General features: G+C 66.6%; 63 protein-coding genes and 1 pseudogene (2 of these 64 only partly in view). 33 read left to right on the top strand and 31 right to left on the bottom strand.

What is annotated here, in order from left to right:
- Positions 1-338, bottom strand: partial view of a hypothetical protein gene (locus ACOI2T_RS27225; RefSeq protein WP_409504528.1) — the 5' end (the start) only. The gene continues 742 nt to the left of window position 1, outside the view; only the first 338 of its 1080 coding nucleotides appear in the window; the start codon lies at positions 336-338; its stop codon lies off the left edge, out of view.
- Between the two features lie 119 nt (positions 339-457).
- On the opposite strand from ACOI2T_RS27225, the gene ACOI2T_RS27220 reads away from it, so the two are divergent.
- The gene (locus ACOI2T_RS27220; protein WP_409504527.1) at positions 458-604 is read left to right on the top strand and encodes a hypothetical protein; all 147 of its coding nucleotides are present in this window, start codon (positions 458-460) and stop codon (positions 602-604) included.
- Here the strand turns inward: ACOI2T_RS27220 and ACOI2T_RS27215 are convergent.
- Complete coding sequence (locus ACOI2T_RS27215; RefSeq protein WP_409504526.1) at positions 601-852, bottom strand: hypothetical protein; 252 nt, start codon at positions 850-852, stop codon at positions 601-603. The two genes, ACOI2T_RS27220 and ACOI2T_RS27215, sit on opposite strands and share 4 nt — an antisense overlap.
- Positions 853-1018: 166 nt before the next feature.
- Here ACOI2T_RS27215 and usfY (ACOI2T_RS27210) point away from each other — a divergent pair, with 166 nt between their 5' ends.
- Positions 1019-1324 carry a protein UsfY gene (gene usfY / locus ACOI2T_RS27210; protein WP_409504525.1) on the top strand — a complete coding sequence of 102 codons (306 nt, stop codon included), beginning with the start codon at positions 1019-1021 and terminating at the stop codon, positions 1322-1324.
- 25 nt (positions 1325-1349) lie between these two features.
- Here the strand turns inward: usfY (ACOI2T_RS27210) and ACOI2T_RS27205 are convergent, their stop codons facing one another.
- From ACOI2T_RS27205 to ACOI2T_RS27180, 6 genes are read right to left on the bottom strand one after another with little or no spacing between them, the layout of a single operon-like run.
- A complete protein-coding gene (locus ACOI2T_RS27205) occupies positions 1350-1694 on the bottom strand; it encodes a hypothetical protein (RefSeq protein WP_409504524.1) in 345 nt (114 codons plus the stop codon).
- The gene (locus ACOI2T_RS27200) at positions 1681-2046 is read right to left on the bottom strand and encodes a hypothetical protein (RefSeq protein WP_067843315.1); all 366 of its coding nucleotides are present in this window, start codon (positions 2044-2046) and stop codon (positions 1681-1683) included. Before ACOI2T_RS27200 ends, ACOI2T_RS27205 begins: the two co-directional genes overlap by 14 nt.
- Positions 2043-3272, bottom strand: a complete 1230-nt coding sequence (locus ACOI2T_RS27195; RefSeq protein WP_409504523.1) for an NRAMP family divalent metal transporter — start codon at positions 3270-3272, stop codon at positions 2043-2045. The genes ACOI2T_RS27200 and ACOI2T_RS27195 overlap by 4 nt, the downstream gene beginning before the upstream one ends.
- Positions 3272-3736 (bottom strand): hypothetical protein, encoded by a 465-nt coding sequence (locus ACOI2T_RS27190; RefSeq protein WP_409504522.1) that lies wholly within the window; start codon positions 3734-3736, stop codon positions 3272-3274. The genes ACOI2T_RS27195 and ACOI2T_RS27190 overlap by 1 nt, the downstream gene beginning before the upstream one ends.
- 10 nt (positions 3737-3746) lie before the next feature.
- Positions 3747-4628, bottom strand: coding sequence for an SDR family oxidoreductase (locus ACOI2T_RS27185; RefSeq protein WP_409504521.1), 882 nt, complete (start codon positions 4626-4628; stop codon positions 3747-3749).
- Positions 4629-4641: 13 nt separating this feature from the next.
- Positions 4642-4875: a hypothetical protein gene (locus ACOI2T_RS27180; protein ID WP_234790695.1), complete on the bottom strand. Its 234-nt coding sequence runs from the start codon at positions 4873-4875 to the stop codon at positions 4642-4644.
- A gap of 51 nt (positions 4876-4926) precedes the next feature.
- Between ACOI2T_RS27180 and ACOI2T_RS27175 the strand changes: the two genes are divergently transcribed.
- Positions 4927-5898 carry a glycosyltransferase gene (locus tag ACOI2T_RS27175; protein ID WP_067843331.1) on the top strand — a complete coding sequence of 324 codons (972 nt, stop codon included), beginning with the start codon at positions 4927-4929 and terminating at the stop codon, positions 5896-5898.
- Between the two features lie 19 nt (positions 5899-5917).
- Positions 5918-7142: pseudogene (locus ACOI2T_RS27170) on the top strand (glycosyltransferase).
- Positions 7143-7147: 5 nt separating this feature from the next.
- Here ACOI2T_RS27170 and ACOI2T_RS27165 read toward each other — a convergent pair.
- A complete protein-coding gene (locus ACOI2T_RS27165; protein ID WP_409504519.1) occupies positions 7148-8083 on the bottom strand; it encodes a glycosyltransferase family 2 protein in 936 nt (311 codons plus the stop codon).
- Between the two features lie 49 nt (positions 8084-8132).
- Here ACOI2T_RS27165 and ACOI2T_RS27160 point away from each other — a divergent pair, with 49 nt between their 5' ends.
- The 9 genes from ACOI2T_RS27160 to ACOI2T_RS27120 are packed head-to-tail and all read left to right on the top strand — an operon-like array spanning position 8133 to position 18104.
- Entirely contained in the window at positions 8133-9077 is a 945-nt protein-coding gene (locus ACOI2T_RS27160; RefSeq protein WP_409504518.1) for an NAD-dependent epimerase/dehydratase family protein, read from the top strand.
- A gap of 9 nt (positions 9078-9086) precedes the next feature.
- Positions 9087-10700, top strand: coding sequence for a carbamoyltransferase family protein (locus tag ACOI2T_RS27155; protein WP_409504517.1), 1614 nt, complete (start codon positions 9087-9089; stop codon positions 10698-10700).
- A complete protein-coding gene (locus ACOI2T_RS27150; protein ID WP_409504516.1) occupies positions 10697-12187 on the top strand; it encodes an HAD-IIIA family hydrolase in 1491 nt (496 codons plus the stop codon). Before ACOI2T_RS27155 ends, ACOI2T_RS27150 begins: the two co-directional genes overlap by 4 nt.
- Entirely contained in the window at positions 12184-13200 is a 1017-nt protein-coding gene (locus ACOI2T_RS27145; protein ID WP_409504515.1) for a glycosyltransferase family 9 protein, read from the top strand. The genes ACOI2T_RS27150 and ACOI2T_RS27145 overlap by 4 nt, the downstream gene beginning before the upstream one ends.
- A complete protein-coding gene (locus ACOI2T_RS27140; RefSeq protein ID WP_409504672.1) occupies positions 13200-13787 on the top strand; it encodes a D-sedoheptulose-7-phosphate isomerase in 588 nt (195 codons plus the stop codon). Before ACOI2T_RS27145 ends, ACOI2T_RS27140 begins: the two co-directional genes overlap by 1 nt.
- Positions 13780-15144 (top strand): PfkB family carbohydrate kinase, encoded by a 1365-nt coding sequence (locus tag ACOI2T_RS27135; RefSeq protein WP_409504514.1) that lies wholly within the window; start codon positions 13780-13782, stop codon positions 15142-15144. The genes ACOI2T_RS27140 and ACOI2T_RS27135 overlap by 8 nt, the downstream gene beginning before the upstream one ends.
- Positions 15145-15160: 16 nt before the next feature.
- Positions 15161-15847, top strand: coding sequence for an SDR family oxidoreductase (locus ACOI2T_RS27130; RefSeq protein ID WP_409504513.1), 687 nt, complete (start codon positions 15161-15163; stop codon positions 15845-15847).
- Positions 15844-16815, top strand: coding sequence for a glycosyltransferase family 9 protein (locus ACOI2T_RS27125; protein WP_409504671.1), 972 nt, complete (start codon positions 15844-15846; stop codon positions 16813-16815). Before ACOI2T_RS27130 ends, ACOI2T_RS27125 begins: the two co-directional genes overlap by 4 nt.
- Positions 16812-18104: a UDP-glucose dehydrogenase family protein gene (locus ACOI2T_RS27120; protein ID WP_067843358.1), complete on the top strand. Its 1293-nt coding sequence runs from the start codon at positions 16812-16814 to the stop codon at positions 18102-18104. Before ACOI2T_RS27125 ends, ACOI2T_RS27120 begins: the two co-directional genes overlap by 4 nt.
- Here ACOI2T_RS27120 and ACOI2T_RS27115 read toward each other — a convergent pair.
- Entirely contained in the window at positions 18093-18500 is a 408-nt protein-coding gene (locus ACOI2T_RS27115; protein ID WP_409504512.1) for a low affinity iron permease family protein, read from the bottom strand. The two genes, ACOI2T_RS27120 and ACOI2T_RS27115, sit on opposite strands and share 12 nt — an antisense overlap.
- Before the next feature lie 251 nt (positions 18501-18751).
- Between ACOI2T_RS27115 and ACOI2T_RS27110 the strand changes: the two genes are divergently transcribed.
- Positions 18752-19780, top strand: a complete 1029-nt coding sequence (locus tag ACOI2T_RS27110; RefSeq protein WP_409504511.1) for a Ppx/GppA family phosphatase — start codon at positions 18752-18754, stop codon at positions 19778-19780.
- On the opposite strand, the gene ACOI2T_RS27105 is transcribed toward ACOI2T_RS27110, so the two are convergent.
- Positions 19777-20793: a DNA topoisomerase IB gene (locus ACOI2T_RS27105; RefSeq protein WP_085147024.1), complete on the bottom strand. Its 1017-nt coding sequence runs from the start codon at positions 20791-20793 to the stop codon at positions 19777-19779. The two genes, ACOI2T_RS27110 and ACOI2T_RS27105, sit on opposite strands and share 4 nt — an antisense overlap.
- A gap of 169 nt (positions 20794-20962) precedes the next feature.
- Between ACOI2T_RS27105 and ACOI2T_RS27100 the strand changes: the two genes are divergently transcribed.
- On the top strand, positions 20963-21391 hold the full coding sequence (locus tag ACOI2T_RS27100) for an anti-sigma factor (protein ID WP_409504670.1): 429 nt from the start codon (positions 20963-20965) through the stop codon (positions 21389-21391).
- On the opposite strand, the gene ACOI2T_RS27095 is transcribed toward ACOI2T_RS27100, so the two are convergent.
- Positions 21392-21823: an STAS domain-containing protein gene (locus tag ACOI2T_RS27095; protein ID WP_409504510.1), complete on the bottom strand. Its 432-nt coding sequence runs from the start codon at positions 21821-21823 to the stop codon at positions 21392-21394.
- A gap of 769 nt (positions 21824-22592) precedes the next feature.
- On the opposite strand from ACOI2T_RS27095, the gene ACOI2T_RS27090 reads away from it, so the two are divergent.
- From ACOI2T_RS27090 to usfY (ACOI2T_RS27075), 4 genes are all read left to right on the top strand, one after another.
- Complete coding sequence (locus ACOI2T_RS27090; protein WP_067843367.1) at positions 22593-22826, top strand: hypothetical protein; 234 nt, start codon at positions 22593-22595, stop codon at positions 22824-22826.
- 7 nt (positions 22827-22833) lie between these two features.
- Complete coding sequence (locus tag ACOI2T_RS27085; RefSeq protein WP_110775264.1) at positions 22834-22989, top strand: DUF6131 family protein; 156 nt, start codon at positions 22834-22836, stop codon at positions 22987-22989.
- Positions 22990-23021: 32 nt separating this feature from the next.
- Entirely contained in the window at positions 23022-23279 is a 258-nt protein-coding gene (locus tag ACOI2T_RS27080; protein WP_067843369.1) for a DUF7218 family protein, read from the top strand.
- Positions 23280-23444: 165 nt separating this feature from the next.
- Positions 23445-23753, top strand: a complete 309-nt coding sequence (usfY, locus tag ACOI2T_RS27075) for a protein UsfY (protein WP_085147350.1) — start codon at positions 23445-23447, stop codon at positions 23751-23753.
- 66 nt (positions 23754-23819) lie between these two features.
- On the opposite strand, the gene ACOI2T_RS27070 is transcribed toward usfY (ACOI2T_RS27075), so the two are convergent.
- Entirely contained in the window at positions 23820-24164 is a 345-nt protein-coding gene (locus ACOI2T_RS27070; protein ID WP_409504509.1) for a hypothetical protein, read from the bottom strand.
- 50 nt (positions 24165-24214) lie between these two features.
- Between ACOI2T_RS27070 and ACOI2T_RS27065 the strand changes: the two genes are divergently transcribed.
- Positions 24215-25201, top strand: coding sequence for an LLM class F420-dependent oxidoreductase (locus ACOI2T_RS27065; RefSeq protein WP_409504508.1), 987 nt, complete (start codon positions 24215-24217; stop codon positions 25199-25201).
- On the opposite strand, the gene ACOI2T_RS27060 is transcribed toward ACOI2T_RS27065, so the two are convergent.
- A complete protein-coding gene (locus ACOI2T_RS27060; RefSeq protein ID WP_067843384.1) occupies positions 25169-25714 on the bottom strand; it encodes a DUF6328 family protein in 546 nt (181 codons plus the stop codon). The two genes, ACOI2T_RS27065 and ACOI2T_RS27060, sit on opposite strands and share 33 nt — an antisense overlap.
- Before the next feature lie 7 nt (positions 25715-25721).
- Between ACOI2T_RS27060 and ACOI2T_RS27055 the strand changes: the two genes are divergently transcribed.
- From ACOI2T_RS27055 to ACOI2T_RS27040, 4 genes are all read left to right on the top strand, one after another.
- On the top strand, positions 25722-25970 hold the full coding sequence (locus ACOI2T_RS27055; RefSeq protein WP_131807503.1) for a hypothetical protein: 249 nt from the start codon (positions 25722-25724) through the stop codon (positions 25968-25970).
- Between the two features lie 78 nt (positions 25971-26048).
- Positions 26049-26468 (top strand): ChaB family protein, encoded by a 420-nt coding sequence (locus tag ACOI2T_RS27050; RefSeq protein ID WP_409504507.1) that lies wholly within the window; start codon positions 26049-26051, stop codon positions 26466-26468.
- A 103-nt stretch (positions 26469-26571) separates the two neighbouring features.
- A complete protein-coding gene (locus ACOI2T_RS27045; protein ID WP_067843389.1) occupies positions 26572-27006 on the top strand; it encodes an ATP-binding protein in 435 nt (144 codons plus the stop codon).
- Between the two features lie 26 nt (positions 27007-27032).
- Positions 27033-27755 carry an RNA polymerase sigma factor SigF gene (locus ACOI2T_RS27040; RefSeq protein WP_234790711.1) on the top strand — a complete coding sequence of 241 codons (723 nt, stop codon included), beginning with the start codon at positions 27033-27035 and terminating at the stop codon, positions 27753-27755.
- Here ACOI2T_RS27040 and ACOI2T_RS27035 read toward each other — a convergent pair.
- A complete protein-coding gene (locus ACOI2T_RS27035) occupies positions 27726-28148 on the bottom strand; it encodes an STAS domain-containing protein (protein ID WP_409504506.1) in 423 nt (140 codons plus the stop codon). The two genes, ACOI2T_RS27040 and ACOI2T_RS27035, sit on opposite strands and share 30 nt — an antisense overlap.
- Positions 28149-28413: 265 nt before the next feature.
- Here ACOI2T_RS27035 and ACOI2T_RS27030 point away from each other — a divergent pair, with 265 nt between their 5' ends.
- Positions 28414-28956 (top strand): nucleotidyltransferase family protein, encoded by a 543-nt coding sequence (locus tag ACOI2T_RS27030; RefSeq protein WP_409504505.1) that lies wholly within the window; start codon positions 28414-28416, stop codon positions 28954-28956.
- On the opposite strand, the gene ACOI2T_RS27025 is transcribed toward ACOI2T_RS27030, so the two are convergent.
- The 6 genes from ACOI2T_RS27025 to ACOI2T_RS27000 all read right to left on the bottom strand — a co-directional run bounded on the left by ACOI2T_RS27025 (position 28946) and on the right by ACOI2T_RS27000 (position 35783).
- Positions 28946-29302 (bottom strand): hypothetical protein, encoded by a 357-nt coding sequence (locus ACOI2T_RS27025; RefSeq protein WP_067843402.1) that lies wholly within the window; start codon positions 29300-29302, stop codon positions 28946-28948. The two genes, ACOI2T_RS27030 and ACOI2T_RS27025, sit on opposite strands and share 11 nt — an antisense overlap.
- A gap of 2 nt (positions 29303-29304) precedes the next feature.
- Positions 29305-30291: a malate dehydrogenase gene (locus tag ACOI2T_RS27020; protein ID WP_409504504.1), complete on the bottom strand. Its 987-nt coding sequence runs from the start codon at positions 30289-30291 to the stop codon at positions 29305-29307.
- Positions 30292-30393: 102 nt separating this feature from the next.
- Positions 30394-31920 (bottom strand): PE-PPE domain-containing protein, encoded by a 1527-nt coding sequence (locus ACOI2T_RS27015; RefSeq protein WP_409504503.1) that lies wholly within the window; start codon positions 31918-31920, stop codon positions 30394-30396.
- A 499-nt stretch (positions 31921-32419) separates the two neighbouring features.
- Positions 32420-34219 (bottom strand): acetyl-CoA carboxylase biotin carboxylase subunit, encoded by a 1800-nt coding sequence (locus ACOI2T_RS27010; protein ID WP_085147049.1) that lies wholly within the window; start codon positions 34217-34219, stop codon positions 32420-32422.
- Positions 34220-34482: 263 nt separating this feature from the next.
- Positions 34483-34893 carry a SufE family protein gene (locus tag ACOI2T_RS27005; protein WP_067843412.1) on the bottom strand — a complete coding sequence of 137 codons (411 nt, stop codon included), beginning with the start codon at positions 34891-34893 and terminating at the stop codon, positions 34483-34485.
- Positions 34894-34895: 2 nt separating this feature from the next.
- Positions 34896-35783, bottom strand: a complete 888-nt coding sequence (locus ACOI2T_RS27000; protein WP_067843769.1) for a sulfurtransferase — start codon at positions 35781-35783, stop codon at positions 34896-34898.
- A gap of 70 nt (positions 35784-35853) precedes the next feature.
- Between ACOI2T_RS27000 and ACOI2T_RS26995 the strand changes: the two genes are divergently transcribed.
- Positions 35854-36594, top strand: coding sequence for a DUF6199 family natural product biosynthesis protein (locus tag ACOI2T_RS26995; protein ID WP_409504502.1), 741 nt, complete (start codon positions 35854-35856; stop codon positions 36592-36594).
- Between the two features lies 1 nt (position 36595).
- Here the strand turns inward: ACOI2T_RS26995 and ACOI2T_RS26990 are convergent, their stop codons facing one another.
- The 5 genes from ACOI2T_RS26990 to ACOI2T_RS26970 form a co-directional block, all read right to left on the bottom strand.
- Positions 36596-36805 (bottom strand): hypothetical protein, encoded by a 210-nt coding sequence (locus tag ACOI2T_RS26990; RefSeq protein ID WP_067843771.1) that lies wholly within the window; start codon positions 36803-36805, stop codon positions 36596-36598.
- 124 nt (positions 36806-36929) lie between these two features.
- Positions 36930-37403 carry a hypothetical protein gene (locus tag ACOI2T_RS26985; protein WP_409504501.1) on the bottom strand — a complete coding sequence of 158 codons (474 nt, stop codon included), beginning with the start codon at positions 37401-37403 and terminating at the stop codon, positions 36930-36932.
- Between the two features lie 169 nt (positions 37404-37572).
- A complete protein-coding gene (locus ACOI2T_RS26980) occupies positions 37573-38208 on the bottom strand; it encodes a Maf family protein (RefSeq protein ID WP_409504500.1) in 636 nt (211 codons plus the stop codon).
- Positions 38209-38212: 4 nt separating this feature from the next.
- Positions 38213-38500, bottom strand: coding sequence for an acyl-CoA carboxylase subunit epsilon (locus ACOI2T_RS26975; protein ID WP_409504499.1), 288 nt, complete (start codon positions 38498-38500; stop codon positions 38213-38215).
- A 23-nt stretch (positions 38501-38523) separates the two neighbouring features.
- Positions 38524-40152 carry an acyl-CoA carboxylase subunit beta gene (locus ACOI2T_RS26970; protein WP_067843428.1) on the bottom strand — a complete coding sequence of 543 codons (1629 nt, stop codon included), beginning with the start codon at positions 40150-40152 and terminating at the stop codon, positions 38524-38526.
- 116 nt (positions 40153-40268) lie between these two features.
- Between ACOI2T_RS26970 and ACOI2T_RS26965 the strand changes: the two genes are divergently transcribed.
- The 4 genes from ACOI2T_RS26965 to ACOI2T_RS26950 all read left to right on the top strand — a co-directional run bounded on the left by ACOI2T_RS26965 (position 40269) and on the right by ACOI2T_RS26950 (position 45267).
- Positions 40269-41396, top strand: a complete 1128-nt coding sequence (locus ACOI2T_RS26965) for a PucR family transcriptional regulator (RefSeq protein WP_409504498.1) — start codon at positions 40269-40271, stop codon at positions 41394-41396.
- 117 nt (positions 41397-41513) lie between these two features.
- A complete protein-coding gene (locus ACOI2T_RS26960) occupies positions 41514-42071 on the top strand; it encodes a nuclear transport factor 2 family protein (protein ID WP_409504497.1) in 558 nt (185 codons plus the stop codon).
- A complete protein-coding gene (gene casI, locus ACOI2T_RS26955; protein ID WP_409504496.1) occupies positions 42068-43732 on the top strand; it encodes a steroid-22-oyl-CoA synthetase in 1665 nt (554 codons plus the stop codon). The genes ACOI2T_RS26960 and casI overlap by 4 nt, the downstream gene beginning before the upstream one ends.
- On the top strand, positions 43729-45267 hold the full coding sequence (locus ACOI2T_RS26950; RefSeq protein WP_409504495.1) for an FAD-binding protein: 1539 nt from the start codon (positions 43729-43731) through the stop codon (positions 45265-45267). Before casI ends, ACOI2T_RS26950 begins: the two co-directional genes overlap by 4 nt.
- Here ACOI2T_RS26950 and ACOI2T_RS26945 read toward each other — a convergent pair.
- Positions 45230-45841 (bottom strand): TetR/AcrR family transcriptional regulator, encoded by a 612-nt coding sequence (locus ACOI2T_RS26945; RefSeq protein ID WP_409504494.1) that lies wholly within the window; start codon positions 45839-45841, stop codon positions 45230-45232. The two genes, ACOI2T_RS26950 and ACOI2T_RS26945, sit on opposite strands and share 38 nt — an antisense overlap.
- 95 nt (positions 45842-45936) lie before the next feature.
- On the opposite strand from ACOI2T_RS26945, the gene ACOI2T_RS26940 reads away from it, so the two are divergent.
- Positions 45937-47064, top strand: coding sequence for a 3-ketosteroid-9-alpha-monooxygenase, oxygenase component (locus tag ACOI2T_RS26940; RefSeq protein ID WP_409504493.1), 1128 nt, complete (start codon positions 45937-45939; stop codon positions 47062-47064).
- Here ACOI2T_RS26940 and ACOI2T_RS26935 read toward each other — a convergent pair.
- The 3 genes from ACOI2T_RS26935 to ACOI2T_RS26925 form a co-directional block, all read right to left on the bottom strand.
- On the bottom strand, positions 47057-48394 hold the full coding sequence (locus ACOI2T_RS26935; RefSeq protein WP_409504492.1) for an MATE family efflux transporter: 1338 nt from the start codon (positions 48392-48394) through the stop codon (positions 47057-47059). The two genes, ACOI2T_RS26940 and ACOI2T_RS26935, sit on opposite strands and share 8 nt — an antisense overlap.
- Positions 48394-49467 carry a glycosyltransferase gene (locus tag ACOI2T_RS26930; RefSeq protein ID WP_421874800.1) on the bottom strand — a complete coding sequence of 358 codons (1074 nt, stop codon included), beginning with the start codon at positions 49465-49467 and terminating at the stop codon, positions 48394-48396. The genes ACOI2T_RS26935 and ACOI2T_RS26930 overlap by 1 nt, the downstream gene beginning before the upstream one ends.
- Positions 49468-49532: 65 nt before the next feature.
- A complete protein-coding gene (locus ACOI2T_RS26925; RefSeq protein WP_409504490.1) occupies positions 49533-49853 on the bottom strand; it encodes a hypothetical protein in 321 nt (106 codons plus the stop codon).
- A 343-nt stretch (positions 49854-50196) separates the two neighbouring features.
- Here ACOI2T_RS26925 and ACOI2T_RS26920 point away from each other — a divergent pair, with 343 nt between their 5' ends.
- A complete protein-coding gene (locus ACOI2T_RS26920; RefSeq protein WP_409504489.1) occupies positions 50197-51438 on the top strand; it encodes a hypothetical protein in 1242 nt (413 codons plus the stop codon).
- A gap of 12 nt (positions 51439-51450) precedes the next feature.
- Here the strand turns inward: ACOI2T_RS26920 and ACOI2T_RS26915 are convergent, their stop codons facing one another.
- Positions 51451-53037, bottom strand: a complete 1587-nt coding sequence (locus ACOI2T_RS26915) for a right-handed parallel beta-helix repeat-containing protein (RefSeq protein ID WP_409504488.1) — start codon at positions 53035-53037, stop codon at positions 51451-51453.
- Between the two features lie 266 nt (positions 53038-53303).
- On the opposite strand from ACOI2T_RS26915, the gene ACOI2T_RS26910 reads away from it, so the two are divergent.
- Positions 53304-53310, top strand: the 5' end (the start) of a protein-coding gene (locus tag ACOI2T_RS26910) for a glycosyltransferase (protein ID WP_067843460.1). 1079 nt of this gene lie beyond the right edge of the window; the window shows 7 of its 1086 coding nt (coding positions 1-7); its start codon is at positions 53304-53306; its stop codon lies beyond the right edge, outside the window.

The following is a 53310-nucleotide window of genomic DNA, read 5'->3' as shown; positions in this document are numbered from 1 at the left end:
AGCGCGGGCAGCGATATCAACGCCGTGCCCTCGGCGATGTTCGCTTCGCAGACAATCAACGTCTCACCGAGGCGTCTCGTCAACTCCGTCACGCACACCACGAAATCCCATCCGTACCGGGACTTCAGCTCGTCGCTGTGCTTGCGTATCTCGATGTTGCCGTCGTCTTCGAGCGGCAACGCGTAACTGTGGACGGTTACTTTCCAGCTCACGTCGTCGCGCACGCTGCCCGCCAGCATGGTCGGAAGGGCCGCGGTCAGAGATTCGACCACTTTTGTGGACAAACCCGGATCGGTCACCAGGCCGACGTGTCGCTGCGGCCTCGTTGAACCAGGCATGGATTGCCACTACCCGCGGCTCATCGGGCCGAAACTGCCGCCGCGGGCTGATTGGGGGAGCGCTGAACGGGTAGCCGGGTCGGACGATGCAAGGGCGAGCATCAACAGCTGGAGGACAGATGAACTCGACACCCCCGGGCGACCGCGACGATGCCGGTCATGATCCCGACGCCGACCCCGAAATGCTCCAATCGAAGCGGACTCAACCCGATCAGGCCGAGGGCGCCGACGATCCGGAGGAGACCGGCTCGGGCGATGACCGCTAGCCGCCGAGATTGGCGATCGCGGACTCCAATTTGGCGGCTTCCTCGGCCATCTCGTGTTCGGAGAGCTGGGCGCCGTCGACCCGGCTGAGCAAGTCGGCGCGCGACACCACCTGCAACGCGCCGCGGTATCGGTCCGACTCCAACTGGTCGCCGGGCACCACTTCGGTGTGCCCCTGCACGAGCACCAGTACTGCATCGGATGCGTCTGACGCCAGTAGGCGGCGGACATCATCTGCCGAGATCGTCATATCGGCTCCCGTCATCGGTATCGGCGTTGTAGCTATGCCCGTTCTGCGGGCCGGCTATGCGGGTCGCCCGCCGAGCGGGCGAGTTTCGCCGGTGCGCCCCAGGGGTACCTCTCAGGCACACCTGCCCCGCAGTGGCGGCAGTAGCGCGCCGAGAGGAGTAGCGACGATGGGCGACGACGCTAAGGACCCCGTGGACCATGCCAGGACGACGCGTCCGCATGCCGGTGAGACGATGAAGGACACCGCGAACTTTCCGGCGCTGATCATGCTGTATTTGGGCGGTGCGTCCTTCGTCGCGTGCCTGGCCGCGTTCGCCACCAGCCACCATGGCGTCGGCATAGTGCTGGCGTGCATTGCCGCGGTGCTGTTCGTGGGATCGGGTCTGTGGTTCGGGGTCGAGCATTGGCGCGTGCGCCGCAAGGAACGTGCATGGAATGCCGCTCACCCGGAAGTGCACGAACAGCGGCCGTGACCGACCGCCGTAGTCCGGTTGTCGATCATCCGTCGCCGTCGTGCAGCAGCGGGGAGTGGCGGCGGTAGCCCGGCCGTAGGGTGACGTGGTCGGTGCATACGCGCCCGACATCCTCCCAGGCCGCCAAGAATGTCCCGCGGTGGCGCCAGCGCGCGATCGCCGCGATGAGTGCGGGCGAATCAAGGCTCGTGCGTTCGTATCCGAGGTAGGACGAGCGGGTGCGCGGGCTGATGACGAGACCGGTGACGCGCGGTGTGGGTGGATGGTCGGCACGGTCACCGGCAATGCCGAGCCGCACGTCGACCACGATGCCCACCGGGTGGTGGCCGGCGTCGATGACCTGTAGCCCGAGCAGACTACTCAGCTGCATGAGTGCCTCCGGGAATCCGGGCCACGATGTGATCTCGCAACCATCTCTCCATCCATTGCACATCGAATTTCATGTCGGTAGGCGCCAGTTGTACTGTCACGCCGATGGAAGCCACGAGTTTCCAAGGGATTTCCTGCAGCCGTGACCGGGGTGGGGTGCCGCCGAAGATGCGGGTCGCCACGACCTGGCCGGACAGCAGCCCGGTGACGCGCGGCGCCGGGCTGCCTGGCTCGATCTCTCGATCGACCTCGACTCCCTCGAGCTCGAGGTCGTCGACGATGCCGACCGGATCGCCGTTGTCGTCGACCAACTGACGGTCCAGCAGGTGCAGGCGTGCGTCCAGTGTCGTCATTGTCCGGCTCCGGTCACGATCATCAATGGGATGGCAGCCAACGATGCGGCCAGGATGATCACGAGATAGATCGAACCCAACACATTCGTCACCCTTCCGTTCGTCTTGTCGCCCATGTATTCCGGGTCGTTGGACACGATGAGAATCGGCAGATAGGTCAACGGCAGCGCGATGGCGGAGAACACCACGGAGTACTCGGTGACCATGACCGGGTCGACACCCGTGAACAGAACCGCGGCGCCGACGACGATGCTCACGAACATCACCACATGGAATCGCGCGGCCTCGGCGGGGCGGCGGAATTTGCCCCATGGCCAGCCGAGAAACTGCGCGAGGGTGTAGCCGCTGGACAGCGTGGTCTCCAGCGCCGCCCCGAAGGTGGCCGCCACGATGCCGACGATCGCGAACGCCAGTGCGAGCTTTCCACCGGCCACGGCCACCGGCATCACGACCTGGGACAGCGACGTCACCTCGATTCCGTTGGGCAGCAGCACCAACGTGGCGCACGCGGCGATCGCGATCGACAGGATGCCGCCCAGCGGGAAACCGATCATGACGTTGAGTCGCGAAACGCCGAGATCCTTTGTCTTCCAATGTTCCTCCACGGCCCCGGAGGAGAAGAAGAAGACTTCGTACGGAGTCATCGCAGCGCCGAACAGCGCGATGGCGTAGTACCAGTAGGTCGCCGACGACTCCGATTCCGGGATGGCCGGCTGCAGCGCCTGATGCGTCAGGTCCGACCAATTCGGTTGCAGGAGAAAGACGCAGACCGCGAACACGATCAGGCTCAATCCCATGATCCCGGCGACGTTTTCCATGATGCTGAACTTCACCCGCCAGATCACGACCCATACGGCGAAGGCGGCCACCGGAATCCACATCATCGGGCCCACGTCGGTCGCGAGTTCCAACGCGATCGCGACGCCGCCGATCTCGGCGGTCAGCGTCATGAGGTTGATGAGGAACGAGGCGCTGAGATTGGCCGCCGCGGTCCGCGGGCCCAGCCGTTCACGGATGATCTCGAAGGTGGCCCGGCCACTGACCGCCGCCACCCGGCCGGCCATCTGCGCGAACAGGCAGATCCCGATGACGCCGACCACCACGACCCAGGCCAGCGCGAGGCCGAACCTGGACCCGACGACCGCGTTGGTGACGAGGTCGCCGATGTCGAGGAATCCGCCGATGGCGGTAAGGATGCCCAGTGCTACCGCGAAGAATTTCTTCATCAGCGGTATCCGGTCTCCAGGGCGTCGGCCGCCGCCACCAGGTCGGCACGGAGCTTGCCGAGGTCGGGTGTCGCGGTGACCTCCCGCAGCGTCGCGGACGCGGCGTTGAGCTGCCCGACGATGGTGGTCATCGACTCGGTGAGCAGCGTCTGCCTGGCGATGTCGACGGGGTCCTCGGCCTTGAGTTCGGCGATGCCCTCATAGGCCTTCACGACATCGCTACGCGCGTCCGAGATCTGCACGCTCGCCAGTTGCGGTGTGGACCGGTCCCGCATCCGCAGATCGAGCGCCATGGCGGCGCTGCGGGCTGCCGACACCGTTTCTTCCATCGCCGATGCCAGCTGTCCGGGCATCCCGTCGCGATTGGCCGGACAGCGGGTGAGTAACAGCCCCAGCGCGGCAATCATCAGGGCGGTCAGCACAACCGCCCGGATCCGCCGGATTCTGTCGGCTTTCTGCGCCACGGCCGCCCCCTCAGCCGGGGAGCGTCTCGCCGCCGATTGGTGCGAGCACCTCGCCGCTGTAGTACGAGGACAGCTGCCCGGACGCGAAGAAAACGTATGACGGCGCGATCTCGTCCGGCTGGGCGGCGCGCCCGAAAGGCGCTTGCTCACCGAAGGATTCGACGCGCTCGGCATCCATGGTCGCCGGGATCAACGGCGTCCACACCGGGCCGGGTGCCACACAGTTCACCCGGATTCCGCGATCGGTCAGGGATTGCGCCAACGAGTAGGTGAGCGCGATCACCGCCCCTTTGGTGGCCGAGTAATCGATCAGGGTCTTGTTGCCCCGCAGCCCGTTGATGGACGCGGTGTTGATGATGGCCCCGCCCTCCGGCATATGTGCGAGCGCAGCCTTGGTCACGTGAAAGAAGCTGTCGATGTTGACGGCGAACGTGTGGCGCCATTGCTCGTCGCTGATCGCGGTGAGGTCTGACGTAGGTTCCTGGTAGGCAACATTGTTCACAAGAATGTCGATGCCGCCCAGCGCGCCCACGGTTTTCGTGACGATCGCCCGGCACTGGTCGACTTCGCTGAGGTCGCCGGGCAACCGAAGACACCGCCGGCCGGCATCTCCCACGAGCGACGCGGTATGGGTGGCGTCGTCGTGCTCCTCGAGATAGGCGATCGCGACGTCGGCACCTTCCTTCGCGAACGCGACGGCCACAGCCCGGCCGATTCCCGAGTCGCCGCCCGTGATCAGCGCTCGCTTGCCCTCCAACAGTCCGCGGCCCACGTAATCCCGCATCTCGTCGCGCGGTTGCTGGGCCATATCGGACGTATGTCCCGGATAGGAGATGACGGTGTCGTTGTCGGGCGTCTCTTTCCGGGTGTCTCCGGTGTTCTCGTCGCTCATTGCCGTTTGCCCCCTATTCCTCGCGGCCGAACTCGTCGAGCTCCGGATCGAGATCGACGGCTTCGCGCTGTTCCTGCCAGTCCGGTTCGGTGGCCTCCAGCGGCGGGGCGTCGGCGGATGGGGTGAAAGCCTCCTCATCCTCGACCGGCCCGGTCGTTTCGCGTTGTTGCTCGACAGCGTCGGCGACTGGCACCTCGTCGGGTAGATCCTCGCGGTCCATGGAGCGTCGGATACCCGGAGCGCTCATGATCAAACTCTTCGCGTGTTTAAGAGGCACTTCGCCGGGTACTTCCGCCCCATGGATGAAGACTTCACGCGAACGCTGCTCGCGTGGCATGTGCACGGCTCCTGGATGGAGTCGTTCACCGCTGGTCGACATCGCTACCTGGTTCCGCTCAACGCCGAGCGGGACGCTGACGGGCGCGGGTTGTGCGGACGGGATTGGCCACGCGCGCAAGAGATTTCGATTGGCGAGCTGCGTGACCAGGATGTCGACCTTGTCGTCCTGCAACGACCAGAAGAGCTGGAGCTGGCGGCAGAGTGGCTCGGGCGCCGGCCGGGTATCGATGTGCCCGCCGTCTACGTCGAGCACAATGCGCCCCGCCCGTTTGCGGTGGACAGCACCCATCCGCTCGCCGGACGCCGCGACATCCCGCTCGTCCATGTGACCGACTTCAACCGGCTGATGTGGGACAACGGTGTCGCGCCGACGACGGTGATCACCCACGGAATCGCCGATCCCGGCAATTTCTACACCGGCGACGTCGCGGCCGCCGCCACGATGATCAACGAACCGCTTCGGCGCTGGCGAACAGTCGGCGCCGATCTGCTGTCCGAATTGTGCGCGCACGTGCCGATCGATGTCTGGGGCATCGACACTTTGGAGCTCAATCGCCCGGGCGGTCGATCCGCGGTCCGCGGCAAAGGAGACGTGCCGCGGAACAGGCTGTGGCGTCAGATCGCCCGGCGTCGCGTGTACGTGCACACCGCCCGGTGGACTTCGCTGGGGCTGTCGCTGGTCGAGGCGATGTATCTGGGAATGCCCGTGGTGGCCGTCGCATCGACGGAGGCCCCGCAGGTTGTTCCGGCCGAAGCGGGGGTGGTGAGCAGCGACGTGGCGACCCTCGCCTATGCGTTGCAGGGCTTCGTCACCGACACGGCCGCGGCGACGGTGGCGGGCAAGGCCGCCCGTGAATTCGCCATGGCTCACTTTTCACTCGACCGGTTCCTCGGTGAATGGGACCGGGTCATCGAGGAGTGCTGCCGATGAGATTCGAAGGAGGAGGCGAATGAAGATCGCGATGGTATCCGAGCATGCGAGCCCGCTGGCGGCACTGGGAGGCGTCGACGCAGGTGGACAGAACGTCCACGTGGCGGCGCTGTCTGCGGCGCTGAGCCGGCAGGGCCACCAGGTCAGCGTGTACACCCGGCGCGACGATCCCGACCTCCCCGAACGGATCGACACGCCAGACGGATACCGCGTGATCCACGTGCCCGCCGGGCCGGCGGAACCGATCCCCAAAGACGAACTGCTGCAGTACATGGGGGATTTCGCGCAGTTCCTGGACCTGGACTGGTCGATGGACCGGCCGGATGTCGTGCACGCCCATTTCTGGATGTCTGGCGTGGCCAGTCAATTGGCCGCACGCCACCTCAATCTTCCCGCTGTGCAGACATTTCACGCGCTTGGCGTGGTCAAACGCCGTCACCAGGGAGCGCAGGACACCAGCCCGCCCGAGCGGTTGAAACTCGAGGCGATGGTGGCGCGCTGCGCGACGTGGGTTGCCGCCACCTGCACCGACGAGGTGTTCGAGTTGATGCGGTTGGGCCGGTCGCGGTCGCGAACGTCGGTCGTGCCGTGCGGGGTGGATCTGAAACTGTTCAAGCCGGACGGCCCGATGGCACCGCGTGGCTCGCACTACCGCATCGTGAGTGTCGGCAGGTTCGTCGCCCGCAAGGGTTTTGATCTCGCGGTCCGCGCGCTGCCCGGTATCCCGAACGCCGAGTTGGTCATCGTGGGCGGTCCGCCGCCGTCAGAGCTCGAAGAACGACCCTGAGGCCGTTCGACTTCGGCAACTCGCCCGCGAACTGGGCGTCTCGGATCGCGTGAAGCTGTGCGGATCGGTGGCGCGCGCCGACATGCCCGCGGTGCTGCGTTCGGCGGACGTCGTGGCATGCACGCCGTGGTACGAACCGTTCGGGATCGTGCCGCTGGAGGCCATGGCATGCGGTATTCCGGTGGTGGCGTCCGCGGTCGGCGGCATGCTCGACACGGTCGTGCACGACGTGACCGGGCGCCTGGTACCGCCGAAACGCCCGGACCTTCTCGCCGACGCCGTGGCCGGCCTGCTGCGCGACGAGTTCCTGCGCAAGAGCCTCGGCGCGGCCGGTCGTGATCGGGCCCGGTCACGCTATTCGTGGGACCGGATCGCCGCCGACACGCTGCGGGTGTATGACCGGGTCGGTCCCAGCGGATACATGCGTCAACCCACGACCAACGCATCGTCGGGATGACGGGGTCAGCGATGACGCCCGTTTCCACGCTCGAGAACCGCGAGCGCGTCCTCGACACCTGCGGGCAGCGTGCGCCGATGCGCCAGCACTGCGGGCAGCCGAACCATCGCCTCGGCCGCGGCGCGGGCATGCTCGCCGTCTCGGGCCGCGGCGCGCAGCAGCGAACCCGTCGCGTCGACGCACTGTCGCATCGGCCGGCGCAGCCACGTGGTGAGCACGGCATTGCGCAGGCTTCGAGCGTCCTGGGCCGCGGTGGCCGGTCGCTGGGAAGACGGCTGATGGATGGCTTTCAGCTCGGGGCAGTAGCACAGGTGCCAGCCCAACGCCGCGAGATCGAGCGCGAGCAGTTGCTCTTCGCCGCGGAAGTGCAGGATCTCGCTGAAACCGCCGGCCGCCTCGAACGCCGATTTGCGGACCATCGCCGAACAGGCGAGGAAACCGAGGATGGACGGTCCCGGCAGATCCGCGCGGTGACCGAGCGCGCTGTTGGCCAACTCTTCGACCATCGGATCGTCCCGGCGCTGCGGCCAGACCTCGGTACGGGCCGCGAGGACCGCGGTGGTGGGGTACCGGTCGAAGATCGCCGCACCACGGGCCGGAGCCTGCGGGTCCCACCACGAGTCGTCATCGCAGAACGCGATGTACGGCGTACGGCAGGCTGCGACACCGATGTTGCGGCCGACGGCACCGAGATTCGATTTCAGGCCGATCAGGACAACCCGGCCACCGGACCGCGACGCGATGCGTCTGACGGCCTCGACCGAGTCGTCTTCGGAGCCGTTGTCGACCACCGTGATGGGGCACTCGGTCTCGTCGAGCAGACGGTGTATCACCGACACCAGTTCGGCCGACCGATTGCGGCTCGCGATCACGAACGAGACCTTCTCGCTTACCGGGGCGCTCTCTTCGGTACAGGTGCCGGTTCGTTCAACAGAGTCCATGGAGTCCATAACCCGGCGAACTACCCGCGACGACGAACGGCAAACCCTCATGCATGAACTGAAGCGTGTCTTGGTAACCGGGGGCGGCGGCTTCCTCGGCGGTCATCTGTGCGAACGCATGCTCGATGAGGGCCTCGAAGTGATCTGCGTCGACGATCTGTCGACCAGTGCCCCCACCGCCGCCGGCCTGCTGCGCGACCGCGAGGGCTACCAGTTCGTCCAACACGACATCAGTGAGCCGCTGACCGAGATACCAGCCGTGGACACGATCTTCCACCTGGCATCGCCCGCGTCGCCGGTGGACTATCAACGCCTGCCGTTGCAGACCCTGCGCACCGGTGCGCTCGGTACGGCGAACGCACTCGAGGTCGCCGAACGCTGTGGCGCGCGGCTGGTGCTGGCGTCGACGAGTGAGGTCTATGGCGACCCGCTGGAACATCCACAGCGGGAAAGCTATTGGGGCAACGTCAATCCCGTCGGCCCGCGCAGTATGTACGACGAAGCCAAACGATTCGCCGAGGCGTTGACGTTCTCCTATCAGCGGGCGCGAAACGCCGACATCGGGGTCGCGCGGATATTCAACACATACGGCCCGCGCATGCGCGCCGACGACGGCCGCATCGTGCCGACGTTCTGCCGCCAGGCTCTGGCCGGAGAGCCCATCACCGTACACGGTTCGGGCAGGCAGACCCGGTCGCTGTGCTACGTCGACGACACCGTCGCGGGCTTGCTGGCGCTGGCCCGAAGCGACTGTGCCGGGCCCATCAACATCGGAAACCCGCACGAGCTCACGGTTCTGCAGATCGCCGAACTCATCCGTGAGCTGGCCGGCAGTCAGTCGCCGGTCGAGTTCGTCGCGCAGGGAGATGACGATCCACAGCGGCGCTGCCCTGATATCACCGCGGCGTCCGAACAGCTCGGTTGGCGACCGCGGGTCGATTGCCGTCGTGGTTTGGCGATGACCCTCGAATGGTTTGCCGAGCAAGGACTTTAGGAGGCTTTTGTGCGCATACTCGGAATCAACGCGGTGTTCCACGACCCGGCCGCGGCTCTGGTCGTCGACGGACGGATCGTGGCGGCGGCCGAGGAAGAGCGGTTCAGCCGCCGCAAGCACGGTAAGCAGGCAGTGCCGTTCTCGACGTGGGAGATCCCGGTGCAGTCGGCTCGCTGGTGCCTGGACCAGGCGGGCTTGTCGCCTGCCGATCTCGACGCGGTCGGGTACTCCTACGATCCCCGGCTGATGCAGGGCCAGGCCACCGATCTTGCCGGACTCGACCGGGATTGGGAGTACCTGCGGACCCTCTACGCCGAACGGGCACCCAAGTTCATCCAGTCCGCGCTGCCCGGGCTCGACCCGTCGATCGTCCAATATGTCCGTCACCACGTGGCGCACGCGGCGTCCAGCGCATTGGCCTCACCGCATCCGGACTGCGCGGTGCTGGTCGTCGACGGCCGCGGCGAACGTACCTCGATGCTGGCCGGCACCTACACCGAGCACAAGCTCGACGTGCTGGCCACCCAGCAGCTGCCGCATTCGCTCGGTCTGCTCTACGAGGAACTGACCGAACACCTCGGGTTCAAGCGGTCCAGCGACGAGTACAAGGTCATGGCGATGGCTTCCTACGGAAAGCCGCGATTCGCCGACGAATTCCGTGAGCTGGTGTACGCCACAGGGGACGGCGGGTTCCGCACCGAGCCGGTCGACTGGCAGAAGTTCGGAACCGGGTGGGACGACCGGGTGGACCTGGCCTGCAGCGTGCAACGGGTCCTCGAAGAGGTTCTGCTCGATCTGGTGCATTGGTTACGCGCCCGCACCGATCACGACAACCTGTGCCTGGCCGGCGGGGTGGCGCTCAATTGCGTTGCCAATTCGAAGATTCACAACAACGGCGGCTTCCGCAATGTGTGGGTGCAGCCGGCGGCAGGCGATTCCGGCACCGCGCTCGGCGCAGCGCTGTCGCTGGCGGCCGAAGCCGGTGAGAAGCTCGAGCCCATGCCGTCGGCGGCGCTGGGCCGCGGCTGGTCCGACGACGAGATCGGGGCGGCGCTCACCGAAGCCGCGGTGCCGCATGAACGACCCGCCGATCTGGCCGCTGTGGTGGGCGACGCGCTGGCCGACGACCAGGTGATCGGATGGTTCCAGGGGCGCTCGGAGTTCGGCCCCAGAGCACTGGGCAGGCGGTCACTGCTGGCCGATCCCCGGCGCGCCGAGAATCTGGAGCGGCTCAACACGGTGAAGGGGCGCGAACAGTTCCGTCCGGTCGCCCCGATGGTGCTCGCCGAACGCGCGGCTGAGATCTTCTCGGGCGGCCCATTGCCAAGTCCCTACATGCTTTTCGTCCACGACGTCGCCGAGGACTGGCACTCGAGGATTCCGGCGGTGACCCATGTCGACGGCACCGCCCGGATCCAGACCATCGAGCCGAGCGACGCTTTGATGCACGCCACGATCAGCCGGTTCGCTGACCGCACCGGCGTGCCGGTGGTCGTCAACACGAGTTTCAACACCGCTGGGCGTCCGATGGTCGACAGCCCCCGCGATGCGCTCGAATGCTTCGGCAGCGCGCCGATCGACATGCTGGCGATCGGCCCGTTCGTCGTGCGGAGGCCCCGGTGAGCGGTCCGGTGAACTTCGCGATCGTGGTGCCCACCATCGGCCGGAAAACGTTGCAGCGCTTGTTGGCAGCGCTGGAGAAGTCGGATGGCCCGACGCCCGAGGCGGTGATCGTCGTCGACGATCGCCCTCAACCGGACCCACCGCTGCTCATCACGGCGAACCTGCCCGTCACAGTGCTGCGCAGCGGGGGCCGCGGACCCGCGGCCGCGCGTAATGTGGGCTGGCGCAGCAGCACCGCCCGCTGGATCTGCTTCGTGGACGACGATGTGCGGCCTCATCCCGGCTGGCTCACGGCGCTCGCCGAGGACCTGAAGGCCGCTGAAGCCGCCGGTGCGGTGGGCTCGCAGGCCGTCATCGATGTGCCGGTGCGGCCCGGGCGCCGCAGCACCGACGACGAGCGCCGCACGCAGCGGTTGGCCACGGCCCAGTGGATCACCGCGGACATGGCCTACCGGCGGTCGGCCCTCGTCGAGGTCGGTGGGTTCGACGAGCGGTTCCCACGGGCCTACCGCGAAGACTCCGATCTCGCGTTGCGAATCACCATGGCGGGCAACAGGATAATCCAAGGCGCGAGGCGATCGAGGCACCCGGTCGCACGTGCGACGTGGCTGAGCAGTATCCGGGCGCAGCGCGGCAACCGCGACGACGCCCTGATGCACCGCAAGTACGGCCGCGGCTGGCGTCCGGCGATCGGCGAAGGACGTGGGCGGTTGCCCGTCCACCTGGCCACGACAGCCACCGCACTGATCGCAGTCGCGGGCCGGGGGCGTCGCGCAGCACGGTGGGCGGCACTCGGATGGCTCGCGCTGACCGTCGAATTCGCGGTGCGCCGATTCCTGGCCGGGCCGCGCACCGTCACCGAAGCGGCGCGCATGCTGATCACGAGCATCCTGATCCCGCCCGTCGCGGTGTACCACCGGCTGCGCGGTGAGTGGGATTTCCGTGGCGCGCATCGGGATCCACCACTGGCGGTGCTGCTGGACCGTGACGACACCATCATCGAGGACGGTCCGTACCTCAACGACCCCGACGGGGTCCGGCCTGTCGCGGGCGCCGTCGAGGCGCTGAACAAGTTACGTGAGCGCGGGTTGATGCTGGCCGTCGTGTCCAATCAGTCCGGTATCGCCAAGGGCCTGATCAGCACCAGTCAACTCGCTGATGTCAACGCCCGGGTCGACGCGCTGCTCGGCCCGTTCGACTCCTGGCAGATCTGCGTACACGATGCCGGCGACAACTGCTCGTGCCGTAAGCCGGCGCCCGGGATGGTCATGGCCGCCGCTGAGGCGCTCGGCGTCCAGCCGAGCCGGTGCGTGTTGATCGGTGATACCGGCGGTGATGTGCAGGCGGCGCTTTCGGCGGCCGCCGATGCGGTCCTGGTGCCGACGGATCGCACGTTGCCACAGGAGATCTCGGACGCCCGGGCCAGGGCGCGCGTGGCCTCGACTCTGGAGGACGCGGTTTCTCTCGTCCTGCGGGATGCCCGATGAGTGCGCTGGTGGCCAGGCTGGACAGCGCCGGTGACGTCCTGATCACCGGGCCGGCCGTCCGTGCCGTCGCCGCTGCCCACGGCCCGGTGACGTTTTTGGCCGGACCACGAGGCCGGGCCGCGGCCGAACTGCTGCCAGGCGTCGGTGACATCGTCGAATGGCAGGCGCCCTGGGTCGATTTCGATTCGCCGGAACTGACGGCGGGCCATGTGGAAGCACTGGTCAAACAGCTTCGGGACATCGCACCGGACCGGGTCTTCATCTTCACGTCGTTTCACCAGTCGCCGTTGCCGTTGGCGCTGCTGTGCCGGATGGCAGACGTCGGCTGGGTCGGCGCGATCAGTGAGGACTATCCGGGCACGCTGCTCAACCTCCGCCACCATGTCCAAGGGGGTGTCCCCGAGCCCGAGCGGGCGCTGTCGCTCGTCCGGGCCGCGGGTTTCGACCTGCCGGCAGACGACGACGGGTCGCTCATGGTGCGAACTCCACCGCCGTTGAGCGGTGAGCTGGCCCGAAAGGTCGGCAGCGAGCCGTTCGTGGCGTTCCACCCCGGTGCCGCGGTCCCGGCCCGACGCCCGACGGCGGCGCGCAGTGCGGGTATGGTGCGCGCGCTCACCCGGGCGGGTCACCGCGTCGTGGTGACGGGCGACGAGCACGAGCGTGAGCTGACGGCCCAGGTCGCCGCCGGTGTCGCGGTGGACCTGGGTGGGGACACCACGCTGACCACGCTGGCAAGCGTGTTCGCGCAAGCCGGCGTCGTGATCGCACCGAACACCGGCCCCGCACACCTGGCCGCCGCCGTCGGAGTGCCGGTGGTATCGCTGTTCGCACCGGTGGTACCGGCTGAGCAATGGAGCCCGTACGCACGCAACGTGATTCGGCTCGGCGACCAAGAGGCGCCGTGCCGGCTGACCCGGGCGAGGACCTGCCCGGTGCCCGGCCATCCGTGTTTGGACGGCATCACCGACGCCGAGCTACTGGCTGCGGTCGATCGACTGGGAGGTAGGAAATGATGATCGACACCCATATTTCGGCACTCGCTGCCGCAGTGGACCGCATCGATGGTGAGGCGGCCCGGCTGACCCGGTGGGGCCGACACCTCGCCGAGGTGCTGACCGCCGACGCGCGTCTGCTGGCGTGCGGCAACGGTGGCAGTGCGGCCGAGGCGCAGCACTTGACCGCCGAGCTGGTCGGCAGATTCCGCGACGAACGAATACCGTTGTCGGCCATCGCCTTACATGCCGACACCTCGGCGCTGACCGCGATCTGCAACGACTACGGTCCGGACGAGATGTTCGCGCGCGGCGTGCGGGCACATGGCAGACCGGGCGATGTGCTCGTCGCGCTGTCGACGAGCGGCACCAGCCCGAACGTGCTGGCGGCCGTCAAGGCCGGGCACGAGATGGGCCTGACGACGTGGGCGCTCACCGGGCCCGCGCCGAACCCGTTGGCGGCGATGTGCGACGACGCGATCTGCGTAGAGGCACCCAGCACGGCGACCGTTCAGGAGATCCATCTGCTCCTGGTGCACTCCCTGTGCATCGCACTCGACGATGCCCTGCCGAACAGTGGCGGTGTGTTGGGAGCCTGCGGTGGGTAGGCCGGTGGTGATCGTCGGCGACTGCATGCTCGACGTCGACATCGAAGGAAGCGCAACCCGGCTGAGCCCAGAGGCGCCGGTTCCGGTCGTCGACGCGGAGCGGGTATGGCAACGGCCCGGCGGAGCGGGCCTGGCGGCAGTGCTGGCAGCGCGGGGCGAGGACGACGTCGTACTCGTGACCGCCATCGCCGACGACGCGGACGGCCGCAGGCTGGCTGATCTCCTCGCGTCCGCGGGCGTCACCGTGGTGGCACTGCCCATGACCGGTACCACGGTGTGCAAGACCAGGATTCGTGCGGTCGGCCAGTCCATGCTGCGTCTCGACCACGGTGACGGCACAGTGACCGACGGGCAGCTGCCGGACCGGGCGGCCCAGGTGCTCGCCGATGCGCGTGCAGTCTGTGTGGCTGACTACGGCAGGGGAGTGGCCGCTCATCGCGGTCTGCGGCGGTTGCTCGAGCGCGCCGCCGAACGGGTGCCGCTGGTCTGGGATCCGCATCCGCGTGGCGCCGCCCCCGTCCCCGGCTGCCATCTGGTGACCCCGAATCAGGATGAGACGCAAGGTCGGTCAGCAGAATCGTTGCGCCGCGACTGGCAGGCGCGCGCGGTGTGCGTGACACTGAGCAGCCGAGGGGCGGTGCTGGCAACCGACGCCGATGGCAGCGTGCACGTGCCCGTCCCCGCCGCCGCGACCGCGGGCTCCGGACGATCGGACACGTGCGGTGCGGGCGACCGTTTCGCCGTCGCCGCGACCCTCGCGCTGGCCGATGGCCATGACGTCGAGGCCGCGGTCGCCGCGGCCGTCGAGGCGGCGAGCCGCTTCGTCGCGACCGGCGGCGCGGTCGGAGTGTCGAGCCCAACCGATTTCGGTGCGCACTCGGGCGCCATGACCGAACCCGCTGCCATCGTGGGTGACGTCGTCGAGGTGCGCGACCGGTTACGCCGGCGGTCCGGCAGGCTAGTGGCCACCGGAGGGTGTTTCGACCTCCTGCACACGGGCCACGTCCGGCTGCTGCACCAGGCCCGTCAGCTCGGCGACGCGTTGGTGGTGCTGCTGAATTCCGATTCCTCGGTACGGGCTTTGAAGGGCCCGACCCGGCCGGTGATGGCAGCAGCGGACCGGGCCAGGGTGCTGTGCGCGCTGGCCTGTGTGGACGCGGTCGTCATATTCGACGAGTCCTCACCCGAGCATCAACTCGAGCGGTTGCGCCCGGATGTGTGGGTCAAGGGCGGCGACTACACCGAGGCCGACCTTCCCGAAGCGCAAGTGGTGCGCAGGCACGGCGGTGAAGTCGTTTTACTGCCGACCGTTGCGGGCTATTCATCGACCAATCTGATCGCCGCGATGCGGTCATGATCGAGAGGGGCAATTCGTGAACCTTGGCAACATCATCCTCACCGGTGGTGCGTCGGGCCTCGGCGCGGCAACCGTGAAAGCCATTGCGCGCCACGGTGGTACGCCGATGGTCATCGACCGCAAGCCGCCGGCGGCCGGAGTCGCGTACGAGTGCGCAGACCTCGCCGACACCGAAGCCGTCGACGCGGCGGTACGCCGGCTGGCCGAGCAGGCCGGCGGCGTCGTCAACGGGGTGTTCACGGCGGGCGGCACCGACGCGTGCGGCAAGCTCGGCGATGTCGCCGTGAAAGACTGGGAGCGGGTCGTCCACGTGAACCTGCTCGGGACCGTCGCCGTCATCCGCTCCGCGCTGCCCTACCTCAAAGCCAGCAGTGGGCGCATCGTCACGTGCGCCTCGACGCTGGGCATCAAGGCCGTCAGCGACGCGACCGCGTACTGCGCCTCGAAGTTCGGTGTCGTGGGTTTCAGCCGGGCGCTTGCCGCCGAGCTCGCCGGAGAGGTCGGGGTGACCATGTTGATTCCCGGCGGGATGCACACGGCGTTCTTCGACGGCCGTGACGAACAGTACAAGCCGCCGCCGGATGCCAAGCTCAACGATCCCGAGAACGTCGCCGAGACCGTGGTTTTCGCGTTGACCCAACCGCCCGGCTGTGAGGTCCGCGAACTCGTGGTCTGTGCGTCTACGGAGTCGTCGTGGCCATGAGGCCCGCCACGGTGACGGCTCGTCCCGACGGGCAGAACATCCTGGTACTGCGCGCGTTGGGTCTCGGCGACCTGCTGACCGGCATCCCGGCGCTGCGCGGTTTACGTCGCGCGTATCCGGCGGCTCACATCGTCCTCGCGGCCCCGCAGCGGTTCGGTGAGCTCGCCATGCTGTCCGGTGCGGTGTCGGAAGTGGTGGACACGCCGGCCCTCGGCCGGCTGCCGGAGCTGCCGGGTTGGCGGCAACCGCCCGACATCGCGGTGAATCTGCACGGCCGGGGTCCCGAGAGCATCGCCGACCTCATTGCGCTGCAGCCGAAGTCGGTGCTGAGCCATCGGCACGCGGACTATCCCGAGCTGGCCGGTCCGCCCTGGCGCACCGACCTGCACGAGGTCGACCGCTGGTGCCACATGCTGGAATGGCACGGAATCGCCTGCGATCCGGCCGATCTGACAGTCGAGCGGCCGCACGGTTATCCGGAGCGGCCAGGGGTGGTGGTGATCCACCCCGGTGCTGCCTTCGCCGCGCGCCGCTGGCCGGCCGATCGATACGCCGCGGTTGCCGCCGCGCTGCACGCCGCCGGGCACGAGGTCGTGGTGACCGGGGACGCCCGCGAGATCGACCTCGCCCGGTCCGTCGCCGAACAAGCCGGGTTGCCCGAAACGGCGGTCTTGGCAGGAACACTCGACGTTCTCGGGCTGGTGGCACTGATCAGCGATTGCCGGTTGTTGGTGTGCGGCGATACGGGCGTGGGCCACGTCGCAACCGCCACGTCGACACCGTCGGTGTTGCTGTTCGGACCGACCCCGCCCAGCCGGTGGGGTCCGCGCGGGGACGGCCCGCACGTGGCCCTGTGGGCCGGTGACAAAGGCGATCCGCACGGCGGTGAGCCGCACCGCGGGCTGTTGCTGATCACCGTTCCCCGGGTGCTCGAAGCCGTCGAGGGGGTGCTGGGAGTGCGAACATGAAAGTTGGAGTCGTTGGTGCCGGCTATGTCGGCCTGACCACCGCGGTATGCCTTGCCGAACGCGAGCATGACACGGTCTGTGTCGACATCGACGTGGACCGGTTGCAGCGTTTGACATCCGGCGAGGTGCCGGTCGACGAGCCGGGTCTGCCCGAACTGCTGGCGGCGGGCCTACGAGCGGGGACACTGCGATTCAGCGGCGAGTACGGCGAATTGGCCGACCGCGACGTGGTCTTCGTATGCGTGCCGACGCCCAGCGGGCCGGACGGGTCCGCCGATCTCACCGCGATCGACCGCGTCGTCGAACAACTCGCCGCGACCTTGCGGCCGCAGGCGATCGTCGTGCTGAAGTCGACCGTGCCGGTGGGGACCACCCGCCAGGTCGCAGACCGGCTGCGCGGCACCGGTATCCGCGCGGTGTCCAACCCCGAGTTTCTGCGGGAGAGCCACGCCGTATACGACTTCCGGCACCCCGACCGCATTCTGATCGGGTCGGTCGATGAATCCGCCGCCGACACCGTCCAGAGTTTGTACGGCGCCGGTGAAGGCGAGACGCTGCGGATGAGTCCGGAAAGCGCCGAACTGTCCAAGTACGCCAGCAACGCATTCCTCGCGGTTAAGATCTCCTACACGAACTCGTTGGCGCAGTTGTGTTCCCGTGTCGGTGCCGACATCGGCGACGTCACGCGGTGCATGGGAGCCGATTTCCGCATCGGCAGGCACTTCCTGCAACCGGGGCCGGGCTGGGGAGGATCCTGCCTGCCCAAAGACACCGCTGCGTTGTTGCACACCGGGCGGGAGCACGGCGTCGCATTGCCCGAGGTGGAATCGGCCCGCACGACGAATCAGGCGCAGACCGACCGGATCGCCGCGGCGTTGAGCCGGTCCATGTCGGCACCGCTTGCCGCCTCGCGGATTGCCGCGCTGGGGTTGACGTTCAAGGCCGGTACGTGCGATATCCGGGATTCGCCTGCGCTCGCGATCAGTGGTGAACTGACCAAGCGGGGAGCCCAGATCGTCGGCTATGACCCGCGCGTCGCGATGATCGACCACGCTGCTCTGCGTCGCCACGCCGTTGCGGCAGTGGATGATCCGTACGTCGCCACGAAGGAGGCCGATGCCATCGTGGTGTTCACCGAATGGCCGGAGTTCCGTGACCTCGACTGGCCGCAGATTGCCGAGCAGGCGCCCGGCGCTGTCGTGGTGGACACGCGTAACCTCCTGGAGCCCGAGATGATCCGGGACGCCGGGCTTTCGTACCTGGGCAATGGCACGGTCTCAGGATTTTGAGGCGGCGTCGTCGCCCTCGTGGTGATGCGCGTCGTGTAGCTGCTCCTGCTCACGCACCTCGTGCTTTTCGAGGTCCATGAAATCGTCCCTGGCATCGGTCGTGGCCTGGATCAGTTCGTCGAGTTTGATCAGGATGGCCTTGGTCTCGCGGTTCGTGGTGTGTTGGAGCACGAACAGCATCGGCAGCGTGACCACAGCGGCGGTCGAGTGGATCAGCGTCTGCCACCAGTGATCGAACCCGACGACGGCACCGGCCGCGACGTAGCAGGCCATGATGGCCAGGACAGCGATCGCGGTCCACCGCGCACCGGTGAACCTGCTGATGGCATCGAGAAGAGCGCTCAGCGCGCGGTGTCGGCCATCTGCGCCTGGAGCCGCAGGCTGGTCGGGTGTCATCACGGTCGCCCTCGAGATCTGGGCCTGTCGGCCCGCAAAGGTGATACCGCATCGGAGGCGTGGTCAAACATCGGGTTTGAGCAGTACGACCGCGGGTACCCAACCGCGGTCGCGCAATTGAGTGGCGAACTGAAGGCCTGCGACGCGAGCCGCAATTCCTCAGCGGGCCATCTCGGACGCGCCGAAGCCACGGGGCCGCCGGCATGGCGGCGCCCTCACCCGGTGGTGAGGGCAGGCGCTAGGAGATGGGAATGCACATGCGGCTCGGAGTTCTGGATGTCGGCTCGAACGCCGCCCAGTTACAAGTGGTCGACGCATTCGCCGGTGCGCCGCCGCTGCCCATTCGGGCGGTGAAGATACCGACCCGGCTCGGCGAGGAGGCCAGCAGCGACGGTGCGATCGGTCAGAGTGGTATGGACCGGATAGTCGCAGCCGTCCGGGTGGCTATCGAGTCAGCACATGCCCTGCATGTCGATCAGCTGTATCCATTCGTCACGGCGGCCATCCGCGACTCGAGCAATCGCGACGAGGTGCTGCAGTTGGTCGCCGACGAAACGGGCACACGTCTGCGTTACCTGAGCGGTGAGCAGGAAGCCAGGCTGACCTATTTCGCGGTGCGCAGTTGGTATGGCTGGCAAGCCGGACGGCTGCTCAACATCGACATCGGCGGCGGCTCGATGGAACTCGCGTTCGGGCGCGACGCGATACCCGATCTCGCGGTATCCCTGCCGCTCGGGGCGGGCCGCGTCAGCACCATGTTCCTGCGGCCCGACCCACCGTCGAAGGCTCAGGTCAAAGACCTGCGCCGGCATGTGCGTCAGCAGGTGCGCGAGGTCGCCAACCGGGTGCAGTGGGAGGGAACGCCACGGCGCGTGGTCGCGACGTCGAAAACGTTCAAGCAGCTGGCCCGGTTCGGTGGCGCGGCGTGCGGGCGCAAGGGACCGTTCGTGCGTCGTACCGTATCGAGAACACAAGTCGCACAGTCGATTCAGAACCTGATGGGCGTCAGCGTGCAGGAGCGGGCCCAGTTCCGCGGCATCAAGCCGGCCCGGGCATGGCAGATACTCGGTGGCGCGGTCGTGGCATACGAGACGATGCGCTGTCTGGGTATCGACCAAGCCGAGGTCAGCCCATGGGCGCTGCGTGAAGGCATCATGCTGGAATACCTGTCCTCACTGCGTATCCCGGAAGGTGAACTGTCCTTGCAGCCGTTGGCATTCGACCGGTCGAGCGAGGATCCTGCGCAGGCGAATGTGACCACGCTCCCGCGTAAGGTCTAGCTCGCGGCGACCTTGCGGATCATCCGTGCGGTGCTGCGTTCCACGACGGCCTGACGTTCGTCGGCGTCCTTGATCCGCTCGGCGCGGCGTAGGCCCGCGGCGATCGTGATGCCGTCCCGATAGCCCTCGACCACACGCGGATCGACGTACGCGCTGCGCGCGACGGCCGGCGTGTTGCCCAAGGCTTCGGCGACTTCGCGCATCACCGCGGACTCGACGCGTTTGATCACCTTGTCATCGACGGGCGGATCGGCCTCGGCGAATGACTCTGCCGCCAGCACCGTCCCGTGCCAGGTCCGCAGATCTTTGACCGTGTATTCCTCGCCGACCATCTCCTTGAACCTGATATTGAGGTCCTCGGCGTGAATATCGGCCCAGTCGGCGGAGTTTCGGCACACCAGAAAGCGGTCCCCGGGCTTTCTGCCGCGTTGCAGTGCGCGGGCCGCCCGCACCACCTCGCTGTCGGAGACGATCAGTGTGCGCCGCACGCCGCTCTTGGCCGGATAGTCGAACTCGACCGAATCGGTGTGCACCGTGACGTGTTCGCACTGCAGGGTGGCGATCCCGAAGGAATTGTTCTCCTCCGCGTACTGATCGCCGCCCGCCCGGAAATAGCCGAGATCGAGCAGTCGCAGGCCGAGCGCGAGGACACGATCCCGCGCGAGGCCTCGGGTCGTGAGGTCTTTCGCGATGTGCTTGCGCCAGTCCGGCAGGGCGTCCGACAACTCGAGGACGCGGTCGAACTTCTCCTCACCGCGTTCGGCCTGCCACTGTTGGTGGTAGAGATACTGGCGCCGCCCGGCGGCGTCCGTGCCGACGGCTTGGATATGTCCGTTGGCGTACGGACAAATCCACACTTTCTTCCACGCGGGCGGTATCACGAGGGCCTCGATGCGCTGCAACGTCGCCTTGTCGGTTACCGTTCGGCCGTCGTCGTCCTGGTAGCTGAAACCGCGACCGCGCCGCACCCGGTGCAGGCCGGGCCCGCGCACTACGCTACGGCGAAGGCGCATGTTGATCGGCTCGCGGTGCGTTTAACCTGGGGTTCACCCGGGGTACTAGCCAAACATGACATCGTTAGGTCGTCACTTCGGCGGGAATGGCGAAGTTCGCCGGACACCGGTTGACGGCAACCTTGATGGCGGGGTTGACGGCGGGCTGCCTTTCCCGCGTCCGTTGACTCTGCTTCACGCGAAGCGTTTACCCCGCGGCACGGTCGATCACACCCATCCGCACGACACCCTGGAGTTCCGCGTACCGGCGCGAATGGACAGGTTGTCGACGGTCCGAACGGTGCTGGCCGCCCTGGCCGCGTTCGATGATCTCGACCTGGACGCGGTCGCCGATCTACGCCTCGCGGTCGACGAGGCGTGCGCCGTACTGATCGACTCGGCAGCGCCCGGCTCTTTACTGACGTTGGTCGTGGAACCACACAGGGATGCGCTCGTGATACACGCATCCACGCCCCGCTCCGACGCCGAGATCCCCGCCCTGGGCGGATTCAGCAGGCACGTGCTGTCGGCATTGATCGACGACGTCCGTACGTTCCATGCCGGGCAGGTGTTCGGCATCTCGCTGACGACGCGGCGAAGGTGGGCGTCGGCGAACTAGCTAACGCTCCTTGGTGACGAGCTGCAACGGCCGGGGTTCGGTACGCAGCGACGAAAGAGCCGCCGTCGCGTCCGACGATGTCGGCAAGGCCGCATCGGGGTCGCAGATCCGCAACACCCGGGATACCGCTTTACTCGGTATCAGCACCCAATCGACGTTCTCGCCGACGCAGCGCACGTTCACGGTGTGCAGCGAGGCGAAGCACGCAGCCCCGAAAAACGTCACCGCACTGAGGTCGAGGACGAGCTTCCCGTCGGTCCGGACGTGCTCGAGCCCGTAGTCGGTGAATTCGGCGGCATTGGCGGCGTCCAGTTCGCCGGTCGCGCTCACCATGGCGGTCGTCGGCCACAGCCAACGAGAGCTGAACTGTGCGCGGGTGGTGCCATCGCCCGGTATCGGAGTCGCCCGTTTGGCGACGCTTATGGTTGGCATTTTGGTGACTCCATCAGTAGAAAAACACGCTTCGTACTGCGGTCACGTCAGAAATAGGCTCTGCTCGCTTAAAGCCCCAGCGCAGGAGACCCACTGCCTGCACGTCAATGACGATTCCAGCTGGCTGTGAACTCAACCTAGATCAGACTCTACGCCCCACGGTGACGACCAACAATCGATGTAAGACGGTTCTCATAATGATGCGTGCTGACCGGCGACAATGGGCCGAAAATTCTTGCCGCAGAAAAGATATGGCGTGGTTACTCGCGTAAGGGCGGCCCGCTCTCCCCGCGCCTGATCGCGGTCTCAGCAAACCGCAGCGGGGTTACCGGGAGGATCCCCAGCTGCGGAATGGGCAATTGCATGACGTCTGAGTCAATATCAGCCCAATTGGCCCATTGTTGACTGCGCAAGCAGTCGGCGCCGCGCCGGGCATTCGTCGGCCGCCCCGGTTCGCCCGCACGTTGACCGCCGCACCGCCAAAGGTGTTGACAGCACCAAGTATTCGCCGCGAGTTCATCGGCCATGCCGGTAACGGCGGGCAGGCCGAATCGAACCACTCGGGTCATAAAGCTCTGTGACAGTGTCAGATTGGCTGAAATGCGGACTGCCCAGACTGGTGTCCAGTTCGGTGGGGACCCCGCGACGAGTGCCGCGTCAGCGTCGTCGATCACCTGCGCGATGTCGACGGTGATCACGGAGCGGAACGCCGTGCGCGGTGCGGTTTGCCGAATGTTTGACAGGCGAACCGTCGGGGTAATCGCGGGTCATGAGACTTGGTGGATTGTTCGGAACACTCGTACTCATCTGGTTGCTGATCGGTGTGCTGGCAGCGTGGCAACGCGACTACTTCCGCACCGGGTCGACAAGTTGCGCAGCGGCGGGCGATATCGCACTCACGGTGTTGGCAGGCCCGCTCAACTACGCCGGCGTAAATCCGAAGGTAGGCGAATGCCGCCTGCCCGAACCCAGCGCGATGAACGTCATCGCCAACGTGAAGTGAGGTTGTCATGATTGTCCTCGGAGCGATTTTGCTCATCCTCGGGCTGGTGCTGAACATCTACTGGCTGTGGGTGATCGGCGTGATCCTGTTGGTGGTGGGTGCCGTGTTCTGGCTGCTCGGGTCGATCGGCCGGCCGGTCGCCGGACGCCGGACCTGGTATTGAACGACGGCGGGCACCGAGTAAGGAGGTGAACGATGCCGAATTCATCGATCAAAGACGAGAAGTTGTACGAGGATTTGCGCAAGCAGGGCAACTCGAAGGAGAAAGCCGCGCGCATCTCCAACGCCGCAGCGGCCAAGGGCCGGTCAAAGGTCGGGCGGTCGGGCGGCAAGTCCGGATCGTATGAGGACTGGACCGTCTCCGACCTTCGTGATCGAGCGAAAAAGCTTGGTCTGAAAGGCTATTCGGACAAGAACAAGCGCGAACTGGTCGGCATGCTCAGGAATCACTGAACGCTTTCCGTCAGCGGCTGGCGCCGGTTGCCCGTACCCAATTGGGTGTGGGGGAGCCGGCGCCAGTTGTTTGTGGTGTCCGTTTGGCCACCAGTTGCCCCAGATCGATCTACCGTGGAAAGTGCCCACACCAGCACGGGGCGTGCTATGGCGGAAGGAGCAGCCATGAAAGGCCCGAAAGATCCAGTCGACCATGCCAGGACGACCCGGCCGCACGCCGGCGAGTCCATGAAAGACAACGTCATAATGCCCGCGCTCATCGTGATCGGACTCGCGTTGGTGTTGTTCGTCGGGTGCCTGGCCGCGTTCGCCAGCGGCCACCCGGACGTGGGATTCACCATCGGCGGCCTGTCCGCGGTCGGCTTCGTGATCGGTTCGCTTTGGCTGGCCCTTGAGCACATGCGGGTTCGGCGGATAGAAGACCGCTGGTATGCCGATCACCCCGGCGTCATGAGGCAGGGCCCCAGCAGCTGAGGCCCGCTCGTCCGACCGGCCCAGGCAGGCCGGGCGATAGAGTGCGGCTTGAATGAGGGCCGCGGATCAGAAGGTCAGCGCCAGGACGGCGAAGTCGATGGCCAACAGGACCAAACCGGCGATGGGCACGAGGATTCCGTTCCTCAACCGTGCGGTGAAGATCGAAACCGCGATGGTAACCACGGGCACCACCGGCGCACCGTAAAACAGCACACCGAACCAGAATTCGCCCGGACCCTGATTCGCGCACGCATCGTCGGCGCATCCCGCCATGCTCATGACCGCGCCCATTCCATACACGAACACCGCGATGGCCGCCGGTATCGTCAGGAACGCGAGCAACCAGGTGGCAGAAAGCCGGAAGCGCTGCGGACGTTGATCTTGACGTTCCTCGATCTGTGATTCGGTCATGGTTCTCGGGTACCCAGTTTCGTCGCCGCCTGCACGGGTAACCGTCCGATATGACGAGATTCGGATACACCCTGATGACCGAGCAGAGCGGGCCAAAAGATCTTGTCCGCTATGCCGTTTCGGCTGAGCAGGTCGGATTCGACTTCGAGGTGTGCAGCGATCACTTCTCGCCGTGGCTTGCCACTCAAGGACATGCGCCGAACGCGTGGCCGGTGCTCGGCGCCGTCGCCCACGCCACCGAAGCCGTGCAGTTGTACTCGTACGTGACCTGCCCGACGATCAGGTACCACCCGGCGGTGGTCGCCCAGCAGGCCGCGACCCTGCAAATCTTGGCCGACGGTCGGTTCACCCTCGGGCTGGGCAGCGGCGAGAACCTCAACGAACACGTCGTCGGCCGGGGCTGGCCGACGATCGAGCGCCGTCTCGACATGCTCGCCGAGGCGATCAAGATCATCCGGGAACTGCTCACCGGTGAGCTCGTCGATTTCCGGGGCGAGTACTTCGAGGTCGACTCCGCACGGATCTGGGATCTGCCCGCCGAGCCGCTGACCATCGGCGTCTCGATGACCGGCGAGAAGGCGGTGGAGAAGCTCGCCGTCGCAGCCGATCACCTCATCAATGTCGCGCCGGACCGCAAGATCATCGACGAGTGGCGAAGCCTGCGACAGTCCACCGGCGTGCTGCCCGAAGGTCGCGTCATCGGCCAGATCCCGGTGTGCTGGGACACCGATCGGGATGCGGCGGTGAAGCGTGCGCACGATCAGTTCCGGTGGTTCGCCGGCGGCTGGTCGGTCAACGCCGATCTCCCGACGCCCGCCGGTTTCGCGGGAGCGACCCAGTTCGTGCGCCCCGACGACGTCGCGTCATCCATACCGTGCGGGCCCGACCTCGACGCCATCGTCGCCGCCGTCGACGAATACCGCCAGGCCGGTTTCACCGACATCGCTCTGGTCCAGATCGGCGGCGACAGCCAGGAGCGCTTCCTCGACGAGGCTGCCAAACCGCTACTTGCCGCGCTCCGCGCCGACGCGCGGTGACGGGTCGGCGGGCATCGGCTCACCCGAGCGCATCGCCAGCGGCAGGACGAGCCAGAAACCCAGGTAGATCACCAATGTGGTCACCGCGGCGATCACCCCGGCGGTGCGCCCGGCCACGGTGTCGAATATCAGCTGGGTGACCCCGGCCATCGTGAGGCCGAGGAGCAGTAAACCGGCATAGGCACAGCGATGTGCGCCGGACACCAGAAGATTGAGCCTGCGCCGGCGGAACAACATTCGATGCATGCCGACCGGTGCGATCAGCAGTGCGGTCGACGCCACCGAACAGGCGACGGTCACGAGGTACACCATGCGCATGGTGTGGTCGACCTCCTCGAAACCGTCGTGGAACGGCAGCGTCAACAGAAGGCCGGTGAGAAGCTGAACGCCGGTCTGCACCACGCGCAGTTCCTGCAACAGGTTTGCCCAGTTGCGATCCAGCCGTTCGGCTTCCGTCTCGTGTCGCGCGGCCTCGTCCCAACGTTGGTTTGCGTCGAAACGGTCCGCAGCCATGGTGTTCATGATCGCACCGCGCGGGTTTCGACGCCGTGGCTTTAGCGCACGGACCAGCCGCGTCAAGTGGGCCGTCAAGTGGGCCGATGCGTTGGCCGAAGGCATCGTGGGTACTCCACCGAACATGGAACGTGCGACGTCGGAAACCCTCAAACGGTTGCTCATCGCGGCCGGCCTCGTCGCGCTGGCGCTGATCCTCGCGGCGGTGGCGGTGTATGCAATCGCGTTCATCATGCTGGCACCGATGATGAGCTGAACGGACTCCGAAATCGGGGTTTCCCGGGGCGGCCGTCTGGGCATCCCCAGAATCGACCCAACGAGAGGAGTGTTGACCGTGCCGAAGACAACCAAGCAGGGCAAGGCGAAGAAAGACGAACTGCCGAGCACCCTGCAGAAGTCGGAGGCCAAGGCACAACGGACTTTCGCCAAAGCGCACGATTCGGCGGTCGAGTCGTACGGTGAGGGCCAACGTGCCCACCGCGTTGCCTACTCAGCGCTCAAGCACAGCTATGAGAAGGTCGGCGATCACTGGGAAGCCAAGGATCACCGCGGACCTTCCGACGCACGGGCGCGTAGCGGTGGACCCAACGCCTCCGGAAAGTCCGCTGAAGGTGTCGATGCCTCTGCCAGCAAAAAACATCTGATGGACCTCGCGCGGCGCCTCGACATCAAAGGCCGGTCCACGATGAGTAAGAGTGACCTCGTCGGGGCCATCGAGAAGGCCAACCGCCGCGAAACGCGGTCCGGCCGTTGAGCCGCCGGGTTCTGATCGGTCGTGAACAGGGCAAACCCGGAGCCGCGTGGTGAGCCCGCGATCGCGCCTACGGTACTGTCGATCAGAAACTCCAGGAGGTCAGATGGCCCAAGGACCAGGCCAACATCAACCGCGCGCCCGCGGTGAGCGGGCGATGGAAGTACGCGTGGCGGCCAGGCTGGAAAACCTCGCCGTGCTCCGGACGGTGGTCGCCGCCGTCGCGACGTTCGAAGACCTGGACTTCGACGTGGTCGCGGACTTGCGGCTCGCGGTCGATGAGGCGTGCACCGCGTTGATCAGGTCGGCGTTGCCGGAATCGACGCTGGCGTTGCTGATCGATCCCCGCCAGGACGAGGTGGTCATTTCCGCGTCGACCACGTGCATGGGCAGCGAGGTCGTCGAGCCGGGCAGTTTCAGCTGGCACGTGCTGAGTTCGCTGACCGACGAGGTGCACACCTTCACCGACGGAGATGGGCCTGACAAGGGCCGGGTATTCGGGATCGCACTGACCACAAGGCGAGCGAGCCTGCTGCGGTGACGTCGGAATACGCGGACGTTCTGGACATGTTCCGCGAACTCGGTGCCGCAGCCGAGGACTCGCCGGAATACGGTCGCCAGCGGGAGAAGATCGTCGAGCGCTGCCTACCGCTGGCCGATCACATCGCCCGGCGGTTCGACGGGCGTGGTGAACCCCGTGAGGATTTGGTTCAGGTGGCCAGGGTCGGCCTGGTCAACGCGGTGAACCGGTTCGACGTGGAAACCGGATCGGATTTCGTGTCTTTCGCGGTGCCGACCATCATGGGCGAGGTCCGCAGGCACTTCCGGGACAACAGCTGGTCGGTGAAGGTGCCGCGGCGACTCAAAGAGCTGCACCTGCGGCTCGGTGCGGCCACCGCGGAACTGTCGCAGCGGCTGGGGCGTGCGCCCACCGCGTCCGAACTCGCCGAGGAACTCGGGATGGACCGCGACGAGGTGCTGGAAGGGCTCATCGCCGGAAGCTCGTACAACACGCTGTCGATCGACAGCGGGGGCGGCGGCGACGAGGAAGCGCCCGCGATCGTCGACACGTTGGGCGACGTGGACGCGGGCCTGGACCAGATCGAGAACCGGGAGTCGCTGCGGCCGCTTCTGGCCTCGTTACCCGAGCGGGAACGCACGGTTCTGCTACTGCGATTCTTCGAGTCGATGACGCAGACGCAGATCGCCGAGCGGGTCGGCATATCGCAGATGCACGTGTCGCGGCTGCTCGCGAAGTCGCTAGCGCGGCTTCGTGACCAACTGCAGTAGCTGCGCCTCGTTGCGCAGCGCGGTCAGTGCCGCAGCGACCGTGCTGCTGTGACGCAGCTTGCCGTCGGGGTCGCAGATGTGGAGCAGGCGGGTGACCGCATCACTCGGCACCAGCATCCAGTCGACTTTGCCGACCGAGCAGCGCGTCTCGACGGCCTTGAGTGCGGAGAATCCCGCGGTACCGAAGAAGGCGACACCGCTCAAGTCGAGAACGAGACCGTTCGCCTGGGCGGTGTGGCACATCGCGTACTCGGTGAAGCCCGAGGCGTTCGCGGCGTCGATCTCGCCGTGTACGGTGATCACCGCCGTAGCCGGCGGCAGCCAACGGGTATCGAAGGTTGCGGGGGACCGCTCGGTGCGGTCGATCATCGCGGCCCGCGAGAATGCGGTCATGGCGACTCCATCAGTCGTAATACGTGTATTCGTACTGATGCGCGCGTCAATCTACGGCAGGCGGGGAGTTCCTGCCCGCTTGTCGATGACGCTCGCAGCGGCTGTGAACTCAACCTGTTTCGAACCATACGCCCATCAAGGTCACTCGACAATCGACTTCAGCGGATTCCCATAACCGCAGGTCAGACCGGTCGACCGTGGCACATGTCCACCTGTCCGGCGGGGTCGGCATGACCGGAGAATCGGACCGGTTCACACTGTTCGCATGTCGGACATCAGCACCGTCGCAGGCGTGGTGCTCGCCGCGGGCGCAGGCACGCGGTTCGGGATGCCGAAAGTGCGCGCCGCGCAGGGGGAGTGGCTGAGGACGGCTGTGCATGCCCTGTCCGGCGGCGGCTGTGACGTCGTCGTGGTCGTGCTCGGCGCCGCCGTCGTCGACGTGCCCGCGCCCGCCCGCGCGGTCGTCGCCGCCGACTGGGCGGACGGGCTGTCGGCGTCGCTGCGCGCCGGGATATCGGCCGCAGGCACCGCCGATCTTGCGGTGCTGCATCTCGTCGACACCCCTGATGTGGGGCCCGAGGTGGTGCGTCGGGTCCTGGCTGCCGCACCGGAATCGGGGCTGGCCCGGGCGACGTATGCCGGCCGGCCTGGGCACCCCGTGGCGATCGCGCGCAGGCACTGGCCCGCGTTGCTGGAGTCGCTGCACGGTGACGAGGGTGCGCGGCCGTTCCTGCGCGGCCGCACCGATGTGGTCGCGGTGGACTGCACCGACCTCGCGACGGGCGCCGACGTCGACGTCAGTCCGTGACGGCGGTGTCCGTGTCGTCACGCACCGTCAGTCCCAGCATCGCGCCCGCGAACCGGCGCACCGACACTTCGGCGATGGCCGCGGCGTCGGCGTGCCCCGCCCGCGCTCTGCTGTGCAGGGTGGCCGCGACGGGGTCCAGCGTGACCTCAGCGAGCAGCTCCCCGGTGGTGGGTTCGCACACCGCCCACGAGTAGTAAGTGTCCGAGGCCCATTGAGCTTCGCGGCGGGTGACGTAGTCCGGATCGGTTTCCCCGAGATCGGCCAGCGCGGGCCGGTCGTCGATCAGATCGTCATCGCGCAATGCGCGCAAATACCATGAACCGGCGTTGATCTCGACGGGTTCCATGCTCAGAGCAGCCCGAGTCGTTCGACGGCCGCACGCTCGTCGAGCAACTCGGCGACCGACGCGTCGATGCGTGCCCGGGAGAACTCGTTGACGTCGAGGCCCTCGACGATCTGCCATGCGCCGTCGACAGCTCGCACGGGCAGTGAGGCCACCACGCCCTCGGGGATCCCGTACGCGCCGGGGGACGGCAGGGCAACCGATGTCCAGTCGTCGGGGTCAGTGCCGTCGACCCAGTCCCGGACATGGTCGATGGCGGCGTTGGCGGCCGACGCTGCCGACGACGTACCGCGGGCCTCGATGATCGCGGTACCCCGCTTGGCGACCGTCGGGATGAAATCCGTTGTCAGCCATTCGGTGTCGGCCGCATACTCGGCGCCCGGCCGGCCGTCGACCACGGCGTGGAAGATGTCGGGGTACATGGTGGGCGAGTGGTTGCCCCACACGGTCACCCGGGACACGTCGCTGACGTGCGCGCCGGCATGGGTCGCCAGCGCCGCGACGGCGCGGTTGTGGTCGAGCCGCGTGAGGGCGGTGAACCGTTCGGCCGGGATGTCTGGCGCGTGGGCGGATGCCACCAGGGCATTGGTGTTGGCCGGGTTTCCCACCACCACGATCCGCACATCGGTGGTCGCTCCGGCGTTGAGCGCCTTGCCGGCCTCGGCGAAGATCGCGGCGTTCGCGGCCAGCAGGTCAGCGCGTTCCATGCCCTTGGAGCGCGGCCTCGCACCGATGAGCAGTGCGACGTCCACACCGTCGAACGCACGCACGGGATCATCGTGGATCTCGATGTCGGTGAGCAGGTCGAGCGCACTGTCGACGAGTTCCATGACCACGCCCTCGACGGCGCGCAACGCCGACGGCAATTCCAGGAGCCGAAGCTTCACCGGCACATCGCGGCCGAGCAACGCGCCCGCCCCGATCCGGAAGAGTGCGGCATAGCCGATCTGGCCGGCGGCGCCGGTGACAGTGACTACCTGGGGTCGAGTCATCGTTGGTTCTCCCCGATTGCGGTGCGTGCTACCGGACCAAGTCTTTCAGCCCGCGGATTGTCGCGGTGGCTGCCGAGACTGATGTCACAGTAGCGATCGGGGTTACGCGGCGTCGGCCTTGTCCGACTCCTTGCTGTCGTCCTTGCTGTCGTCCTTGCTGTCGTCTTTGGCCGTCTCGGAGTTCTTCGCGGACTTCTTGTCAGACTTGACTTGCTGCTTCTTCGCCGGCTTGTCATCGGAATCCTTGGCGGCGTCGGATTCCTTCTTCTTGGTTTGCTTCTTGCTGACCTCTTTGGTGTCGGCCTCGGGCTCATCCTCGGATTCGGTTTCGGTGGCCTGCTTTTCGCGGTCAAGATCGAGACCGAGGTCGGCCGCGACGGAGTCGATCCTGTCGCGGATCCGTTCCGAAACCTTGGCCAGCGGCTTCGTCGTCGGCTTGGCGGTGCTGGCGGGCTTCGTGTCTACCGCGGTGCCTTTTTCTTCTTCTTCGGTCGTCGTCGCCGCGTCGGTCTTCTCGGTGTCGGCCTTTTCTGTGTCGGTTTCCTCGGCGTCGTCCGCACCGTCGGCGGTGTCGGACTTGACGCCGGTGATGCTCTCCACGGCGTCCGCGATGCCCTTGGCCACGGCATCGGCGAGGTCGGCAGCTACCTTGGCCGGGTCGTGCTTCGGGAACAACTGTGCCGGCAGATGTTCGCCGACGGGCACTTCACGGTTGTAGCCGAGATCCACCAACACCTTGAGGGTCGGCTCGATCAGCTTGAGCACGGGCTCGATGAAGGGCTTCAACGGCGGAAGGGCGTCGGCAACCATGTACGCGGGCATCAGCAGCGGCAGATGTGGTGCCGCGATGGTGATGTACTGAATGCCCTTTTCCTCGTCGTAGTACGTCATGTTCGGGTTGTCGATCGCGTTGTCGAGGTCGGATTCCACACCGCCATAGGAGATGTGCAGAAGCTGCCATCCGGCCAGCGAATTCAGCAGCGTCAGCGGCATGAGCGGATATGCCGGGAAATCGGAGATCGGGTCGTACTCGTAGCCGATGTCGGTCAGCTCGTATTGAGTGTCCGGGTTCGTCTCCTCGAACGGGATGCCCATCAGGTTGAAACCCGGAAAGCGGCCGAAAATCCCGCCGTTGGGCCGGTGCGGACTTCCCAGCACCATGAATTTGATCTGATCGGGTGACGGCGCGGCCTCGCCGAGGCTGTCCAGATGCTTCATCTCGCGAATGACGACGTTGGCGCTCGAGGAGTAGCCTGCCGCGACGATGTAGTCCTCCTCACCGTCATCGACATTGAGGTACTTGGTGATTGCGGTGTCGAGCTTTTCGACACCGTCGTCCTGGGATACCTGGTAACCCGGATCGTCGTCGAACGAGTCGGACATCCATGACACTTTCACCATGTCGTATCCCGGAAACCCGTAGTTGGGGTCCGTGGGATTGAAGTAATTGTTCAGCCCGTATTCGAGGTTGTCGCCGTTCGGGTTGTCGTTGCCGGGCATCACCAGCAATGTCCTTGCCAGCAAGCGGCTTTCGATGTGCACGGTCGGATACAGGGCAACGGTGGCCGCGGTTGACAGCGCGGCCAACGAAATTGCGATCGGACGCGCGACTTTGCTGCGTTTGCCCATTCTGATTCCCCCCACGAATCAATCTGCACACGGTTAGCGAAAACCGTAGCAGTAGTAGATGATTCGCGCGCTTCGAATGTCGGGCAGCAAAAACTCGGCGGGTGCAGACGACTGCTCGGTCGTCGAATCGCCGGTGATCGCAAACCAGTTGGCCCGGTGGTCGGCGGAGAAGTCTCGTCTGTTCGCTGCCTGCGGACAGGCTCGTTGCTCCCGATGGCAGAAAGCGGCATCGGGCAACCCGTTTCATTGCCATAACTTCCGCAGCGTGCGCGACGCGGACACCCGAAGATTATGCTCTCGTCAGGTGACCGCGGCGGCGCCGCGTCGGCCGGCGGCATTCGGAGCAACGAAAGTCGGTGCGCCGATTCCGGCCTCACTGCCGCCGATTTACCGCGCGCAACGACCGTCGTGTCGAAAACGGCGGCGGCCCACACAAAAGCAACGAGGCTGTAGTCATCGCGAGTGCGCGATAACTACAGCCTCGTGCCTATGGCTGGTGTCAGTCCTTGATCTCGGCGATCACGGTGCCCTGCGTGATGGCCGCACCCGCCTCGACTGCCAGGCCGGTGATGGTGCCGTCCTTGTGCGCGGTGACCGGATTCTCCATCTTCATGGCCTCCAGCACCACAACCAGATCACCGGCGGAGACCTGCTGGCCCTCCTCGACGGCGACCTTGACCACGGTGCCCTGCATCGGCGCCGTCACCGAGTCACCCGACGCGGCCGCGCCACCTGCGCCACCGCGCTTGCGGGGCTTGGGCTTCTTGCGGATGACACCGGGAGCCGCGGCACCGCCGCCGCCACCGAGCGCGAGGTCGCCGGGCAGCGACACCTCGAGCCGGCGGCCGCCGACCTCGACCACAACGGTCTGGCGCGGAACGGTGTCCTCTTCTTCGATCGGGTCGCCACCGGTGAACGGCTCGACGGTGTTGTTCCACTCGGTCTCGATCCACCGGGTGTGCACGTCGAAGCTCTCACCGTTGCCGATGAACGCCGGGTCGGAGACCACCGCGCGGTGGAACGGGATGACGGTGGCCAGGCCCTCGACGTTGAATTCGGCAAGCGCGCGCCGCGAGCGCTCCAGCGCCTCGTCGCGGGTGGCGCCGGTGACGATCAGCTTGGCCAGCATCGAGTCGAACTGGCCGCCGATGACCGAGCCTGCCTCCACACCGGAATCCAGGCGCACGCCCGGGCCGGTCGGGGTCTCGTACTTGGTCACCGGACCGGGGGCGGGCAGGAAGCCGCGGCCCGCGTCCTCGCCGTTGATGCGGAACTCGAAGGAGTGGCCACGCGGGGTCGGGTCTTCGGTGATGTCCAGTGCCTCGCCATTGGCGATCTTGAACTGCTGGCGCACCAGGTCGATGCCCGAGGTCTCCTCGGTCACCGGGTGCTCGACCTGCAGACGGGTGTTGACCTCGAGGAACGAGATCAGGCCGTCCTGGCCCACCAGGTACTCGACGGTGCCCGCACCGTAGTAACCGGCTTCCTTGCAGATCCGCTTGGCGGACTCGTGGATCTCCTTGCGCTGCGCGTCGGTGAGGAACGGCGCCGGGGCCTCCTCGACCAGCTTCTGGAAGCGGCGCTGCAGCGAGCAGTCACGGGTGCCCGCGACGACGACGTTGCCGTGCGTGTCGGCGATGACCTGGGCCTCGACGTGGCGCGGCTTGTCGAGGTAACGCTCGACGAAGCACTCGCCGCGGCCGAACGCGGCGACGGCCTCACGGACCGCCGACTCGTAGAGCTCGGGGATCTCTTCGAGGGTGCGGGCCACCTTCATGCCGCGCCCGCCGCCGCCGAACGCGGCCTTGATCGCGACCGGCACGCCGTACTCCTTGGCGAACGCGACGACCTCGTCGGCGTCCTTGACCGGGTCCGGGGTGCCCGGCACCAGCGGGGCCTTGGCACGCGCGGCGATGTGGCGTGCGGTGACCTTGTCACCCAGGTCGCGGATCGACTGCGGGCTCGGGCCGATCCAGATCAGCCCGGCGTCGAGCACGGCCTGCGCGAAGTCGGCATTCTCCGACAGGAAGCCGTATCCGGGGTGGATGGCGTTGGCGCCCGACTTCTCGGCGGCGTCCAGGATCTTCTCGAAGACCAGGTAGGACTCGGCGGAAGTCTGGCCGCCGAGCGCGAAGGCTTCGTCAGCGAGCCGCACGTGCGGCGCGTCGGCATCGGGCTCGGCGTACACGGCCACGCTGGCCAGTCCGGCGTCCTTGGCGGCGCGGATCACCCGAACCGCGATCTCCCCGCGATTGGCGACCAGCACCTTGGAGATCTTTGAGCTGGCGTGGTTGGCCACGGTGCCTCCTCGGCAGTTCTCTAAGAAACGTCTTTAAGAATCTATCGCGGGCAGTTTATGCGGCGCACCTGGAGCCTCACCCAGCCGGTGTCGGTTACTCGCGGGTAAGGTGCGCCGGAAGTTGTTGACCGCGTGCGTTTTCGGCCGCAGATACGTCGCTGGCCTGCGGAAATTGCGGCGGTGCCGCTCGCCCGACGCCGTTACAGTTGCGTCCGTTGGTGAGCCGATCTTCATCGTTGGCCTTCGGTGTGTTGCCGCGCGGATCAACCCGCGCGCAGGCGCCGCTTGATCCGCGCGAGCATGGCCGACATCCCACGCAGCCGCAGCGGGCTGATGAGCGCGGCAAGGCCCAGGTCGGTGTAGAAGTCGTCGGGCACCGCGAGGATGTCGTCGGCGGACTGGCCGTCGAGCCCCGTCGCGAGTATCGCCGCGAAACCCCGGGTGGTCGGGGCCTCGGCGGGCGCGCTGAAGTACAACCGGACCTGGTCGCGGTCGGATGCGTCGACGTCGAGGAACAACGGCGACTGGCATTCGGGCACCGGCTCCATCGCCGCCTCTTCGAGATGAGCGGGCAGCGGCGGCAGGTCGTTGGCGAACTCCAGCAGCAATTGCAGCTTGTCCTGGCCGGCCACTTCCTGGAAGTCCGAAACCACCTCCGCCAGAGCGGCCGGCATGCTCACGGCGCCGAACCCGGATCGGGCCCGACCGCGACGGGAACGCGCACGGCGTTGCCCCACTCGGTCCAGGAGCCGTCGTAGTTACGCACGCCGGGTAGACCCAGCAGATGAGTGAGGACGAACCACGTGTGGCTCGAACGCTCGCCGATGCGGCAGTACACCACGGTCTTGTCGTCCGGCTTGAGGAAGCCGTAAAGCTCCTCGAGCTCGGCGCGGCTGCGGAACTGGCCGCTGTCCTTGGCGGCCTTCGCCCACGGGATCGACTTGGCGGTGGGGATGTGGCCGCCGCGCAGTGCGCCTTCCTCCGGGTAGTCCGGCATGTGGGTGCGTTCGCCCGTGTATTCCTGCGGGGACCGGACGTCGATCAGCGGCTGCTTACCGAGGATCCCGAGCACGTCTTCCTTGAACGCGCGGATCGGCGCGTCGTCACGCTCGACCACCGGATAGCCGCTCGTCTGCCTGGTGGGCACGTCGAGGGTGGTGTCGCGGCCATGCGAGACCCACAGGTCGCGGCCGCCGTCGAGCAACCGCACGTCGGGGTGGCCGAACAGGGTGAACACCCACAGGGCGTACGCGGCCCACCAGTTGCTCTTGTCGCCGTAGATCACGACCGTGTCGTCGCGGCCGATGCCCTTGCGGTCCATCAGCTCGGCGAACTGTTCGCCGTTGATGTAATCCCGGACGTGCGGATCGTTGAGGTCGGTGTGCCAGTCGATCTTCACCGCGCCGGGGATGTGGCCGGTGTCGTAGAGCAGGACGTCTTCGTCGGACTCGACGATGGCCAGTCCGGGCCTGCCCAGATTGCTGGCCAACCAGTCGGCGGTGACCAGGCGTTCCGGGTGGGCGTAGTCGGTGAGAGTGGGGCTGGGGTCTGCAGGCAGCGGCACAACCATGAGCGTACCGCGAGCTGGGAAATTGCTGATTCGGCAGGTTGCTGGGTGCCCTTACGATCCGTCCATGGGCGTCGCGATCCTCTGTCTGGTCATCGGCATACCGATCGGCCTGTACCTGCTGCTGCGGCCGCGCAAGATCTGGTGGGCCCTCGAATCGTGGAAGTACAAGAACCCCGAGGCCAACGAACCCAGCGAGGCCGGCTACGCGATGCAGGCTCTCGGCGGCGTCGGGGTGATCGCCGCCGCGATCATCTTGGCGGTCCTGGCCTGGTCGACGGAGAGCGACCGGAAGGCGGCCGAAGCCGAACAGCAGAAGAAAGAAGAGTGGGAGCGGGCCGTCGCCGCCTATGACCCGCCGGAACCCGAGCATCGCGGCGCGCTTCCGATCATCGGTTACGTGGAAAGGCCGCGTCCCGGTTCGCCGCACGTTGGGTACGAGGTGTTCTACCTGCAACCGCCCAACGCGTTTCCCGCCGGCTTCAAAGACTTCATGCATGGCCCCAAGGGTCGCTACCAGTGCGTCACGCACGTCAGTCGGTACGTGCGCAACGGCGTCAATCCGGCGCCGGTGCAGGCCAATCTGAGCTGGGAACCCGATGTGCCTCAGGTGGACAGCGCGGCTTCAGACAAGTGCACCACCCGCGATCTGACGCAGGGCAACGAGATGAAATCGCAAGTCATTTCCGTCGACCCGGGGACGGGGCTGATCACCGACTCACCGATCGTCGACGCACACGGGACGATTCTGGTGCCCGCGGGGCCCGGCAACCCGGTGCCGAAACTCGACGAACCTCCGCGTCGGTGAGCTACGCGGTGAACGCCACCTCGTATGCGACGGCGTAGCGGCGCGGTCCGGTTTTGGTGCGGAACAGTGAACCGCCGTCCTGACACCAGGTGACCACACGCAGCAGGCGCTTGCCCGGTGCGAGCCGCTTGGCGATGACATCGGCGAAGGCGGCGCGCAGCCGCTCCAGGTCATAGCTTTCGATGTCGCGTTCCACGCGTACATCCCACATGGTTTCTTCGACCGGCATTGGCCCAGTGTCGGCCCGCACCAGCGGCAAACCGGACCTTTGACACCGGCGCGCCGTCGCTCAACATTGTTGCAATTTGGTCACTGCCACCCGGGGATACCGAGCGCTAGCTGTAATCGACCGTGCACAAACCTTCATTGCGTGAGCAGAACGTCGCGCAGATCGACATGTTCCTGTCGTTCTTCTCGCACCAGTCGGGATTGTCGTTGAAGAACTTGGCGCGGTCGCGAACTGCCTTGACGGCCTTGCCTTCTGCCGTCGCCACGGAATTACCGGGCTTACCGGCCGAGGCGACTTTGTCGTTGCAGTTCAGGTTCACCAGGATGGTGCCGCCGCGCTTCTTGCCGCTTGAGTCCAGGAAACCTGCTCGCTGCCAATTGGTCACGATGCAGTCGTCGGTGGCGAGAATGCCGCCGATCACCGTCGAGATCACCGGTTCTGCTTTCCACTCACCGATCTTCGCGGCGGCATCGGCGTAGGTCATCCCAACCAGGGGATCCTTGGCTGCTCCCGTACCCGTGCCCAAGAAGGCCATCAGCATGACGGAGCCGGCGATGGCACACAGGGTGCGGACGAGCAATCTCATTAATCCCCCTCGGATCGAAGATCGGCGTGAACGCCGTATTCGCTTGGATAGTAGAGGGTTTCGCGAGATGGCGCGCTCGTGGGGGGTCTGCCGCGATTTTGCGGACAGCGGCGCGATCGTTGTGAAATTTGCTGATTCTCAACGGGTTAGAAAATCAGCGAAGTCAGCCCCGATTCGCTGACCACAGGTCGGCGATCGACAGGCCGAGCTCATTCAGCAGCCGTCGCAGCAACGGCAGGCTCAGCCCGATCACGTTGGACGGGTCACCTTCGATGCCGTCGACGAACCATCCGCCGAGACCGTCGAGGGTGAAGGCGCCTGCCACCCAAAGGGGTTCGCCGGACTCCACATAGGCGGTCAGATCACCCGGCGTCGGATCGCTGAAATGAACTGTAGTGCTTGCTGATTCGGCGGCCCGGCCGACGACGTCCCCGTCGCGCAGGCGGATCACGCAATGGCCGGTGTACAGGTCGCCGGAGCGCCCGGCCATCGTCTGCCACTGGCGCTGAGCCGCGTCGGGCGAGCCGGGCTTGCCGCACAGCCGACCGTCCAGCAGCAGCATCGAATCGCAACCGACCACGACTGCGTCGGCAGCGATCGAATCGGGCACCCGTGCCACGACTGCGTCGGCTTTTGCTGTCGCCAACGCCGTGACGACATCGGCCGGCGGCGCGCCCCGGCGTGCCGCGATGATTGCGTCCTCGTCGACGTCGGACACGATGACGAGCGGATCGATGCCGGCTTGGCGCAGCACGCCAAGCCGGCCCGAGGAAGCCGAGCCCAGGACGACCCGGGTCATCGGCCTAGCGCCGCATGTGGGTGCGTTCCAGCAGTGTCACCCGCTGCCAGCTGAACAACGCGTAGCGCAGCTTGTCGACCGGGTGGCCCCACAGGTTGCGCTCGCGGGTGCCCGGCTCGACGGCGCCGCCGCCGGCGGCACCGAGGACAGCCATCAATGCGGCCATCTCCTCGGCGGTCGGCTCACCCCGAACCACCTTGATGTGGGCTTCGTGGTCTTCTTTCGCGCCGTCTGTTTCGGGCACGGTCGCCTCGTTGTCGCTCACAGTGGCTGAATCGTTCGCCCCGCTCACAGTGGCTGAATCGTTCGCCCCGCTCACAGTGGAATGTTCCCGTGCTTCTTCGGCGGCGTCTGCACGATCTTGCGCTCCAGCAGCCGCAGGGCGGTCGCGACGTAGCCGCGGGTGTGCGACGGCGGGATGACCGCGTCGACGTAGCCGCGCTCGGCCGCGATGTAGGGGTTGACCAGGGTGTCCTCGTAGGTCTGCTGCAGCTCCAATCGGAGGGCGTCGACGTCTTCGCCCTTCTTGGCGGCCTCTTTGAGCTCAGAGCGGTACACGAAGCCGACCGCGCCAGAGGCACCCATGACCGCGATCTGCGCCGTCGGCCACGCGACGTTGACGTCGCAGCCCATGTCCTTGGAACCCATGACGCAGTACGCGCCGCCGTAGGCCTTGCGGGTGATGACGGTGATCTTCGCGACCGTGGCCTCGCCGTAGGCGTAGAGCAGCTTGGCGCCGCGGCGGATGATGCCGTTGTACTCCTGGTCGGTGCCCGGCAGGAAGCCCGGCACGTCGACGAGCATCACGATCGGGATGTTGAAGCAGTCGCAGGTCCGGACGAACCGGGCGGCCTTTTCCGAGGCGTTGATGTCGAGGCAACCGGCGAACTGGGTGGGCTGGTTGGCCACGATGCCGACCGGGCGACCCTCGATGCGGCCGAACCCGATGATGATGTTCTGGGCGTAGCCGGCCTGGATCTCCAGGAACTCGTCGTCGTCGAGGATGCGCGAGATGACCTCGTGCATGTCGTACGGCTGGTTCGGCGAGTCCGGGATCAGCGTGTCGAGCTCGAGGTCCTCCTCGGTGAGGTTGTCCTCGATGGCGCCCTCGGCCGGCGGCACCGGGTAGTGCGGCGGCTCGGCGTAGTTGTTGGGAGGCAGGTAGCTCAGCAGGTCGCGGACGTAGTCGAAGGCATCCTGCTCGCCGGAGGCGACGTAGTGCGCGGTTCCCGACTTCGACTCATGGGTGTGGGCGCCGCCCAGCTCCTCCATGGTGACGTCCTCGCCGGTGACGGTCTTGATGACGTCGGGGCCGGTGATGAACATCTGGCTGGTCTGATCGACCATGACGATGAAGTCGGTCAGCGCGGGGGAGTAGACGTGGCCACCGGCCGCGGCGCCCATGATCAGCGAGATCTGGGGGATGACGCCCGAGGCGAGGATGTTGTTGCGGAAGATCTGGCTGTAGAGGCCCAGCGAAACCACACCCTCCTGGATGCGGGCGCCTGCGCCGTCGTTGATGCCGATCAGGGGACGGCCGGTCTTGATGGCCAGCTCCTGCACCTTGACGATCTTCTCGCCGTAGACCTCGCCGAGGCTGCCGCCGAACACCGAGGCGTCCTGGCTGAAGATGCAGACGTCGCGGCCGTCTATGGTGCCGTAGCCGGTCACCACGCCGTCGCCCAGCGGACGGTTGGCTTCGAGCCCGAAGTTCTTGCTGCGGTGGCGGGCGAGCGCGTCGAGTTCGACGAACGAACCCTCGTCGAGCAGCGCGTAGATCCGCTCGCGGGCGGTCAGCTTGCCTTTCGCGTGGACCTTCTCCACGGCGGCCTCGCCGACGGGATGCAGCGTCTCCTCGGCCCGCCTCTTGAGATCGGCCAGTTTGCCTGCAGTGGTGTGGATGTCCACCTGATGCTCGGCGGACGGCTCGGTAACGCTCGTCATGGGTGACGATGGTATCCGCATACATAAGACAGGTCTAAGAGAGGTGCGTGTCACCGGCGTGGTGACTTTGTCGAAACCTGCGGTACCGGTTCGGCGTATCCGACTAGTCTCGGCCGGTGGACGCGGGTCTGATACGGATCTCGGAGCTCGCGTTCGACGCCGACTCGGTGCTGCGGATCGCCGCGGTGTTCGACGAACTCGTCGAATCACGCGCCAGCTCGGAGCGGGTGATCGAGGTGGCCGCTGCCGTCGCCGGATGCGGCGTCGGCGCGCGCTGGGCGTCCGGAACGGTGGTTCGCTGTGGCCCGGCGGGCGGGTCGGTGCGGGGCTGCGAGGCCGCGGCAGTGGCGGTATCCGACGAACCCGAGGTCTGGCTGGATCGCCGGGGTGATGCGACGCCGCTGGACTGGGTGCTACTCGATCGGCTTCGGCATGCCCTGCGCGCCGGGACGATGCTCTCCGACGCGGCGTTTTCGTTGCGGATCGACGATCCCGCGTTGCTCGAGGTGGCGCTGTCGCCCACGGCTCAGCGGGAAGAGCGGGCTCGCGCCATCCGGCTGCTCGGCCTCGACGAGAACCGACCGGTACGGGTGCTCGCGGTGTCGGCGACGTCGCCGCCCGAGGCATTGCAGATCATCGCCACGCAACTTCCCGGCCAATCGATCCGTACCGCGCGCATCGGCAACACCACCGCCGTGGTGTGCCAGGGCGGGTGCGACACCCGCGAACTCGCCGACGGGCTGGAAGCCGAGATCGTCGCCGCGTTCCCGGCGCCGATGGCCGCGCAGGCCGACCGGGGTCCCTGGGTCGGCATCGGGTCGGGCTGCAATGTGTTCGCCGCTCCGGCGTCGTGGCAGCAGGCGTTGCGGGCCCTGCGGTTCGCATCCTCGACCGGCTACGGCAGACGCGCCGTGGCATACGAGCGGCTGAGCGCGCTGGAACTGCTGGCCGAGCTACCGCTCGACGGAGTGCGGGGTAACCGGGATGTCGCCCGGATCAACGAGATCGCCGCCACTCCGGCCGGGGCGCTCGAAGTGCAGACGGCAGAGGCGTTCTTCGTGTTCGGCTCACTGCGGCGCACTGCCGCCGAGCTCCACGTGCACCACAGCACAGTCGCGGCCCGCCTCGCGCACCTGTCGGATCAAATGGACTGGGACCTCGACGATCCGATGGACCGCTTCCTGGCCACCTTGGTTCTCATGGTTCGGCGCATCGCGCTGTCGTCGGCCGAGCTCACCGAATGACCCGACAGGCGTCGGCTCGATCGGCGCCATCGCGCGACGCGCGGCGGGTGATCCGGCGACGGCATTCGGTGACGATTGCCGTGCAGCCCGAACCAATGCACAGACAGGGAGGCCGCCATGGCCGTCATCGATCCCACCCGCACGTGGCAACCGCTCGAAAAGCGGCTGGCCGCAACGACAAACGAGCGGCACCGGGTGGTGCTGAGCACCGTCATCGAACACATGAAGGCCGAGACCGTGCCCGACCTGGGTCGGTTGATGGCCACCCTGGCACCCGCGCCCGAATACCACTTCTGGAGTTCTGGCACCGAGGACATCGGGCCCAAGACCAAGCCGGGTGTACGTCGTTATTACGAGGCTTTCGTCGCGGGCCGCACCAACATTCTGGAGTTCGAGATAACCCGGCTCGTCGTCGACGATCACTGCCTGGTCACCGAAGGCTTTCTCAAGCAGATATATCCCGGTGCCGCGGCGGCCGCGATCGGGGTTCCCGTCGACGACGAGACCGGTGATTATCTTGTGGTGTTTCGTCCATTGCTGTTGTGGCCGATCGACGCGAATGGTTTGGTGCTGGGTGAAGACTCGTACTGTCCTGGGGTGGTGAGTGTGACCAAGTTGTCTCGCGAGCAACTGCCGCAGGCCTATATCGACCTCGTGCACGCCACCGCCCGATGACCGATTCAATCGCCGAGATGCTGCTCGACCGGGTCGGTGACGACCGGCTGGGTCTGCGCACGCGCGGGCAGGACTGGACGTGGGACGCGGTGGTGCACGAGTCGGCGGCCCGTGGCGCGCTGGCCCGATCGCTGCGCCGCGACGGCCCCTTCCACATCGGCGTGCTGTTGGAGAACGTCCCGGACTTCGTGTTCTGGCTGGGCGGTGCCGCACTCGTCGGCGCGACCGTGGTCGGTATCAACCCGACCCGGGGTGCGGGCGAGCTGACGGCCGAAATCCGCCATGCCGATTGCCAATTGATCGTCACCGACACCGCGGGCGCTGCCCGACTGCGCGACCTCGACCTCGGGCTCGCGCCGGACCGGTTCCTGGTGGTCGACTCGCCCGAGTATGTGTCGCTGCTCGACGCGCACCGGGGTGCGCCGATGCGCGCGTCCGGGATCGGCGCGGACACCCTGATGCTGCTCCTGTTCACGTCCGGGACAACGGGTGCGTCGAAGGCGGTCAAGTGCAGTCAGGGCCGGCTGGCCCGGATCGCGCACGCCGCCACCGAGAAGTTCGGTCATCGCCGACAGGATGTCGAGTACTGCTGCATGCCGCTGTTCCACGGCAACGCGATCATGGCGCTGTGGGCGCCGGCCCTGTCGGTCGGCGCGACGGTGTGTCTGACCCCGTCGTTCTCGGCTTCGGGATTCCTGGACGACGTGCGGTACTTCGGCGCGACGTTCTTCACCTACGTGGGCAAGGCGCTCGCTTACCTGATGGCCACCCCGGAGCGGCCAGACGATGCGGACAATCCGCTCGAGCGTGGATTCGGCACCGAGGCCTCCCCAGAGGATCAGGCCGAGTTCCGCCGCCGGTTCGGCGCGGAGCTGTTCGAGGGCTACGGCTCCAGCGAGGGCGGTGGCGCGGTGGCGCTTGCGCCGGACGCACCGGCCGGAGCATTGGGGCGGCCGGCCCACGCCGGTGTCGCGATCGTGGATCCGGATACGTCGCGTGACTGTGCGCCAGCGGTTTTCGACGAGCATGGCCGGGTGCTCAACCCCGACGATGCGGTCGGGGAGATCGTCGACAAGTTCGGAACCCGCACCTTCGAGGGCTACTACAACAACGACGAGGCCAACGCCGAACTGATCCGCCATGGCTGGTACTGGACCGGTGATCTGGGCTACCTCGACGCCGACGGATTCATCTACTTCGCCGGCCGGCGCGGTGACTGGATCCGGGTGGACGGCGAGAACACCTCGGCGCTGACGATCGAGCGCGTGCTGCGCCGCCACCCCGCCGTGATCGCGGCCGGTGTGTATGCCGTTCCCGATCCCCGGTCGGGGGACCAGGTGATGGCGGCGATCGAGGTCGCCGACCCGGACGGCTTCGACGCCGGTGTGTTCGCCGCGTACCTGGCCGCCCAAGACGATCTCGGCGCCAAGGGAGTGCCGCGGTTCCTGCGGGTATCACGCAACTTGCCGGTCACCGGGTCCAACAAGGTGCTCAAACGCGAACTGCAGCAACAGCGTTGGCATACCGACGACCTCGTGTACCGGTGGGTGGGACGTGGGGCGCCGGTGTATCGGGCGATGGATGACGATGAGAAGCGTTCGTTGGACGAGGAGTTCGCCCGCCATGGGAGGCAGCGCTACGTGATGACGTGGGCCAAATGAATTGGGATGAAGTATGTGACGTGCTGGTCGCCGGCTCGGGCGGTGGTGGCGTCACCGGCGCCTACACCGCGGCACGGGAAGGGCTGAACGTCGTCCTGGTCGAGGCGACCGACAAATTCGGCGGCACCACAGCGTATTCCGGCGGCGGCGGGGTGTGGTTCCCCTGCAACCCCGTGCTGCTGCGGGCCGGTGCCGACGACACCATCAACGACGCGCTGGAGTACTACCACGCCGTGGTCGGTGACCGCACGCCACGCGAGCTGCAGGAGACCTACGTACGGGGCGGCGCCCCGCTCATCGAATACCTGGAGGCCGACGCCAACCTGAAATTCTCCGCGCTGCCGTGGCCGGACTATTTCGGCAAGGCGCCCAAGGCCCGCGCCGACGGGCAGCGCCATATCGCCGCGCGGCCGCTGGCGGTGGCCAAGGCTCCACATTTGCGTGAGCTCGTGCGCGGCCCGCTGGACGCCGACCGGCTCGGCGCCGAACAACCCGACGACTACTTCGTCGGTGGGCGGGCCTTGATCGCCCGGTTCCTCAAAGCCATCGAGCAGTACCCCGACGCCTCGCTGCAACTCGACACCGCCGTGGTCGAACTCGTGCGTGACGGCGCCCGGGTCACCGGTGCCGTCGTCGAGTCGAAGGGGCGCCGCAGGGCCATCCAGGCGCGCCGTGGCGTGCTGCTGGCGACCGGTGGGTTCGAAGGCAATGCCGCGATGCGGCAACGCTATGGCGTGCCCGGCGATGTCGCAGACACGATGGGGCCGTGGGGCAACCTGGGGAAGGCGCACGAGGCCGCGATCGCCATTGGCGCCGACGTCGACCTCATGGACCAAGCCTGGTGGTCGCCGGGCCTCACCCACCCGGACGGGCGGTCGGCCTTCGCGCTGTGGTTCACCGGCGGCATCTTCGTCGACCAGAACGGGCAACGCTTCGTCAACGAGTCGGCCGCCTACGACCGGATCGGCCGGGCGATCCTGCCGCGGCTCGCCGACGGCTCGATGACGTTGCCGTACTGGATGATCTACGACGATCGGGACGGCCTGGTACCGCCCGTCAAAGCCACCAACGTCTCGATGGTGGAACCGCAGCGCTATGTCGATGCCGGCTTGTGGCACAGCGCCGACACCCTTGCCGAGCTCGCGGCCAAGATCGGCGTTCCCGCCGACAACCTGCACGAGACCGTGTCCAGGTTCAACGAATTCGCCGCCACCGGCGTCGACGCGGAGTTCGGCCGCGGTGACGAGGCCTACGATCGGGCGTTCTCGGGCGGCGCCTCACCGCTCGTCGCCATCGAGAAGGCGCCGTTCCATGCCGCCGCGTTCGGGATCTCCGATCTCGGCACCAAAGGCGGATTGCGCACCGATACGGCCGCCCGGGTGCTCGACACGTCGGGCACGGTGATCGACGGGTTGTACGCGGCGGGCAACACCATGGCCGCGCCGAGCGGAACCGCTTATCCGGGTGGCGGAAACCCGATCGGCACCAGCATGCTGTTCAGCCACCTCGCGGTGAAGGACTTGCTGGCGCGATGAGGGGTGCGGTCAGCATGGCCGCGAGCATCCCGACGATCTCCTCGGGATCCTCGGGAGTTCGGTCGGCGTCCTGCGACTGGCGCTCGCGTTCGGCGATGAGTGCGAACATCGCGGTCGCGACCGCACTGACCCGGCGATGCTGAAGCCGGCGGTCGGACGTCGGTACGGCGTGCGACAGCGCGTCGAGCACCCGCGGCCACGCCGACTCGCCGGCACGCTGCGGTTCGGCGGGCAATCGGGGTCGCACGACGTCGAGAAACCGTGCGTAATGCGTTGCCTCGACGTTCACCAGCGGTAGGACCAGGACTCGTAGCAACGCGTGGACATCGGCGCTTTCGCTGTCGCCGAGCTCGCTCAACATCTGTTCCCGCTCGATCTCCATCGGCAGCAGCCGGCGGGCCACGACCGCGTCGACGAGCTCTTGTCGATTGCGGAAGTGGTAGTTGACCGCGGAGTTGTTGCGTTGCCCTGCGGCAAGGGCGATCTCACGCAGCGGCACGTCGTATCCGTGCTCGGCGATGAGTCGCTCGGCCGCGTCGAGGAGCTCGGCCTTCGCGCGGGATCCACGGGTCACGGACAGCAATGATACGAGCCGGGTCTTCACATTTTTAAGCATCTGCGCTTAAATGGTGGGGTGCCGCCGGGGCGCGCTCGAGGAAAGGAATGCCGATGAGCGATATCCGGGAAATCGACGCGGGCACGGCGATGACCCGATTCGCCCGCGGCTGGCATTGCCTCGGTCTGGCCGATGACTTCCGTGACGGGCAGCCCCACGGCATCGAAGCGTTCGGGACCAAGCTTGTGGTGTACGCGGATTCGGCCGGGGCCCTGCACATACTCGACGCGTACTGCAGACACATGGGTGGTGACCTGTCTCGGGGGTCCATCAAGGACGACAACCTGGCCTGCCCGTTCCACGACTGGAGGTGGGGCAGCGACGGGAAATGCAAACTCGTGCCGTATGCCAAGCGCACCCCGCGCCTGGCCCGCACCCGGAAATGGCCGACGCACGAGGTCAACGGTCAGCTGCTGGTGTGGCACGACCCGGAGGGTTCCACGCCGCCACCGGAGCTCATCCCGCCGACCATCGAGGGTTACGCCGAAGGCATATGGTCGCCGTGGCAATGGAATTCGATCCTGATCGAGGGTTCGCACTGCCGTGAGATCGTCGACAACAACGTCGACATGGCCCACTTCTTCTACATCCACCACGCTTACCCGACGTACTTCAAGAACGTCATCGAGGGTCACACCGCCAGCCAGTACATGGAGTCCAAACCGCGGCCCGACTACACGGCCAATCCGGACAAGCTGTGGGACGGCACATATCTACGTTCCGAGGCAACGTATTTCGGCCCCGCCTACATGATCAACTGGCTACACAACGACCTCGGTCCCGGCTTCACCGTCGAGGTCGCGCTGATCAACTGCCACTACCCGGTCACGCACGATTCGTTCGTACTGCAGTGGGGCGTTGCCGTGCAGCAGATGCCGGGTCTGCCCGCCGAGAAGGCCGCCAAACTCGCTGCGGCGATGGGCCGTTCGTTCGGTGACGGCTTCCTTGAAGACGTCGAGATCTGGAAACACAAGACTCGCATCGACAATCCGCTGCTGACCGAGGAAGACGGCGCGGTGTATCAGCATCGCCGGTGGTACGAGCAGTTCCACGTCGACCTCGCCGACGTCACGCCCGACATGACCGACCGGTTCGAACTGGAGGTCGACACCACACACGCCTTCGAGCTCTGGAAACAGGAAGTGGAAGACAACCTCGCGCGGCGCGCGTCCGTCACCTAGTCCTGGCCGCGGTCCGTACCAACTCGTCGTCGAGGACGTCGATGGTCGGCCACGGCCTTGCGGGATCGTGCGCAGCCGAATTCTGGGACGGCGCTTGCGGTGCCGGCCGAGTGGTGGGTTGCCGCCGGCTGGCGCGGCCGACGACCACCAGGCCGATGAGCGCCATCAGCCAGCACGACACCGCCAGCGCGGACGCCACGGCGACGAGCGTGCCGACGGCCAAAGCCGCCACCGCGGCCGCGCCCAGCTGCAGGGACACGTGCAGAGCCCGCAGCTGGAACAGCTTGCGTCCCATGCCTTGTGCCTGCAGCCACGAGTAGAGGCCGACGATCCAGCAGTTGGCGGCGCACTCCAGGCCGATGAACGGCACGGCGGTGACGGCCGATTCCCAGGTCTGACCGAGTATCCACCCACCCATGGGAGTGGGCACGGCCATCACGAGTGCCGTGGCCGCGATGGCCAGTGTCGAGGTGATCGACGAGGTCTTCACCAGAAGCCGCCACTGCGCGCGCGGCGAGGCCGAGGTTCGGCGTACGTGCGGGACGAACACCATGGGCACTGCCATGATGAGCATCATGATGGGGCCGAACAGACTGCTGGCCCCACGCAATCCACCCGCGATGTCGGCACCGGCGATCACGGTCACCAACCCCGCCGTGGCAGCGGTTGACAGCGCGACCGTCGCGTAGGTGGCGCCGAACCGAATTCGGGCCGGAGAGTACATCTTCCACCACGAGCCGATCCGATCGAGGTGTGGCCTGATCGGCGTGCCTGCCACCAGCACAGTGGCCGAGAGCAGACCGAGTGCGCCCCAGAGCAGAATCGCGGTCTCGACGGATACGCCTGCGCCCGCGATGTTGGCGGCGAACAACCCCGCCATCCCGAGTGCCCATGCGGCATCGGCCACGACGGCGACGAGTGGACGTCCAGATGCGATCGCCGGGTATCGAGCGACGTCCTGCGCCAGCACGACCGGGATGACGACCCCGAGAGCAACCGCCATCGCGACATCGCCCGCCGCCCATCCGACGGCGAGGATCGCCATGACCGCACCGGTACCCGAGAGGATCGAGAACGCGGTCGCGTAGCCGCCTTCGGCCAGTATTTCCCGCTTCGACAGATTGCTGACCAGTAGAACCGGGGTTCCCACCGCGCCTCGGTTGAATCCGATCCAGGCCATCACGATGGCGATCTGCAAAGACACCACGCCGAATTCGGACACGGTCGCCACCTGCGCCAGAACGAACAACAGCAGTGCGTTGCTGGTGCTCGACAGCAGCTGGTCGATGGTCGTCCACAGCGCCGCTGGTCCGCCGGCGGGGCGGGTCATCACACGTCCAGACCCTGGTATATCGACTCCAGCCGGGCGGCGACGCTGTCACTGCTCAACTCGGCCTTGACAGCCGCGGCGCCGCGCTGACCCATCTCCTCGGCTTCGGTCGGATTCGCGAGCAGGTAGCTGACCGCCTCGTGGATCGACGCGGCCGTGCCGCTCACGCAGAGCCCGCAATTGTGGCGCCGAACGAAATTCGCGAGGCCGCCGTCGTCTCGAATCACGACGGGCGTCCCCACCGAGAGCGCCTCGGCGACGGTGAGGCCGAACGGTTCCCGTTCGGCGGGGAGAACGTAGACCGACGCGCGGCTGAGGCGTTCGTTGACGTCTTCCGGCGGTAACCCCGGTTCGCGGACCAACAGGTTCTCGCCGAAACCTTCTTCGCGCGCGACGTCGATGACGCGGTCGACGGCTGTTTCGGCGCCCTGGTTGATGCCGACGATGGCGAACCGGGCCTTCATGCCGCTGCGCAACATGTCCAGGGCCGCTTCGGCGAAGACCTCGGGATGCTTGCGCTTGTGCAGGCGCGACAGGAACAGCACCTCCGGGATGTCATCGCTTCGGCCGTTGCGGGCAGCGGCGTAGTCGGACGCCGGTGGGACTCCGTTGGGCAGAAGTTCATAGTTGCAGTCCGGGCCGACGATCTCGATGAGGTCGGCGTGCTCGCGTTCGTCCAGACAGAGAATCTCAGCGGCGTCCCTGAGCAGTTTGTTCGTCCACACCCGATCGATGACGGGGGCCAGGCGATGGCTTCGCGCACGGATCATGCCGTGCGTCTGACAAACGTAGGGAATCCGCAGGCGCCGCAGTTGAAGCGCGGCGGGCAGTGTCACGAGGTCCCGGCCGAGATGGACGTGGGCGATGTCGAACTGCGAGGCGTTGGCGTTGATCCACGATCGCATCCTCGGCGCCCACGTCGAGGCGAAACCCAGACCCGGTACCGAGCCCATGGACGCGAACAGTTCCGCGGGTACCGAGCCGAGCTGCGTCGGCCGGTGCGGAAAGCCCGAGGCTGCCGCGGCCACCTTGACGGTGTGGCCGCGTTGATGGAGGGCCGCGGTCTGGTTCATGGCGACCCGTACCGGGCCGCCGTACGCTCCGTCGGGAGTTACCAGAGCGACAATATGCAGGATCCTCACCAACGGGAACGCTTACCCGGATGAGCCCACTGCACCGCGCGGCGCACGGTGAGCGAATCTTCCTGCCGCACGGCATCGTTGCCCGAAATCACGCGGCGGCTACCGATAGGCGGCGGAACCGCGGGCTGACCGAGTCGGCCGGTACGCCGTGCGGCCATGGCGTGGCCCGCGTCCCGGTGCTCGGGTAGATCGGTCAATTCCGTTGCACTCCAACGGTTGCTGATGAGTGTCCCCGGCGGCACCGACGATCCGGACGGCGTCGGGCCGGGTGCGCGACGAACCCACCCGGTGCCTTCGCCCTGCCGATGCGCGCGCATGGCTACTTTGCCGTCGAGCCGACACATGGCGATACCGCAAATGCTGAGCGCTCATGCGCACAGACATATTTCGGCTGGATTCGATACGCTGTCGTCGCCAAAATAGCTTTGCTCCCCCTGAGCGCCCCGTACCTATGAATACGCCTCGACCTTGGCACATTCCCACCCTGTCCGCCAGTCAAACAGACTGTGCCGCGGTGTGTTCGCCAGGGGCAGCGGGTTTTCGGCGACCCTTCGCCTGGAAGTTGCTACGATACGAAGCCGGATTGCTTCGCAGCAATCGAGGGGGCGGGGGACTGCAGTGAAGATCCGGCACGGTCGAGTTCGAGTTGGGCCGCTTGACATGGAATTCGCCGGTGCGCGGGTATGGGTACTGATCGGCCCCACGCCGGCCGATGCCGGTTCCTATCACGCGGTACTGTCGCGGATCGCCGAGGGCGGCCCGGCAAACCGCGTCGGTTTACAGCCGCAACGTGACCGGCGGGATTGGCGGTTCGAACCCCGATTGCCGCCGTCGGTCGTCGCCGGCGACATCGACTTCGATCCGACCGACGTCGACGCCACCATGACACAGTTGGCGAGCCGGACCGTCGACCAGCCGATAGTTGCCGGCAACATAGCCGGTCACCTGGCGCTGTGTATCGACCACGGGATCGGAGACGCTCACGCGATCGCCGAGATCGCTGCCGCTCTCACCCGGCCCGGTGCGCCGTTGCCGTCCGGATATCTTCCGCCGCAACAAGATCTGAACGTCACAAGACCGCTTGCCCGGGTGGCTTACCGAATGCTCGCAGCCGGCCCGGTAGGCATCGCCCGTGACGTCACCCACGAGTTGAACGCGGCGAAAACCCGCCGTGCTGCGAGCGAAACAGCTGGCCGGAGCGGGGGAGTGCCGTCCGTGTCACCGTCGTCGGGATACTCGACGATCTTCATCCGGAGCCAACCCGGCTTCCTGCCCGCGGTGCGGGAACTACGCGACCGTCGGTATCGCGGTACCTCGGTCGCCACGTTGGTGTTCTACGCGCTCCGCAGAAGTCTCGCGCAATGCCTTGAGGATTGCGGTGCGCACCTGGCCCCGACGACCGGCCTGCTGACCGACCTGCGCCGGTATCTGCGTCCCGGGGAGGCCACGCTGGCGAACCTCTCGATGGTCGCCCAAGCGGTAACGCCGCGCGGCCAGACACTCGCCGACTTCGGCGCGAGCGTCACACGGGCGACCGGCGCACACTCCAGTTATCCAGCCACGAGAACGCTTGCGGTGTGTGCGATGAGGGCACTGCGCCCACCGGCGCGTGCACTCGGCCCTGGTGTTGCCGACGGGCGTGACGGCAACATCGAGGTCACATTCTCGGACGTGTCCCGGCTGCCTTCCCTGCGAAAGTTCCAGTACCGCAGTGACAGTCGGGACCGCATCACGGCGGTGGCGTTGCCGCCAGGGGCCCGCAACCAATTGACCATCGCGCTCGTCACGGTGGGCGACGAACTCCAGCTGACCGCGACGTACTTTCCCGACGTCATCCCCGCCGAGCCCCTGCGGGCGGCATTGAATCAAGGACTGACGTTCGACGTGCTGGCGACCGTTTGAACACGGCGCGAGCTACGGCCCGAACTCGCAATCCTTGAGTGTGGTGGTGTCGTTGGCGCGAAAGATCGACATGGTCTGCGTCGCGCTCGGAAGTGCGACGCAGTCCTCGATGAAAGCGCGCACCGAGGGATCGATACCGGAGTCTTTGAGGCCGCGGTCGAAGTTGTCGACGAGCTGGCAGCCCTTGATGTGCACGTCGACCGAACCTGCGTAATCGATTCCACCGCTGGCGGTGCCGGATTGGCCGCTGTTCGCAACGTGCGCGCCGTCGATGCGATGGTCCCTGCCGCGGACATTCACCCCGGCGTAACCGGCTTTCGCGAACTCACCGCCTTCGATCACGACATTGGCCGACGTGCTCTTGAGTGAGACGGCGTGCAAACCGTTGCCCTCGGCGCGACAGTTGTTCAACACGACATGTTGGGCACGCATCTGGTAGCCGCAGACTTTGGGGCCGCCACCGAGGGCGCTGCAATTGTTGAAGTGGATGTGTCTGCCGAACTCATGGGTGTCGAATACCGAGTAACTGTCGGACCCGCCCGTGCCGGTCGAGTCGTTCACCTCGACGTGCATCGGACCGCCCCAGTACTCCTTGCCGGGGCGTTCATCGGCCAACGTCGTGAAGATGTGCCGAGTGCCTTGGCCGCTCAGGTGATTGGCCACCAGATGTGTGGTCGACCCCGCCGCGGCGAGCCCGTACCCGTACGAGTTCTCGACGCTCGGCAGGCCGTCGGCCAGCAAGCCGTCGACGCCCGCGTGGTACGCGTCGAGCAAGATCACCCCGCCGGTCATGTTGTGGAGTTCGATATCCCGTAGCTGCACGCCCAGCGATTTTTCGAGCTTGATCGCGTAGGTGTGGCTGACGCCCGGTCTGACACCCGGGCCGGATTCGAACCGCAGGCCTGTCAACACGATGTCGGTGACGGGCGTGACCCGGAAGAAGCGCGCGTTGTCCTCTGGCAGGTAGGTGTATTCGAGCGGGGTGTCCACGTGGACGACGTCCCCCTCGACGGAGCTGACCTGCCGGATCTCGCGGCAGAAACCGATGCCCAGGCCGGGATCGCGGTAGCCGACGATCTCGACGGCCTGACGTGTCGATTCGAGGCCAATCAGGTCGCCGGTCTTGAACGCGTCGCGAAATTCGGGTGGCAACGTGATGAACTGGCTGCCCTCCGGTTGCGGGACGGTCAGAGCGCGCTTGGAACCTTCGGTTCCGCTCGCATAGAAGACCGCGGTGCCGCGCTGCGCATCGACGGCGTTGACTTCGAACACCGCTCCGGGATCGCATTCGATTCGGGTGCCGGAGGGCAGCACGATGCGGTTCGATCCGGACTGGCCGCTCTCGCCGATCCGGTAGCGGCCCTTGGGAAAGCGTATGGGGTGTTGCCCGCCGAACTCCTTCACCACGGCCTGGATCGCCGCGCGGACGTCCTCGGCTCCGGTGTTGGACACGCCTTGTTCCACAACGTTTACCGTCGATCCGGCCTCTGCCGAACTCTCGGCGCTTGCGCCCGGAATCCCAAGGGCGTTCATCGCGTATGCACCGACAGCGCCGGTGACACCCAGGCGCAGCACACTGCGCCGGTCCAGATTCGGCATGACCCCATCATGGCACTCGTGCTGCGTGGACGCGGGTTCGGCGACATGCCGCCCCGGCCGTCAGCGCTACATGCCCGCGGCCCCAGCACTTTCCGAAAACTGACGGTAGAGTCTGCGGAAGCGGCGGGGGCATACGTTATGCCGCACGGATAACGCTGCTTTCCAAAGATCAGTCATGAGCGGCAAACAGGGGGAGCTATGACGGCAGATGCCGTTGATCGGAGCTCGTCGGTCGGGCACGGCCTGGACAACGGTTGGCGCGTCGGATGATTC

The organism is Mycolicibacterium wolinskyi str. Jessa 2025 (genome assembly GCF_049241375.1).
GTDB classification, from domain to species: domain Bacteria; phylum Actinomycetota; class Actinomycetes; order Mycobacteriales; family Mycobacteriaceae; genus Mycobacterium; species Mycobacterium wolinskyi.
The sequence above is the reverse complement of the archived record's forward strand: the minus strand, read 5'-3'. Positions and strand labels throughout refer to the sequence as shown.

Excerpts from the sequence above, each read along its gene's own strand:
- ACOI2T_RS26935 (WP_409504492.1), bottom strand. The coding sequence starts at position 48,394 with ATGACCCGCCCCGCCGGCGGACCAGCGGCGCTGTGGACGACCATCGAC.
- ACOI2T_RS27110 (WP_409504511.1), top strand. The coding sequence starts at position 18,752 with ATGCACATGCGGCTCGGAGTTCTGGATGTCGGCTCGAACGCCGCCCAG.
- ACOI2T_RS27205 (WP_409504524.1), bottom strand. The coding sequence starts at position 1,694 with ATGCAGCTGAGTAGTCTGCTCGGGCTACAGGTCATCGACGCCGGCCAC.
- usfY (WP_085147350.1), top strand. The coding sequence starts at position 23,445 with ATGAAAGGCCCGAAAGATCCAGTCGACCATGCCAGGACGACCCGGCCG.
- ACOI2T_RS26920 (WP_409504489.1), top strand. The coding sequence starts at position 50,197 with ATGGAATTCGCCGGTGCGCGGGTATGGGTACTGATCGGCCCCACGCCG.
- ACOI2T_RS27040 (WP_234790711.1), top strand. The coding sequence starts at position 27,033 with ATGTTCCGCGAACTCGGTGCCGCAGCCGAGGACTCGCCGGAATACGGT.
- ACOI2T_RS26960 (WP_409504497.1), top strand. The coding sequence starts at position 41,514 with ATGGCCGTCATCGATCCCACCCGCACGTGGCAACCGCTCGAAAAGCGG.
- ACOI2T_RS26940 (WP_409504493.1), top strand. The coding sequence starts at position 45,937 with ATGAGCGATATCCGGGAAATCGACGCGGGCACGGCGATGACCCGATTC.
- ACOI2T_RS27025 (WP_067843402.1), bottom strand. The coding sequence starts at position 29,302 with ATGGAACCCGTCGAGATCAACGCCGGTTCATGGTATTTGCGCGCATTG.
- ACOI2T_RS27175 (WP_067843331.1), top strand. The coding sequence starts at position 4,927 with ATGGATGAAGACTTCACGCGAACGCTGCTCGCGTGGCATGTGCACGGC.
- ACOI2T_RS27020 (WP_409504504.1), bottom strand. The coding sequence starts at position 30,291 with ATGACTCGACCCCAGGTAGTCACTGTCACCGGCGCCGCCGGCCAGATC.
- ACOI2T_RS26915 (WP_409504488.1), bottom strand. The coding sequence starts at position 53,037 with ATGCCGAATCTGGACCGGCGCAGTGTGCTGCGCCTGGGTGTCACCGGC.
- ACOI2T_RS27090 (WP_067843367.1), top strand. The coding sequence starts at position 22,593 with ATGAGACTTGGTGGATTGTTCGGAACACTCGTACTCATCTGGTTGCTG.
- ACOI2T_RS27065 (WP_409504508.1), top strand. The coding sequence starts at position 24,215 with ATGACGAGATTCGGATACACCCTGATGACCGAGCAGAGCGGGCCAAAA.
- ACOI2T_RS27180 (WP_234790695.1), bottom strand. The coding sequence starts at position 4,875 with ATGAGCGCTCCGGGTATCCGACGCTCCATGGACCGCGAGGATCTACCC.
- ACOI2T_RS27060 (WP_067843384.1), bottom strand. The coding sequence starts at position 25,714 with ATGGCTGCGGACCGTTTCGACGCAAACCAACGTTGGGACGAGGCCGCG.
- ACOI2T_RS27080 (WP_067843369.1), top strand. The coding sequence starts at position 23,022 with ATGCCGAATTCATCGATCAAAGACGAGAAGTTGTACGAGGATTTGCGC.
- ACOI2T_RS27015 (WP_409504503.1), bottom strand. The coding sequence starts at position 31,920 with ATGGGCAAACGCAGCAAAGTCGCGCGTCCGATCGCAATTTCGTTGGCC.
- ACOI2T_RS26990 (WP_067843771.1), bottom strand. The coding sequence starts at position 36,805 with ATGTGGGATGTACGCGTGGAACGCGACATCGAAAGCTATGACCTGGAG.
- ACOI2T_RS27120 (WP_067843358.1), top strand. The coding sequence starts at position 16,812 with ATGAAAGTTGGAGTCGTTGGTGCCGGCTATGTCGGCCTGACCACCGCG.
- ACOI2T_RS27005 (WP_067843412.1), bottom strand. The coding sequence starts at position 34,893 with ATGCCGGCCGCTCTGGCGGAGGTGGTTTCGGACTTCCAGGAAGTGGCC.
- ACOI2T_RS27125 (WP_409504671.1), top strand. The coding sequence starts at position 15,844 with ATGAGGCCCGCCACGGTGACGGCTCGTCCCGACGGGCAGAACATCCTG.
- ACOI2T_RS27220 (WP_409504527.1), top strand. The coding sequence starts at position 458 with ATGAACTCGACACCCCCGGGCGACCGCGACGATGCCGGTCATGATCCC.
- ACOI2T_RS27185 (WP_409504521.1), bottom strand. The coding sequence starts at position 4,628 with ATGAGCGACGAGAACACCGGAGACACCCGGAAAGAGACGCCCGACAAC.
- ACOI2T_RS26970 (WP_067843428.1), bottom strand. The coding sequence starts at position 40,152 with ATGACGAGCGTTACCGAGCCGTCCGCCGAGCATCAGGTGGACATCCAC.
- ACOI2T_RS26925 (WP_409504490.1), bottom strand. The coding sequence starts at position 49,853 with ATGCGCGCGCATCGGCAGGGCGAAGGCACCGGGTGGGTTCGTCGCGCA.
- ACOI2T_RS27195 (WP_409504523.1), bottom strand. The coding sequence starts at position 3,272 with ATGAAGAAATTCTTCGCGGTAGCACTGGGCATCCTTACCGCCATCGGC.
- ACOI2T_RS27200 (WP_067843315.1), bottom strand. The coding sequence starts at position 2,046 with ATGACGACACTGGACGCACGCCTGCACCTGCTGGACCGTCAGTTGGTC.
- ACOI2T_RS26995 (WP_409504502.1), top strand. The coding sequence starts at position 35,854 with ATGGGCGTCGCGATCCTCTGTCTGGTCATCGGCATACCGATCGGCCTG.
- ACOI2T_RS27145 (WP_409504515.1), top strand. The coding sequence starts at position 12,184 with ATGAGTGCGCTGGTGGCCAGGCTGGACAGCGCCGGTGACGTCCTGATC.
- ACOI2T_RS27095 (WP_409504510.1), bottom strand. The coding sequence starts at position 21,823 with ATGCCAACCATAAGCGTCGCCAAACGGGCGACTCCGATACCGGGCGAT.
- ACOI2T_RS27045 (WP_067843389.1), top strand. The coding sequence starts at position 26,572 with ATGGCCCAAGGACCAGGCCAACATCAACCGCGCGCCCGCGGTGAGCGG.
- ACOI2T_RS27070 (WP_409504509.1), bottom strand. The coding sequence starts at position 24,164 with ATGACCGAATCACAGATCGAGGAACGTCAAGATCAACGTCCGCAGCGC.
- ACOI2T_RS27115 (WP_409504512.1), bottom strand. The coding sequence starts at position 18,500 with ATGACACCCGACCAGCCTGCGGCTCCAGGCGCAGATGGCCGACACCGC.
- ACOI2T_RS27215 (WP_409504526.1), bottom strand. The coding sequence starts at position 852 with ATGACGATCTCGGCAGATGATGTCCGCCGCCTACTGGCGTCAGACGCA.
- ACOI2T_RS26950 (WP_409504495.1), top strand. The coding sequence starts at position 43,729 with ATGAATTGGGATGAAGTATGTGACGTGCTGGTCGCCGGCTCGGGCGGT.
- ACOI2T_RS27030 (WP_409504505.1), top strand. The coding sequence starts at position 28,414 with ATGTCGGACATCAGCACCGTCGCAGGCGTGGTGCTCGCCGCGGGCGCA.
- ACOI2T_RS27085 (WP_110775264.1), top strand. The coding sequence starts at position 22,834 with ATGATTGTCCTCGGAGCGATTTTGCTCATCCTCGGGCTGGTGCTGAAC.
- casI (WP_409504496.1), top strand. The coding sequence starts at position 42,068 with ATGACCGATTCAATCGCCGAGATGCTGCTCGACCGGGTCGGTGACGAC.
- ACOI2T_RS27055 (WP_131807503.1), top strand. The coding sequence starts at position 25,722 with ATGATCGCACCGCGCGGGTTTCGACGCCGTGGCTTTAGCGCACGGACC.
- ACOI2T_RS27160 (WP_409504518.1), top strand. The coding sequence starts at position 8,133 with ATGCATGAACTGAAGCGTGTCTTGGTAACCGGGGGCGGCGGCTTCCTC.
- usfY (WP_409504525.1), top strand. The coding sequence starts at position 1,019 with ATGGGCGACGACGCTAAGGACCCCGTGGACCATGCCAGGACGACGCGT.
- ACOI2T_RS27035 (WP_409504506.1), bottom strand. The coding sequence starts at position 28,148 with ATGACCGCATTCTCGCGGGCCGCGATGATCGACCGCACCGAGCGGTCC.
- ACOI2T_RS27165 (WP_409504519.1), bottom strand. The coding sequence starts at position 8,083 with ATGGACTCTGTTGAACGAACCGGCACCTGTACCGAAGAGAGCGCCCCG.
- ACOI2T_RS26980 (WP_409504500.1), bottom strand. The coding sequence starts at position 38,208 with ATGACCCGGGTCGTCCTGGGCTCGGCTTCCTCGGGCCGGCTTGGCGTG.
- ACOI2T_RS27140 (WP_409504672.1), top strand. The coding sequence starts at position 13,200 with ATGATCGACACCCATATTTCGGCACTCGCTGCCGCAGTGGACCGCATC.
- ACOI2T_RS27105 (WP_085147024.1), bottom strand. The coding sequence starts at position 20,793 with ATGCGCCTTCGCCGTAGCGTAGTGCGCGGGCCCGGCCTGCACCGGGTG.
- ACOI2T_RS26930 (WP_421874800.1), bottom strand. The coding sequence starts at position 49,467 with ATGAACCAGACCGCGGCCCTCCATCAACGCGGCCACACCGTCAAGGTG.